The following is a 55,968-nucleotide window of genomic DNA, read 5'->3' as shown; positions in this document are numbered from 1 at the left end:
CCTACGCCAAATTCGCCGGCGGCCAGTCCAACCCGACCTATCGGATCGACAGCCCGTCGGGCGCCTACGTCCTGCGCCGCAAGCCGTTCGGCGTGCTGCTCCCATCCGCACATGCGGTCGACCGCGAATATCGGCTGATCGCCGGCCTCCACCCCACCGGCTTTCCGGTCGCCAGGCCTTATGGCCTGTGCACCGACGAGAGCGTGATCGGTGCGATGTTCTACGTCATGGCGCTGGTCGAGGGCCGCAACCTGTGGGACGGCACGCTGCCCGATTACGCCCCGGCCGAGCGCACCGGCCTCTACAACGCGATGGTCGATACGCTCGCCGACCTGCACACGACCGATCACGTCGCCGCCGGCCTCGGCGATTACGGCAAGCCCGGCAATTATTTCGCGCGGCAGGTCGAACGCTGGACGAAGCAATATCGCGCCAGCGAGACCGAGCCGATGCCAGAGGTCGAACGCCTCATCGCCTTCCTGCCGCGCACCGTTCCCGAGCAGACGCGCACGTCGATCGTCCACGGCGACTATCGTATCGACAATATGATCTTCCATGCCACCGAGCCGCGGGTCGTCGCAGTCCTCGACTGGGAGCTGTCGACACTCGGCGATCCGCTCGCCGATTTCTCCTATTTCCTGATGAGCTGGGTGACCGAGCCCGAGGGGCGATCGGGCGTTAAGGGGCAGACCGGGCCGGAGACGGGCATCCCGACGATCGAGGAGATGGTGCAGCGTTATTGCGCGCGCACCGGGCGCGACGGCGTGCCCGACCTCAATTGGTATTTCGCCTACAACCTCTTCCGCCTGACCGGCATCGTCCAGGGCATCAAGAAGCGGATCGTCGACGGCACCGCGTCGAGCGCGCAGGCGGAGCGATCGGCGGCGCAGGTCCATCGCCTCGCCGCGGCGAGCTGGCATTTCGCGCAAGCCGCAGGAGCCTGACGCCATGACCCGCTTCACCGACCGATCGATCATCGTCACCGGCGCGGGCAGCGGCATCGGTCGCGCCGCGGCCCTGCTCTTCGCCGCGGAGGGCGGCCGCGTCATCGTCGCCGATCGCACCGAAGGCGCCGACGAGACCGCCTCGCAGATCGCCGCCGCCGGCGGCACCGCGCATGCGATCCGCATCGACGCGGGCGACGAGGCCGACGTGATCCGCACGATCGCGCTCGCCCGCGACGCGTTCGGGGGGCTCGACGTGATGTTCGCCAATGCCGGCATCTCGGGCGGCATGGCCAATCTCTTCGACACCGACGTCGCGCTGATCACCGAGGTGCTGCGCGTCAATCTGATCGGTCCCTTCCTCGCGATCAAACATGCCGCGCCCCTCATCGCCGAACGGGCCAAAGAGACGGGGCGAAGCGGCGCGATCGTGCTCACCGCCAGCGTCGCCGGCATCCGCTCCGGCGCGGGCTCGCCGGCGTATTCGGCATCCAAGGCCGGCGTCATCAACCTCGCCGCGGTCGCCGCGCAGCAGCTTTCCGGCAGCAACGTCCGCGTCAACGCGCTGTGCCCCGGCCTCACCGAGACGGGGATGACGCAGCCGGTGTTCGATTATGCCCGCGACGCGGGCAAGGCGGATCGCATCGGTCGCCTCAATCCGTTGCGTCGCGGCGCGCAGCCGGAGGAACTGGCCAAGGTCGCGCTGTTCCTCGCCTCCGACGACGCCAGCTACGTCAACGGCCAGGCGATCGCGGTCGACGGCGGCCTGTCGTCGAGCCATCCGGTGACGCGGCAGGAGTATGGAAAGACCGCGGTATGAGTGACTTGCAGCCGTAACGATAGCGGATCAGGATGCCGGCATGCTCGCAATCGCCACGACGTTCGTACTCGCTGCCGCCGCCCCCGGTGATCTGGCCCCGCTGCCCCTGCCGCCGGGGGGACAGTCGCTGATAAGCTGGGTGATGAGCCCGGCGCTGTGCCGGGGAGCGAACGACGGCGTGGCGGCGGAGCGCATCGTCCGCCCGCCCGACCCGCAGCGATCGCTGGGCTGGCTCTCCGCCGCCGCATCGCGGCCCGTGACGCTCGATTTCCGGATCGACGCGACCGGGCGGCCACTGTCGATCACGCGGACCACGCCGGGCTATGTGCCGTTTGCGGAGGACGTGGTGCCCGCCTTTGCCGCCAGCCGGTTCACGCCGGGACGCGAGCGCCGTCGCTGCACCGTGACGTTCAGCGCGCGGGGCGAACCGGTTGCCGACGCGCCGGTAGCCGATCTGATCGCCTATACTTTGGTGCCCGGCGCGACGCCGCCACGTGCGGTGTGGGACCGGATACGCCCGGCGGGATCGACCTGTGTCGATCCGGCGCCAGAGGTGCTGTTGCGTGCCTTCCCGCCGTTCAAGGCACTGCCCGATCAGCCCGGCTACCGCAGTTGGGCGATGGTCGGTTACGATCTCGATCGCGCCGGCAAGCCGGTCCGTCAACATCTCGTCGCGGGCAGCGGCGCGCCCGCATTGGACCGCGCCGCGCTGCGCGCGGTCGGCGCCTCGCGCTTCGAACGGGGCGTGCGGACGGGATGCTTTTTCCCATATTGGAAGGCGCCGGCGACGCTCCCCATGCCCGAGGCACCGATGGAGGACCGCGTCCGGCCCGTCGATGCGACCTGTCCCAGAGAACACGATTATGATCGCAAGCCGCAGCTATCCTATCCCACGGCCTACAACCGGCGCAGCATCGAGGGCTGGGCCATCATCGCCTTCGACGCCGCCTCCTGGGGGCAGACCGGCAATATCCGGGTGATCGCCGCCGAGCCGTCCGCCGATTTCGGCGATGCCGCCACGGCGATGATCCGCAACGTCACCTTCAGGCCCTCGCCGCATGGCTATACCGGCTGTATCGAGCGCGTTCTCTACCGCATTCACCAGCCCGGCATGCCCCCCGCGGCCGACATCGCGCCGGATTAACCCGCCCGCCGGCGGATCAGCCCCTCCTGCGCGGTGCTCGCGACCAGCCGGCCGTCCTGCGTGAAGATGCTCCCCCGGTTCATCCCGCGGGCGTGGCCCGCCCAGGGGCTGTCGGTGGTGTAGAGCAGCCATTCGTCGGCGCGGAACGGTTCGTGGATCCACAGCGCATGGTCGAGGCTGGCGGTCTGCATCTCGGGCATCAGCCAGTTGACGCCGTGCGGCATCATCGAGGTCGCGAGCAGCGCCATGTCGGACGCGTAGGCGAGCGCGGCGCGATGCACCGCCGGATCGTCGCCGATCCCCGCCGCGGTGCGGAACCAGGCGGCGTTGTTCGGCGCGCGCTTCTCCGGCGCGAACCAGCTGCGCGGATAGAGCGGTCGCATCTCGATCGCATTCTGCCGCCGGGTGAAGAAGTCGCGGTATTTCTCGGGTACCTGATGCGCGATCGCGAGGCGCAGCTCGCGTTCCGACTTGAGCGTCTCGGGACCCGGCACGTCGGGCATCGCATCCTGGTGGTGCAGCCCCTCTTCCGCCGTCTGGAACGAGGCGGCGAGGTTGAGGATCGGCTGGCCCTTCTGCACCGCCACGACGCGCCGCGTCGCGAAGCTGCGCCCGTCGAAGTCGCGCATCACCTGGAAGATGATCGGGAAGTTCTCGTCGCCCGGACGCATGAAATAGGCGTGGAGCGAATGCGCGTCCTTGCCCGCGACCGAGCGCTGCGCTGCCTGCAACGCCTGCGCGATCACCTGCCCGCCGAACACCCGGCCGCGCCCGCCGGGCTGGCGCGAACCGCGGTACAGATCGGTATCGATCTCCTCGACGTCGAGCAGCGTGACGAGCATCGCCGCCAGCTCTTCCGGCGTGCGCTCGCCCATCAATAGCCTGCCGCTTTCGCCAGCCGGTCGGCGTGGAAGCCGACGTCGCCGAACATCTCGGCGAGCACCCGCGCGCGCTTCATGTAGAAGCCGATGTCATATTCGTCGGTCATGCCGATGCCGCCGTGCATCTGGATCCCCTCCTGCACGCTGAGCGTCGTCGCCATGCCGGTCATCGCCTTGGCGATCGATACCGCGGCGTCCGCCTCGGCGCCGGTGTCGAGCAATTGCTGCGCCTTGAGCACCGCGGCGCGCGCCACCTCCATCTCGGCATAGAGATGCGCGGCGCGATGCTGCAACGCCTGGAAGCTGCCGATCGCGACGCCGAACTGCTTGCGCTCCTTGAGATAGCCGACGGTCATGTCCATCGCGCCGCCGCCGACGCCGAGCAGTTCCGCCGCCGCGCCGGTCCGCCCCGCGCGCAGCAACCGGCCGAGCGGGTCGCGACCGCCATCGACCTCGCCGATCACCGCATCGGCATCGACCTCGACGCCCTCGAACGCGATCCGCGCGGCGAGGCTCGAATCCGCCAGCCGTTCGGGCGTCGCGGTGAGGTTGGCGGCGTCCTTCGGTACCGCGAACAGCGTGACGCCCTCGGCATCGTCGGGCGATCCCGCGGTGCGCGCCGCGACGATCAGCAGATCGGCGACATGACCATGGGTGACGAACTGCTTGGCGCCGGTCAGGCGGAAGCCGTTGCCGGAGCGTTCCGCGGTCATCGCGATCCGGTCGCGGTGCTTGGCGCCCTCGTCGATAGCCAGCGCCGCCACCGTCTCGCCGGCGACGATGCCGGGGAACCAGCGCTCGGCCTGCGCCGAACCCTTCAGCGCCTCGACCGCCGCGACCGCGGTGGCGAGGAAGGGGGAGGGGGACAGGTTGCGCCCGATCTCCTCCAGCACCACGCCCGCCTCGACATGGCCAAGGCCGAGGCCGCCCTGATCCTCGGGGATCAGCACGCCGTTGAGCCCCATCTCAGCGAACTGCTTCCACAGGTCGCGGCTGAAACCGGTCGGGTCGTTGCCGTCGCGCAAGGACCGCAAATGCCCGACGGGGGCGTGTTCGGCGATGAAGTCCTTCGCGGTATCGCGGAGCATCGTCTGTTCGTCGTTGAGGTAGAGGGGCATCGGGAAACTTTCGTGTTCCAGCGGAAGCCGGAACCCAGGGTTCCCAGCGTTCCGCTCTGTGGCTTTGGGCTCCTGCCTGCGCAGGAGCACAAGGGGATCAGGCGCCGGGCAGCTCCAGGATCCGCTTGGCGATGATGTTGAGCTGGATCTCGCTCGTCCCGCCCTCGATCGAATTGGCCTTGGTGCGCAGCCAGGCGCGCGGCATCGCGCCGGTACGCGAACGCTCGCTTTCCCATTCCAGCGCATCCGAGCCGCCCGAGGCCATCATCAATTCGTAGCGATCCTTGTTCAGCTCGGTGCCGACATATTTCATCATGCTCGGCTGCGCCGGATGCGCACGCCCCGCCTTCAGCTCGTCGATGAACCGTTCGGACATCGCCGCGAATGCCTTTGCCCGCACCTCGAACAAAGCGATCTGCGTGCGCAGCACCGGATCGGCGAGCCGCCCGTCATGATCGAGCCCGATCGTCGCGATCGCGCCCTCGACCAACGGATTGCGCCCGCCGGTCGCCAGCCCCATCCCCGAGATCATCTCGCGCTCGTGGCCGAGCAGATATTTGGCGACGTCCCAGCCCTTGTTCTCGTCGTGGATGCGGTTCGCCTTGGGCACCTTCACGTCGTCCATGAAGGTCTCGCAGAAGGGCGAATAGCCGCTGATCAGCAGGATCGGCTTGGTCGACACGCCGGGCGAGGCCATGTCGAACAGCACGAAGCTGATCCCGCCCTGTTTCGATGCCTTGCTGGTCCGCACCAGGCAGAAGATCCAGTCGGCCTTGTCGGCGTAGCTGGTCCACACCTTCTGGCCGTTGACGATATAATGGTCGCCCGCATCCTCGGCGCTGGCGGCGAGGCCGGCGAGGTCGGAGCCGGCATTGGGTTCGGAATAGCCCTGGCACCAGCGGATCTCGCCGCGGGCGATCTTGGGCAGATGCTCGAGCTTCTGCTCTTCGGTGCCATATTTGAGCAGTGCCGGCCCGAGCATCGAGATGCCGAACGAATTGAGCGGATTGCGCGCGCGGATCGCCGCCATCTCCTCGCGCAGGATCTTGGTCTGCGCCGCCGATAGCCCACCGCCGCCATAGGCCTTGGGCCAGTCGGGTACGGTCCAGCCGCGCGCCGCCATCCGGTCGAGCCAGTCCTTTTGCGCCGGGGACGACGGTTTGAAATTGCGCCCGCCCCAGCAGACGTCGGTATCGGCGCGGACCGGCTCGCGCATCTCGGGCGGGCAATTCTCCGCCAGCCAGGCGCGGGTTTCGGCGCGGAAGGTATCGAGGTCGGTGTCGGTCATGTCGAGATTCCCTTTTCGTCACCCCGGCTTGCGGCGGGGTCCCGCTTCGCGCGGGCAAGAGTTGGCGGGACCCCGGCTTAGGACCGGGGTGACGGACTGTTACTTGATGCTGCCGCTCTTCAGGCTCCTGGCGACCGGGAAGCCGTGCTTCTCCAGTCCGGCGACGACCTTGTCATAGCCCTCGGTCTTCGCCCAGAACATCGGCCCGCCGCGATAGACCGGCCAGCCGTAACCGTAGATCCACACGACATCGATGTCGGACCCGCGCTGCGCCATCCCCTCTTCGAGGATCAGCGCGCCCTCGTTGACCATCGTGTAGAGCGTGCGCTCGATGATCTCCTCGTCGGTGACGTCATGCTGCGGCGTGTCGGTCTTCGCCCGCCATTCGTCGATGATCTCGGCGACGCGGGACGAGGGGGTGGGGTTCCGCTTCTCGTCGTAATCGTAGAAGCCCGCCTGTTTCTTCTGCCCCCAGCGCCCCTCGGCGGCGAGCGCGTCGCGGATATTCTCGATCCGACCGGGATCGCGGTGCCAGCCGATATCGACGCCGGCCAAGTCGGCCATTTGGAAGGGGCCCATGGGCATGCCGAATGCGACGTGGACGCGGTCGATCTGCTCCGGCGTTGCGCCTTCGAGCAGCAATTTGTTCGCTTCGACCTGGCGCGGCATCAGCATGCGGTTGCCGATGAAGCCATAGGTGACCCCGGCGACCACCGCGACCTTCCTGATCCTCTTGGCGAGGTCCATGACCGTCGCGAGCACGTCGGGCGCGGTCCTGGCGCCGCGCACGACCTCGAGCAGCTTCATGACGTTGGCCGGCGAGAAGAAGTGCATGCCGACGACGTCCTGCGGCCGCGCCGTGCAGGCGGCGATCTCGTCGATATCGAGATAGGAGGTGTTGGAGGCGAGGATCGCGCCGGGCTTGGCGATGCCGTCGAGCCGGGTGAAGATCTCCTGCTTCACCTCCATATTCTCATAGACCGCCTCGATGATGAGATCGCACTCGCCCAGCGCGTCAAAGTCGAGCGTCGGGGTGAGCGCGGCCATCGCCGCCTCGACCTGTTCGGGCTTCATCCGCCCCTTGGCGGCGGTCGCCTCGTAGTTGCGGCGGATCGTCGCGGTACCGCGGTCGAGTGCCTCCTGCTGCATTTCGACGATCGTCACGGGAATGCCGGCCGACAGGAAGTTCATCGAGATGCCGCCGCCCATCGTGCCGGCACCGATCACGCCGACGCGGCTGATCGGCCGCCGCGGCGTCTCGGCGGGGACGTCGTCGATCCTGGCGGCCTGCCGTTCGGCGAAGAAGATGTGGCGCTGCGCGGCGGACTGGTTGCCCATCATCAGCCGCATGAATTCCTGCCGCTCGAAGGCGATGCCCTCGGCAAACGGCATTTCGGTCGCCTTGACGACGCAGGCGATATTGGCGGCGGGGGCGTCGAAGCCGCGGAAGCGGCGGGCATTCTCCTTCTGGAACGCGGCGACCGCCTCGGGATCGGGCTTCGCCTCGCGCTCGGACGCGCGCGGGATCGGGCGCTTGGCCTTGACCTCGCGCGCGAAGGCGATCGCATCGGCCTCCAGACTGTCCTCACCGACGATCCGGTCGATCAGCCCAGCCGCCTGCGCCGTCTTCGCCGGCATCGGATCGCCCTTGGCGGTCAGTTCGAGCGCGACGCGCACCCCGGCGATCCGCGGCAGCCGCTGCGTGCCGCCCGCGCCGGGGAGCAGGCCGAGCTTCACCTCGGGCGTACCGATCTTCGCCGACGGCACCGCGACGCGATAATGACAGCCCAGCGCCACCTCGCAGCCGCCGCCGAGCGCGGTGCCGTGGATCGCCGCGACCACCGGCTTGGTCGAAGCCTCGATCATGTCGACCACGGCGGGCAGGCCGGGCTCGACCATCGGCTTGCCGAATTCGGTGATATCGGCGCCGGCGAAGAAGGTGCGGCCATTGCAACGGATCACCATCGCCTCGACCGTCGCATCGGCGACGCCTTCCTTGATCGCCGCCTCGAGGCCCTGCCGCACCGCGGCGCCGAGCGCGTTGACCGGCGGATTGTCGGATATGATGACGAGCACCTCGCCATGGCGTTCGGTGCGGATCGGTGAAGTCATGGAACGGTCCTTCGCTAATCGTCAGTTGAGCGCGGCGTAGATCATCGTCTTCAGCTCGCGGCGGATCGGATAGAGGCTCGACGGCGTGAACTGCGTCATGAACACCATGTGCAATCGCTCGACGGGATCGATGAAGAAGGCAGTCGAGAACATGCCGCCCCAATAATATTCGCCGCGCGAACCGGGCATCATCGTCTTCGCCACGTCCTGCGTCACCGCGAAGCCCAGGCCGAAGCCGGTGCCGGCATTCTGCGTTTCGCTGAACAGCGACCGCGACAGGCCGGCGAGGTCCTGGCCGCCGGGCAGATGGTTCATCGTCATCAGTTCGAGCGTCTTGCGCCCGACGATGCGCACGCCGTCCAGCGTCCCGCCATTCTCGCACATCCGGCAGAAACGATGATAGTCGAACGCGCTCGACACCAGCCCGCCGCCGCCCGACAGCAGTCGCGGCGGCCGGCTCCACGCACTCGCCGCGCCGCGGTCGTAGATCACGCGCTGGCCATCCGCATCGAGCGCATGGCAATCGGTCAGCCGGTCGATCTTGTCCGCGGGCACCTGGAAGAAGGTGTCGTGCATGCCGAGCGGCGCGAAGATGCGCGTCGCGAAAAACTCGTCGAGCCGCTGCCCCGACACCCGTTCGACCACCGCGCCGAGCACGTCGGTGGCGACCGAATAATTCCACCCCTCGCCGGGCGAGAATTCGAGCGGCAGCCTGGCCAGTGCGGCAACGAAGCCGTCGAGATCGAGATCGCCATGCCAGCGCTCGATTTTCAGCGCGCGATAGGCGGCATCGATGTTGGAGCGGTTCTGGAATCCGTAGGTGAGGCCGGCGGTGTGGCGCAGCAGGTCGAGCATCCGCATCGGCGCGTTCGTCGGCCGGGTGGCGAACGGCACGCCGCCACCGCCGCTATGATAGATACCGACGCCCTCGAATTCGGAAAGCACGTGATGGACCGGTGTATCGACGGCGACCAGCCCCGCCTCGACCAGCATCATGAACGCGATCGAGGTGATCGGCTTGGTCATCGAGGCGATGCGGAACAGCGAGCCTTCGTCCACCGGCGCGCCGCCGTCGCGGGCCGGCCCCTGATGCGAGAAATGGACGATCTCGCCGTCGCGCGCGATCAGCAATTGCGCGTGCGGCAGCAGCCCGGTGTCGAGATAGCGCGCCTTCACAAAGGCATCGACCGCCGCGAGCCGCTCGGGTGCGAAGCCGTGGCTGGGCGGGACCGTCTCTGTCATCTCTCTGCCATACCCCGGTTTCTAACTTTGACTCCATATCGCCTTGAGCGATGCCGGAATCAACAGTAACCTTTCATCGAAACGCAAAGGTCGCTTGCCGGTGGCAGCGATCGTGGAAAGGACGCTCCCTTGGCTAACGATCCGCTCGTCGCTCCCGTCGTGCCGCTGCCCGCCTGCTGGCCGGCGATGGCGATGCCGCAGGTGCGGGCGCTGCTCACCGCGCCGGGTGCGCGCTTCGAGATGGAGGAGGTGACGATCGGCGGCGTGCCGACGCGGGTGTGGAAGAACGCGCCACCGACGATGCGCCATCTGATCGAGGCGAGTCGCGCGCATGGCGAGCGATTGTTCGTGATCCACGAGGACGAGCGGATCAGCTACGACGCCAATCATCGCGCCGTCGCGGCGCTGGCGGCCCGACTGCTCGAATTGGGCGTCGGCCGCGGCGACCGCGTCGCGCTGGCGATGCGCAACCTGCCCGAATGGCCCGTCGCCTTCTTCGCGGCGGCATCGATCGGCGCGATCGTCGTGCCGCTCAACGCGTGGTGGACGGGCGCCGAGCTGACCTATGGCCTGCGCGATTCCGGCGCGTGCGTGCTGATCGTCGACGGCGAGCGCCATGCCCGGCTCGCGGCGCTGTACGGCGACCTGCCGGGGCTGCACCATGTCATCGTCGCCCGCGCGACGACGCCGCTCGGTGCCGCGATCGGGCTGGAGACGCTGATCGGCACGCCGCACGACTGGGCGATGCTGCCCGACGCCGACCTGCCCGCCGCCGCCGCGCTCGCGCCCGACGACGAGGCGACGATCTTCTACACCAGCGGCACCACCGGCGCGCCCAAGGGGGCGATCGGCACCCATCGCAACTTCATGACCAACGTGATGTCGAGCGGCTATGCCGCGGCGCGCGCCTGCCTGCGCCGCGGCGAGACGCCGCCCGAACCGACGCCGCGGGTCTCGCTGACCGTGATCCCGCTGTTCCACGTCACCGGCTGTTCGGCGGGGATGATGGGGACGATCGCGAGCGGATCGGCGATGGTGCTGCTGCGCAAATGGGACACGATCCGCGCGCTGGAGATCATCGAGCGCGAGAAGGTCAACATGACCGGCGGCGTGCCGACGATCGCGTGGCAATTGCTCGAACACCCCGACCGTGCCCGCTACGACCTGTCGTCGCTCGATTCGATCGCCTACGGCGGCGCGCCCTCGGCGCCCGAGCTGGTCCGCCGCATCCATGCCGAATTCGGCGCGCTGCCCGGCAACGGCTGGGGCATGACCGAGACGACCGCGACGGTGACCTCGCTGAGCGGCGAGGACTATCTCGCCCGCCCGGACAGCGCCGGCGCGCCGGTCGCCGCGGCCGATATCGAGGTTCGCGCCGAGGACGGCGTCACCGTCCTGCCGCCGGACACGTTGGGCGAACTGTGGGCGCGCGGGCCGATGGTGGTGAAGGGCTATTGGAACCGCCCCGACGAGAGCGCCGCGACCTTCGTCGACGGCTGGGTGCGCACGGGCGACATCGCCCGCATCGATCCGGAGGGGTTCCTGTTCATCGCCGACCGCGCCAAGGACATCATCATCAGGGGCGGCGAGAACATCTATTCGATCGAGGTCGAGAACGTCCTCTACGCGCATCCCTCGGTCACCGACGCCGCGCTGGTCGGCATCCCGCACCGCACGCTCGGCGAGGAGCCCGCAGCGATCGTCCACCTGTGCCCCGGCTGCACCGCGAGCGAGGCGGAGTTGCAGGCCTTCGTCCGCGACCGGCTCGCCGGGTTCAAGGTGCCGGTCGCGATCCGCTTCCTGCCCGAGCCGCTGCCGCGCAATGCCAACGGCAAGATCCTCAAGACGACGCTCAAGGACCTGTTCGCCGACCGGGTGGCTGCCGCTGCCTGACGGCGCGCAAGAAGCAGGATGGCGGCGACCGAAAATGCGCTAGAGCAGTCGGATGGCCGACGCTTCCAATCCCGTTCCGAGTCCGATCACGCCCGAGGAACAGGTGGCACTCGGCGCGCCCCTGATGCCGAATTCGCGGAGCGAGATCGGGCGGATCGCGCAGCGTCGCGACCGGCTGCTCGCCGCGCTGACGCTGATCGCCGGCATCGGCCTGACGCTCGGCATTCCGTTCGCGCTGAAATCGGGCGCCGAATTCTTCATGCCGCTGACCATCGCATTGGTCATCGCGATCGCGCTGGTGCCGGTGCTCGAATGGCTCGAACGGCGGCGCATCCCGTCGGCGATCGCGGCGCTGTTCTGCGTCCTCGTCTTCCTCATCATCGTCAACGTCGTGATCGCCGCGATCGTCGTGCCCGCGACCGACTTCTTCCAGCTGCTGCCCAGCCGGATCAGCCGCATCCAGCACAATCTGTCGCCGTTGCTCGACCTTTATTCGACGCTGGAGAAGTCGGTGAACAAGATGTTCCGGCAGATCGCCTCCACGCCGGTGCGCCAGCCGCAGACCGCCGCGGTGGCGCCGCCCAGCTCGATCCTCGAACTCGCCGCCACCTCGGCGCCGACGGTGATCGTCCAGTTCTTCTTCGGCATCCTGATCGTCTTCTTCTTCCTGTCCGGCTGGACCGGCATGCGCAAGAAGACGATCACCGGCCGCACCAGCTTCGACGGCGCGATGGCGACCGCGCGGGTGATCCAGGACGTCGTCGACGACGTCTCGGCCTATCTCGGCACGATCACGCTGATCAACCTGACGCTCGGCGGCGTCGTCGCCGGCGCGCTCTATTTCATCGGCATGCCCTCGCCGTTGATGTGGGGCGGGATCGTCGCATTGCTCAACTACATCCCCTATTTCGGGCCGATCATCGCCGCCTTCCTGCTCGCGATCGGCGGGATGATGACCTTCACCGACATCTGGGTGGCGATGCTGCCGCCGGCGGTGATGATCGGCTGCCATTTCCTCGAAGCCAATGCGATCACGCCGCTGATCGTCGGCCACCGGCTGACGATCAGCCCGCTGATGATCCTCGTCTCGATCAGCTTCTGGGGCTGGGTGTGGGGGACGGCGGGGGCGCTGCTCGCGGTGCCGCTGCTGATCATCATCCAGACCGTGCTCGGCGCGGCGGGCAAGCCCGACATCGCCGGCTTCCTGTTCGAACACGGCACGCTGGTGCAGCAGGAGCGCGCCCGGCGGAAGCGCAACGAGGACGACAGCGACGCGGCGCGCGAATAGGCAATTGACACCCCCCGATCGCTCGCCTAGTTGGCGCGCCTCAACGCTTTCAGCGGGTGTAGCTCAGTTGGTTAGAGCGCCGGCCTGTCACGCCGGAGGTCGCGGGTTCGAGCCCCGTCACTCGCGCCATTCCCTCCTCGGGAACGGGAAAGTCTTCGGAACATGCGGGAGTATGTCGCGTCGCCGGTCGGGCGGACGATCTGCTCCGACCGCGTATCACGCGGGTGTAGCTCAGTTGGTTAGAGCGCCGGCCTGTCACGCCGGAGGTCGCGGGTTCGAGCCCCGTCACTCGCGCCATCCGGTTCACGGATGCCGCCCCCCCCGATCCCAAGGCCAGCGCCCTATCGCCAGCGCCCGGTTTCCATCCAGAGCAGCAGCGGCCGCATCGGCATGATCCACACGATGCCGGTGACGAGATAGAAGGGCAGTTGCAGCCACCACGGCCAGCCGCCGACGATCCCCGCCGCGCTGACGATGATCGCGCACCACAGCCCGATCAGCACGAGGATGAGCAGCACGCCCGCGGGTTTGCGCCAACTGGGGGTCATGGGACGATCCAATCCGATTCGGTAGCGATGGCGTGCAGCGGCACGTCCCACGGGTCGGCGGGGCAGGCATCGACCTGCTGTACCGACCAGGCGACGCCGACGCGCCATGCGTCGGGCAGCGAAGCGAAGGCGCGGTCGTAATAGCCCGCCCCCTGGCCCAGGCGGCGACCGGCGCGGTCGAACCCGAGCAGCGGCGTCAGCACGATGTCGGGCCGCAGCGCGGCGGCATCCGCGGGGGGCTGCAACAGGCCGTAGGGTCCGGCGACGAGCGGCGTGCCGTCGTCCCAGTCGAGAAAGCGCATCGGCGCGTCACGGCCGGTGACATGGGGCAGGACGAGCCGGCAGCCGGCGTCGCGCGCGGCGGTGGCGAGCGGGGCGGGGTCCGCCTCGCTGCCCAATGGCAGATAGCTGGCGACGATGCGCGCGCCGGCCAGCCGCGCGCGGAACGCGTCCGGCACCGCGATCGCCCGGTCGCGCGCGAAGCCGTCGCGGGCAGCCCGCAGGCGGGCGCGGAGGGCGAGCTTGTCGGTCATCGCCTCGGTTCGCGGGGCAGGAGGGAAGGGGCGGGTGGCGGGACCGCCGTGGCCGTGTGCCAAAGTATCCGCCGACGCCTGTTAACGTCAGGTGGGGACCATATACTTCGGACCAGGGTCCTAGCAGGGACAGCCCCCTTGGATGATGAATAGCCTCAGGGATAAAGTAAGGCTCGTACCGGGCAGAACCCGCCACGGCATGACTTAGTGCGTCGCGGGGGTGGTGGCAATGGGTGCGGCCACGTATCCCGCCTCACCCCGCCGGATCGCGCTCCAGCGCGTTGGCGAGCGCCTCCAGCCGGTCGGCGATCCGCGCCAGCGCGGGTTCGCTCACCGCCGCGCCCTCGGGCGGGCGCTGCCGGATCTCGTCGAGGTCGTCCGCCAGCATCAGCGCGACGAACAGCATCGCCCGCTCGCCGGGGATGTTCGCGGCGGCGCGCAGGCCGGCGGGCCAGCGCTCGTCGAGCATCCGGCCGAGCTGTTGCAGCCGGGCTTCCTCGCCGTCGCGGCAGGCGACGGTGAACGGCCGGGAGCCGATCGTCAGCGTGACATTCGCCATCAGGATGCCGAACCGCGCGCGATGACGTCGTCGAGCGCGCTCACCGCCTCGGCCATCCGGGCCTTGAGCGCGGCATGACGCCGGGCGAGCGCGTCGCCGGCCCTGGCGCGAGCGTCGATGGCGGATTCGATTCGGGCGATCGCGGCATCGATGCGATCGACCGCACTGGGAGTGTCGGACATGGCGAGCGACGTAGGCGCGGCCGTGACGAGCGGCAAGCCGGCATAACCCGTCGCGCAATCGGCCCGGCGCACGCCACGCGCGGTTGACAGACCGGGGCGCGGCCTCGCAAAGGCTGGCACGCCCGGCGCGGCCCCATGTCGTCGCGCAGCTCATGCATACGCGAGGAGAGACCAGATGACGGTGAAGGTTGCGATCAACGGCTTCGGACGCATCGGACGTCTCGTGGCGCGCGCGATCATCGAGCGGAACGCCGGCGAGCTGGAACTCGTCGCGATCAACGATCTCGCCGACGCCAAGTCGAACGCCTGGCTGTTCAGCCGCGACAGCGTCCACGGCAAATATCCCGGCACCGTCGCGGCGGAGGGCAACGACCTCGTCATCGACGGCAAGCGCATCCGCGTCACCGCAGAGCGCGATCCCGCCAATCTGCCGCACAAGGAACTGGGTGTCGAGTTGGTGCTCGAATGCACCGGCTTCTTCACCGACAACGTCGCCTGCCAGAAGCATATCGACGCCGGCGCCAAGAAGGTGCTGATCTCGGCGCCCGGCAAGGGCGTCGACCTGACCGTCGTCTATGGCGTCAACCACGACAAGTTGACCGCCGAGCACACGATCGTCTCGAACGCCTCGTGCACCACCAACTGCCTCGCGCCGGTCGCCAAGGTGCTCAACGACGCGATCGGCATCGAGCGCGGCCTGATGACCACCGTCCACGCTTATACCAACGACCAGAAGATCCTCGACCAGATCCACCCGGACCTGCGCCGCGCCCGCGCCGCCGCGATGTCGATGATCCCGACCACCACCGGCGCCGCCCGCGCGGTCGGCGAGGTGCTGCCCGAGCTCAAGGGCAAGCTGGACGGTTCGGCGATCCGCGTGCCGGTGCCCGACGTCAGCCTGATCGACCTGACCTTCACGCCGAAGCGCGACACCACCAAGGACGAGGTCAATGCGATCCTCAAGGCGGCGTCGGAAGACGGGCCGCTGAAGGGCGTGCTGGTCTATTCGGACGAGCCGCTCGTCTCGATCGACCTGATGCATTCACCGCAGTCGTCGACGATCGACAGCCTCGAAACCGCGGTGCTCGACGGCAAGCTGGTGCGCGTCGTCAGCTGGTACGACAACGAATGGGGCTTCTCCAACCGCATGGTCGACACCGCGACCGTGATGGCGAGCTTCCTCTAAGCCGATGGCGACGGTGGGCGGCGTGCTGGTCGGTATCGCCCGGCGCGCGCGTCCCAAGGCGCCGATGGAAGTGCTGGAGACGGTCGAGGTGACCGTCGACGGCGGCCTCGACGGCGATTGCCGCGGGCGGGTCAAGCCCAACGGCCGCGGCCGGCGTCAGGTGACGCTGATGGAACGTGGCGACTGGCAGGCGGCGATGGCCGAACTCGGTCAGACGATCCCGTGGCAGGAGCGACGGGCGAATCTGCTGCTCGACGGCATCGACATTCCGCAGGTGCCGGGGACGCGGATCCGGATCGGCGCGGTCGAGCTCGAGATTACCGTCGAATGCGATCCCTGTTTCCGCATGGAGGCGGTCGCGCCCGGGCTTGAAGCGGCGCTGACCCCCGACTGGCGCGGCGGCGCCTGTACGCGGGTCAAGGCGGGCGGGCGGATCGCGCTTGGCGATGCGGTGACGATCATTCCGCCTCAACAATTGCTCCTATGAAGGAAGACGATGTGACCAAGGCCTTCAAGACGCTCGACGATATGGGTGAGATCAGCGGCCGGCGCGTGCTCGTCCGCGAAGACCTCAACGTGCCGATGGCGGATGGCGCGGTGACCGACGATACGCGGCTGCGCGCGACGCTGCCGACGGTCAGCGAACTCGCCGACCGCGGCGCGATCGTGCTGATCCTCGCGCATTTCGGCCGCCCCAAGGGGGTGCCGAGCCCCGATATGTCGCTGGCGATGCTGGCGCGGCCGTACAGCCATGTGCTCGGCCGCGAGGTCCGCTACATCGACTGGGAGGGCGCCGAGGATGCGGTCGCGATGCTCCAGCCCGGTGACATCGCCATTCTGGAGAACACGCGCTTCTTCGGTGGCGAAGAGAAGAACGACCCGCAAGTCGTTGAGCGCTTTGCAAAACTCGGCGACCTCTACGTCAACGACGCGTTCTCCGCCGCGCATCGCGCGCACGCCTCGACCGAAGGCCTCGCCCATGTGCTGCCCGCCTTCGTCGGGCGTGCGATGGAGGCCGAACTCGACGCGCTCGAAAAGGCGCTCGGCAATCCCGAACATCCCGTCGCCGCGGTGGTCGGCGGTGCTAAGGTGTCGACCAAGCTCGACGTGCTCAAGCATCTCGTCACCCGCGTCGATCACCTCATCATCGGCGGCGGCATGGCCAACACCTTCCTCGCCGCGCGCGGCGTCAACGTCGGCAAGTCGCTGTGCGAGCACGACCTCACCGGCACCGCCGAGGAGATCCTCGAAGCCGCGGACCGCGCCAATTGCACCGTCCACCTGCCGTACGACGTCGTGGTGGCGAAGGAATTCCGCGCCAATCCGCCGGTGCGCACCGTCAACGTCCATGAGGTCGCCGCCGACGAGATGATCCTCGACGTCGGTCCCAGCGCGATCGAGGCATTGGGCGACGTGCTCAAGAATTGCCGCACGCTCGTCTGGAACGGCCCGATGGGCGCGTTCGAGACGCCGCCGTTCGACGTGGCGACCGTCAGCCTCGCGCGCACCGCCGCGGCGCTGACGCAGGACGGCAGCCTCGTCTCGGTCGCCGGCGGCGGCGATACCGTCGCTGCGCTTAATCAGGCGGGGGTCGCCGACCGCTTCACCTTCGTCTCGACCGCGGGCGGCGCCTTCCTCGAATGGATGGAAGGCAAGGACCTGCCCGGCGTCGCCGCGCTGATCGGCCGCTGACGCCGGAAGGGGCGCCGCTCAGGCGGGCGGCGTCTCGTTCAGCAGCGGCGTCACGATCGTGTTGAGGTCGTCCAAATCGAACGCCGCTGCCTTGGCATAGCGGACGACGCCCGCGCGATCGATGACGTAATTGGTCGGCACCGCATTGCCGATCAGCTCGTAGCGGCCCTTGACCCGCTTGGTGGGCGTGATCGCCATCGCCGCGAACAGCGGCTTCATCAGCCGCGCCGGCACCGAATCCTCGGTCGCCACCGCGAAGACGCGCAGCCCGTGCTGCTTCTGCAAGCGATAATAACCGTCGAGCAGCGGCAATTCGCGGCGGCACGGCCCGCACCACGTCGCCCAGAAGTTGAGCACGACGACCTGCCCGCGCAGGTCGGCGAGCTTGACCTTGCCGCCGTCGATCAGCGTCAGCTCGAATTCGGGCGCCGGCTTGCCGATCAGCCCGGATCGCGGTGCCGCATCCGCCGCCAACAGGGGCGCCGTCGCCAGTGCCATGGCCGAAGCCAGATGAAGCCGCCGCATGATCGTCTCTCCCCCGACGGCGACTGATCACGACATCCGCGGCATCGTCAATATCGCCGACCTAAACGGTTGATCGCCCGACGGGTCCGGCCTATGTTAAACGCGTTTAACAGGCAGGTGGCATGCTCGGCGTACGACTCGATACGGAATTGGAAGAGCGGCTTGCCGCGGTTGCGCGCACCCAGGGGCGCAGCAAGAGCGATATCGCACGCGAGGCGGTGCGCCGCTACGTCGATCTGCACGACGACGCCTATCGCCGCGAGGCGCGCCGCCAGTCGACCCGCGCCTCCGCCCGCGCCTCGGTCGAGGACGTCGTGTTCTGGCAGGACGGCGCCGCGTGGAGATAGCGCACGGCGCCATCGCCCTGGTCGACGGGCCTGCCGGGGAACCGGCGCGTCCCTGCGTCGTCGTCCAGTCCGACCTATTCAATGCGACGCATGCGACGATCACCGTGTGTCCGCTGACCAACGTCATCGGCGGCGAGGCCTTGTTCCGGGTGGTGATGTCGCCGCGGGAGCACAATGGCCTGACCGCCGAATGCGAGGTGCAGATCGACCGCATCTCCAGCGTCGCGCGCGAGCGGATCACCCGGGTGATCGGCCATGCCAGTCCCACCCGCATGGAGCAGATCGACCAGGCGCTGCGCCGCTGGCTGATGCTCTGACCCTATCCGACCCAAGGAGCCGACCCATGACCACCAACGTCACCCCCGCCGTCAAGACGATCCTCGACAAATACGAAGCGACCAGCCCCGCGGTGAAGGCGAACCTCGCCCGCATCCTGATGCACGGCAAATTGGGCGGCACCGGCAAGCTGGTGATCCTGCCCGTCGATCAGGGCTTCGAACACGGCCCGGCGCGCTCCTTCGCGGTCAACCCGCCGGCCTACGACCCGCATTACCATTACCAGATCGCGATCGACGCCGGCCTGTCGGCCTATGCCGCGCCGCTCGGGCCGCTCGAGGCGGGCGCGGACACCTTCGCCGGGCAAATCCCGACGATCCTCAAGCTCAACAGTTCGAACAGCTGGGCGACCAGCATCGACCAGGCGGTGACCGCCAGCGTCTCCGACGCGCTGCGCCTCGGCTGCGCCGCGATCGGCTTCACCATCTATCCGGGCTCGGACGGCATCTTCGAGCAGATGGAGGAGATCCGCGAGCTCAGCGAGGAGGCCAAGTCGGTCGGCATCGCCACCGTCATCTGGAGCTATCCGCGCGGCGGCAAGCTGTCGAAGGACGGCGAACTGGCGCTCGACGTCGGTGCCTATGCCGCGCACATGGCGGCATTGCTCGGCGCGCACATCATCAAGGTGAAGCTGCCGTCCGCGCATATCGAGCAGGAAGAGGCCAAGCGCGTCTATGAGGGCACCGACTGGTCCAACCAGGCCGATCGCGTCCGCCACGTCGTCCAGGCGAGCTTCGCCGGCCGCCGCATCGTCGTCTTCTCGGGCGGTGCGGCCAAGGGCACCGATGCGCTCTATCAGGACGCGCGCGACATCCTCGCCGGCGGCGGCAACGGCTCGATCATCGGCCGCAACACCTTCCAGCGCAGCCGCGAGGACGCGCTCGACATGCTCGGCAAGCTGATCGCCATCTACAAGGGCGAGGCGGCCTGATCCGATGACGGGCGCCGAACCGGACGCGGATCGCGATCCGTCCGGCGCGGCACCCGTCACCGTGCCGCTGCGCTTCGCCTATCATCGCGCGGTCGCCCCGCTGGTCTGGGCGATCGTCGCGGTCGGTCTGGTCGAGATGGCGGTCACGCACCTGCTGATCGCCTTGTGGAGCCGCACCGCCGCGCTGGCGCTGTCCGTCCTTACGCTCGGCGGATTGGTCTGGCTGGTGCGGGCGCTGCTGGCGATGAAGCACCGTCCGGTGCTGCTCGATCGCGAGCGGCTGGTCCTGCAGGTCGGCACGATCCGCCGCGTCGACCTACCGCTGCACGCCATCGCGGGATTGCGTCCCTCGATCGAGCGTGCCGCGATGAAGCAGCGTTCGGTGCTCAATCTCGCGCTGCTCGCTTATCCCAATCTCGTCGTCGATCTGGTCGCGCCCTTGCCCGGCCGGCGCGGCATCACCACGATCGTGCACCGGCTCGACGATCCCGCGGCTTTCGCCGCCGCGTGGAAGGCGCTAGGCGCTGGCGGATGACCGAAGACGATCCCCTCGGGCCGCTGGACCCGGACTTTGCCGCCAACTTCCGGCGCAACGACCGCCGGCCGCCGTGCCAGCTCTATCTGATCTCGCCGCTCGACGTCGGCGGCGCCTTCGCCGACCGGCTGGCGCGCGCGCTCGACGCCGGGCCGGTCGCCGCCTTCCAGTTCCGCGTCAAGGATGTCGACCAGCATGTCGCCGCCAAGCTCGCCGAGCCGTTGCAGCGCATCTGCGCCGACCATGAGGTCGCGTTCATCGTCAACGACAGCATCGCGCTCGCCAAGCGGCTCGGCGCCGACGGCGTCCACCTCGGCCAGGACGACGGCGACCCGCGCGAGGCGCGCGACCTGCTCGGCCCCGAGGTGCAGGTCGGCGTGAGCTGCCACGACAGCCGCCACCTCGCGATGGAAGCGGGCGAGCGCGGCGCGGATTACGTCGCGTTCGGCGCCTTCTACCCGACGACGACCAAGGCGGTCGAGCACCACCCCGAACCGTCGATCCTGTCGTGGTGGGCATCGATGTTCGAGCTGCCGAGCGTCGCGATCGGCGGCATCACGCCGGTCAACGCGCCGCCGCTCGTCGCGGCGGGGGCGGACTTCCTCGCCGTCTCCGGCGCGGTGTGGGGTGGCGACGAAGCCGCCGCGGTACGTGCCTTCGCCGAGGTGCTCGGCGGCTGATCCGCAAGCGAGCGTTCGCGCTGGGTTCGTCGAAGGGCAGGTGGGTGCCACCGCGCTTCGGCGGACGCAGCACGACCGCTAAAGGATAAAACGCCGCCGACGAAACCACAGCTGTTCCGAACCGTTTGATCCACAAGCGTAACGGTTAAAGGGAACGGCGATATGAAGAAGGTTCTGGCTATTGCGCTGCTCGCGGGCGGCGCGCTCGCCGCCCCGACGATCGCACAGCAGTCCGTCGTGCAGCCGGTCCCGCAGCCGGCATCCCCGGCGCTCGACCGCAACATCCTCCACGTTCAGGTGATTCTCGACTCGCTCGGCTTCGGCCCCGGCGTGCTCGACGGCAAGGGCGGCCAGTCGCTCACCGCCGCGCTCAAGGGCTTCCAGGAGGCCAAGGGCCTGCCGCGCACCGGCAAGCCCGACGCGGCGACGTTGCAGGCGCTCTACCCCTATCGCGCCAAGCGCCCCACCGCGCGTTTCGAGCTGACTCGCGAGGCGCTGGCCGGGCCGTATTACAATCCGCTGCCGAAGGATTACGGCGAACAGGCCAAGCTCCCCAGCCTCGGCTATGCCACGCCGATGGAGAAACTGGCGGAGATGTTCCACACCCAGCCCGCGGTGCTGATCGCGCTCAACTCGCCCGACACGCGGCTCAAGGTCGGCAATACGATCGTCGTCCCCAACGCGCTGCCCGCGAGCCGCGCCTATGACCCGAAGCTGCCCGATCACTGGCGCCAGACGCTCAACATGCTCAACGTCGACGCCAACCAGCCGGTCGCCGACCATATCGTCGTCGACAAATCGGAGAAGGTGCTGCGCGTCCTCGACAAGGACGACAAATTGATCGCGCAGTTCAGCGCGACGATGGGGTCGGAGCACGATCCCTTGCCGCTCGGGACGTGGAAAATCTACGGCGCCGACTATAATCCCAAGTTCCACTACAATCCGGCCTTGTTCTGGGATGCCAAGAAGGGCGACCAGAAGGAGATGCTGCCGCCGGGGCCGAACGGCCCGGTCGGCGTCGTCTGGCTCGATCTGTCGAAGGAACATTACGGCATCCACGGCACCCCGCATCCCGAACTGATCGGCCGCACCGAAAGCCACGGCTGCATCCGCCTGACCAACTGGGACGTCGCGCGTTTGGCGCAGATGGTGAAGCCGGGGACCAAGGCGGTGTTCCAGGCGTGACGGCGGAGGAAGCGAGCAGAATTCCTCCCTCGCTTCAGCGGGGGAGGGGGACCGCCCGCATAGCGGGTGGTGGAGGGGGCGTTTCCGCATACGACCAACTTCGCCGTATCCTCCCCCTCCGTCAGCGCTTCGCGCTGCCACAGTGCCGGGCCGGTCATGCCCCCGGCATGACCTTGAACGGCCGGGGGCCGTTCAACCCGGCACTCCCTGGCGGGGGAGGAATTAGGTACTCCCCACTTCCGATGGTTAGCCCCCGCGCATGACCCGCCTCGGCTGGACCATTCTCGCCGTCCTCCTCGTCCTCGGCGCCGCCTTCGCCGCGATGACCAGTGTCGGCACCGCCACCCGCGGCACGCCGCGCGTCGACGTCGCGGTCGGCGAGCCCGCCGCCGCGGACGGTGCGCCGCTTGCCGTGCCCGTCGCGGGCGTGCGGCGCGAGACGATCGTCGACAGCTGGATGGACCCGCGGGGCGGCGGCACCCGCGGCCATCACGGTACCGACATCCCCTCCGCCGCCGGCACGCCGGTGATCGCCGCCGCCCCCGGCACGGTCGAGAAACTGTTCCAGTCCAACCTCGGCGGGACCACCGCCTATGTCCGCTCGCCCGACCGGCGCTGGATCTATTATTACGCCCATCTCGCCGGTTACGCCCCCGGCCTGCACGAGGGGCAGGTGCTCAAGGCCGGTCAGCCGATCGGCTATGTCGGCGATACCGGCGATGCCGGCGCGGGCAATTACCACCTCCATTTCGGGCTGCAGCGGATGCAGCCGGCGGAGCGCTGGCACCAGGGCGAGGACGTCGATCCCTACCCCATGCTTGCCGCCCGCGCGCGGGGACGGTAAAGGGGCGCCACCGGGCGCGCGCCAGCCGCGCGCCTATCTCGCTCTTTCCAATAGGTTCAGATCCATGAAGATCAGCGGCGTGGACATCCGTCCCGGCAACATCATCGAATATGAGGGCGGCATCTGGCGCGCCGTCAAGATCCAGCACACGCAGCCCGGCAAGGGCGGCGCGTACATGCAGGTCGAGATGAAGAACCTGATCGACGGCCGCAAGAACAACGTCCGCTTCCGCTCCGCCGAGACGGTCGAGCGCGTCCGCCTCGATACCAAGGACTTCCAGTTCCTGTTCCGCGACGGCGACGCGCTGACCTTCATGGACAAGGACAATTACGAGCAGATCACGCTCGACGCCGGCATCCTCGGCGATGCCGCCGCCTTCCTGCAGGACGGCATGGACGTGGTGCTCGAACTCTACGACGAAAAGCCGATCTCGGTCGAACTGCCGAGCACGATCGAGGCGATGATCGTCGAGGCCGATGCCGTTGTGAAGGGGCAGACCGCCTCGTCGTCGTACAAGCCCGCGATCCTCGACAATGGCGTGCGCGTCATGGTCCCGCCCCATATCGGCGCGGGGACCCGCATCGTCGTCGACGTCTACGAACAGACCTACGTCCGCCGCGCGGATTGACCGATATCCCTCTCCCTGCGGGAGAGGGTGGCCGAGCGTAGCGAGGTCGGGTGAGGGCAGGGCCTTCCTTCGACCTCACCCTCCCACCGCCTGACGGCGGCGGGCCCCTCCCTTTCCCAAGTGGGAGAGGGGTATAGAGAAATCCCCATGCCCTCCCATTCCGGTCTCTTCACCGTCATCGAGCGCGCCGCCCGCAAGGCCGGCACGGCGCTGCGTCGCGACTTCAACGAGGTCTCGCACCTGCAGGTCAGCCGCAAGGGTCCGGCCGACTTCGTGTCGATCGCCGACAAGCGCGCCGAGCAGACCTTGTTCGAGGAGCTGCGCCGCGCCCGTCCCGACTGGGGCTTCCTGATGGAGGAGGGCGGCGAGGTCGCGGGCGATCCCGACAAGCCGCGCTTCATCATCGATCCGCTGGATGGCACGTCGAACTTCCTCCACGGCATCCCGCATTTCGCCATCTCGATCGCGGTCGAGGAGCCGACCCCGTCGGGCAAGCGCGAGATCACCACCGGCCTCGTCTACCAGCCGCTCACCGACGAGAGCTTCTGGGCCGAAAAGGGGCGCGGCGCGTGGCTCACCGACCAGCGGCTGCGCGTCTCGGCACGGCGCGACCTGTCCGAGGCGCTGATCGCCACCGGCATCCCGTTCCTCGGCCATGGCGACTTCGTCCAGTGGAGCCGCATCTTCGGTGCGATCGCGCCGGAAGTCGCCGGCATCCGCCGGCTCGGCGCCGCGGCGCTCGATCTCGCCTGGGTCGCTGCCGGCCGGTTCGACGGCTATTGGGAATCGGGCCTCAAGCCGTGGGACACCGCGGCGGGCATGCTGCTCGTCAAGGAAGCCGGCGGCTACGTCACCGACTTCCGCGGCGCGGACAAGGCGATGGAGCGCAACGAGTTCCTCGCCGGCAACGACGGCCTCCACGTCAAGCTGCACAAGCTGGTCGCCGGCGCGCTGCGCTGAGCCGGATAGGCCTCTGGCTCGGGAGTATGACAACTCCTCCCCCGGCACTGTGGCGCGGCGAAGCCGTGACGGAGGGGGAGGACACGGAACAGACGTGTCACTTACCTCCCCCTCCGTCATGCCTTTGGCATGCCACCTCCCCCTGGCGGGGGAGGAATTTGGCTACGTCGCTGACCGTCGCTCCACCAATTGAGAGTGATTCTCACAGCCTCCGCGGCCTTGCCCGCACCCCTCCGGGGGCCTAAAGCGACCCCCACATCCTTCGCACCTGCGAGAAGCCCCTTGGTCGATCTGTCGCAATATCTGCCTATCCTGCTGTTCCTGGGTGTCGCCCTGGCGCTGTCGAGCACGTTCGTGTTCCTGCCCATGGTCGTCGCGCGGCTGACCGGCACCAACAAGCCCACCGAACAGAAGCTGTCGGAATATGAATGCGGCTTCCCCGCCTTCGAGGATCCGCGCAGCCAGTTCGACGTGCGCTTTTATCTGATCGCCATCCTGTTCATCATCTTCGATCTCGAAGCCGCCTTCCTATATCCTTGGGCAGTATCGGTTTTCAGCATCGGCTGGACCGCATGGATCTCCATGATGATCTTCATCGGCGAGCTTGCCCTGGGCCTCGTCTATGCCTGGAAAAAGGGAGCGTTGGATTGGGAATGACCCCTATGTCCGGACCTGTCGAACTCGAACGCCCGGCGACCGCCTCGTCGCTGGTGCCGCCCGACCAAGGTTTCTTCGATAGCCTCAACGGCGAGCTCAACGACAAGGGCTTCCTCGTCACCTCGACCGAGGAGCTGTTCCAGTGGGCGCGTACCGGCTCGCTGTGGTGGATGACCTTCGGTCTCGCCTGCTGCGCGGTCGAGATGATCCACGTCAACATGCCGCGCTACGATCTCGAGCGTTTCGGCGCCGCGCCGCGCGCCTCGCCGCGCCAGTCCGACGTGATGATCGTCGCCGGCACGTTGTGCAACAAGATGGCGCCGGCGCTCCGCAAGGTCTACGACCAGATGTCGGAGCCGAAATACGTCGTGTCGATGGGCAGCTGCGCCAATGGCGGCGGCTATTACCATTACAGCTATTCGGTGGTGCGCGGCTGCGATCGCGTCGTGCCGGTGGACATCTACGTCCCCGGTTGCCCGCCGACCGCGGAAGCGCTGCTATACGGGATCATGCAGTTGCAGCGTAAGATCCGCCGCCAGGGGAGCGTGGAACGGTGAGGGCGCCTGCTCCCGCTTGGGCCGCCAACCTCAACGGCGAGACGATCGAGATCGTCCGGGCGACGCTCGGCACGGCATTACTCGACGCGGTCGATCAGGTCGGCGAGGTCGCGCTCTACGTCGAGCGGACCGCGATCGTCGACGCGCTCGCCAAGTTGCGCGATACGCCCGGCCTCGAATATCAGCAGTTGATGGAGATCGCCGGCGTCGACTATCCGGATCGCCCCGAGCGGTTCGAAGTGGTCTATTGCCTGCTCTCGCTGACCCGCAACCACCGGTTGCACGTCCATGTCGCCACCGACGACGTCAAGCCGGTGCCGTCGGTGACGGGCCTGTGGCCGGTCGCCGGCTGGCTCGAGCGCGAGGTGTACGACATGTACGGCGTGCTGTTCACCGGCAATGCCGATCTGCGCCGCATCCTCACCGATTACGGCTTCCGCGGCCATCCGCAGCGCAAGGACTTCCCGCTCTCGGGCTTCGTCGAGATGCGCTATTCGGAAGAGGCCAAGCGCGTGATCTACGAGCCGGTCAAGCTGGCGCAGGATTTCCGCAACTTCGACTTCCAGAGCCCCTGGGAGGGCGCGGCCTATGTGCTGCCCGGCGACGAGAAGGGCATGCTGCCCGAGGCGAAGGGCGCACCGACGCCGCTGAAGGCGGACGACATCGCCAAGGCCGATGCCGCGCGCTCGCCGACGCAGGCGCCCAAGGCCGGCAGCGAGCCCTATGCCAAGAACGACACGACCGGCACCGCCAAGACCGGCGCCGGCGACGCCGATCCGGGCAATGCGGCGCAGGACAAGCCCAAGGATTCGGACGTCGTGCCGACCAAGGGCGGAGGACAGAATCAGTGAGCCAGGACCCGCATCTCGCGCCCGCCACCACCAGCGTCGATCCGTATGTCGACGAGCTGATGCACGTCACCAGCCCGGCGCACCCGACCGAGGGCGACGTCACGATCCAGAATTACACGATCAACTTCGGTCCCCAGCATCCCGCTGCGCACGGCGTGCTGCGGCTGGTGATGGAGCTGGACGGCGAGATCATCGAGCGCATCGATCCGCACGTCGGCCTGCTCCATCGCGGCACCGAGAAGCTGATCGAATACAAGACCTATGCGCAGGCGATCCCCTATTTCGATCGCCTCGATTATTGCTCACCGATGTGCATGGAGCACACGTTCGTGCTCGCGATCGAGAAATTGCTCGATATCGAGGTGCCGATCCGCGCCCAGTATCTGCGCGTCTTCTTCGCCGAGTTGACCCGCATCTCCAACCACATGCTGAACCTCGGCAGCCACGTGATGGACGTCGGCGCGATGACGCCGAACCTGTGGATGTTCGAGATCCGCGAGGATTGCTACAATTTCCTCGAGCGTGCCTCGGGCGCGCGCATGCACCACAATTACATGCGGCCGGGTGGCGTCCATCAGGACGTGCCGCTCAAGCTGCTGACCGATATCGCCGACTGGCTCGACACGCGGCTGCCGCGCCTGTTCGAGGATGCGATCAGCCTCGTCGCCGATAACCGCATCTTCAAGCAGCGCAATGTCGACATCGCGACGGTGAGCCGCGAGGATGCGATCGCCTGGGGCTTCTCGGGGCCGATGATCCGCGCCGCGGGCATCCCCTGGGATCTTCGCAAGTCGCAGCCCTATGACGTCTACGACCGGATGGAGTTCGACATCCCCGTCGGCACGCGCGGCGATTGCTACGATCGCTTCATGGTGCGCGTCGAGGAGGTCCGCCAGTCGGCGCGGATCATGAAGCAATGCCTGCGCGACATGCCGGAGGGGCCGATCGCCTCGACCGACCGCAAGGTGGTGCCGCCCAAGCGCGCCGAGATGAAACAGTCGATGGAAGCGCTGATCCATCACTTCAAGCTGTATACCGAGGGCTATCACGTCCCCGCCGGCGAAGTGTATGTCGCGACCGAGAGCCCCAAGGGCGAGTTCGGCGTGTTCCTCGTCTCCGACGGCTCGAACAAGCCCTATCGCTGCAAGATCCGGCCGACCGCGTTCAGCCATCTCCAAGCGATGGACTTCATGAGCCGCGGCCACATGCTGGCCGACACCACCGCGATCCTCGGTGCGATGGACATCGTGTTCGGTGAGTGCGACCGGTGACGGGCAACGTCGAAAACCTGATCTTGGAGCGGTTGCGCCGGATCGATGAAGGACTTCAGGACCTGCGTGGCGATGTGCAGGACGTGAAGGTCCGCATGACAGCGATGGAAGAGCATATGCTCAGCTTGCAGACGAGTGTCGTTGGCTTGAACGGTAGGATGGATCGCTTTGACGAACGCTTGTCGCGCGTCGAGCGCCGCCTCGACCTGCGGGATGCCGGCTGATGGCTGAAGCACCGCAGATCCCCGACGAAGCCGAAACCCGCGCCCGCTGGGGCGGTTTTGCCTGGAACGAAGACAACCAGAAGAAGGCGAACGAGATCCTCGCGCGCTATCCGAAGGGTCGCGAACAGTCCGCGTCGATCCCGTTCCTCGACCTCGCGCAGCGCCAGGTCGGGGCCGAGACGCAGACGCAGGGCTGGCTGCCCGTGCCGGTGATCGAATTCGTCGCGAGGGCGATCGGCGTGCCGTATATGCGCGTGTTTGAGGTCGCGACCTTCTATACGATGTTCAACCTCGCGCCGGTCGGCCGCTATCACGTGCAGGTCTGCGGCACGACGCCGTGCATGCTGCGTGGTTCGGACGACGTGCTCGCCGCCTGCAAGAACCGCGGGCTGGTCAAGGGCGGGACGACGCCGGACGGCATGTTCACGCTGACCGAGGTCGAGTGCCTGGGCACCTGCGCCAATGCGCCGATGGTCCAGATCAACGACGACAATTACGAAGACCTCGACTACGATCGCACCGTCGCGGTGCTGGAAGCGCTCGCCAATGGCAATACGCCGAAGGCGGGTTCGACGATCGGTCGCCAGACGAGCTGCCCCGAGGGCGGCCCGACGTCGCTGACCGCCATGGTCGACGCCAACCACGATTATCGGGAGGAGTGGGCATGACCGTCGGAGATACCCGCTTCATCACCGAAATGCTCCGTGGCATCCGCGGTGATATGTCCGATGTGAAGGATCGGATGATCAATATGGAATTGCGTCAGACGGCGATGGAGCATCGCCTGCTCGGCATCGATACCCATCTGGCTGCGGTACAGCAGGGCGTCGACGGTCTGTCGAGCGACATGCGCCGGGTTAAGCAGCGCCTTGATCTCGTGGACGGACATGCCTGATGCTTGCCGATAAAGACCGCATCTTCACCAACGTCTACGGGTTCCAGCCGTGGAACCTGGACGCCGCGCTGAAGCGTGGCGACTGGGACAATACCAAGGCGCTTATGGCGCTCGGCCAGGACGCGATCATCGACGTCATCAAGGCGAGCGGACTGCGCGGCCGTGGCGGCGCGGGCTTCCCGACCGGCACCAAATGGTCGTTCATGCCCAAGGAACCCAAGCCGGACCGGCCGAACTTCCTCGTCATCAACGCCGACGAATCCGAGCCCGGATCTTGCAAGGACCGCGAGATCATCCGCCACGATCCGCACAAGCTGATCGAGGGAGCGCTGATCGCCGGTTATGCGATGCGCGCGCGTGCCGCGTACATCTATATCCGCGGCGAATATATCCGCGAGGCGGAGACGCTGTTCGCGGCGGTCGCAGAGGCTTACGACAAGGGGCTGATCGGCAAGAACGCCAGCGGTTCGGGCTATGACTTCGACGTCTTCGTCCATCGCGGCGCCGGCGCGTACATCTGCGGCGAAGAGACCGCGATGCTCGAAAGCCTCGAGGGCAAGAAGGGCCAGCCGCGGCTCAAGCCGCCGTTCCCGGCGGGCGCGGGGCTGTACGGCTGCCCGACGACGGTCAACAACGTCGAATCGATCGCGGTCGCGCCGACGATCCTGCGGCGTGGGGCATCGTGGTTCTCGAGCTTCGGCCGCGAGAACAACAAGGGCACCAAGCTCTACCAGATCAGCGGGCATGTGAATAAGCCCTGCGTGGTCGAGGACGCGATGGGCCTGACGTTCCGCGAGCTGATCGAGACGCATTGCGGCGGCATCCGCGGCGGCTGGGACAATCTGCTCGCGGTGATCCCGGGCGGCTCGTCGGTGCCGCTGGTGCCGGCCAAGGACATCATCGACGCACCGATGGACTTCGACGGCCTCAAGGCGGTCGGCTCGGGCCTCGGCACCGCCGCGGTGATCGTCATGGACAAGTCGACCGATATCGTCCGCGCGATCAGCCGCATCTCCTATTTCTACAAGCATGAGAGCTGCGGCCAGTGCACGCCGTGCCGCGAAGGCACCGGCTGGATGTGGCGGGTGATGGAGCGGCTGCGCACCGGCGACGCCGACATCGCCGAGATCGATACGCTGCATCAGGTCACCAAGCAGGTCGAAGGTCACACGATCTGCGCGCTCGGCGATGCCGCGGCATGGCCAATCCAGGGACTCATCAAGCACTTCCGCCCCGAGCTGGAGCGCCGGATCAACGAACGTAGCGGCGGCGATCTGACGCCGATGCAGGAAGCTGCCGAATAATGCCCAAGCTGAAAGTAGACGGGATCGAGGTCGAGGTGCCGCAGGGCGCGACGGTCCTCCAGGCATGCGAAGCCGCGGGCAAGGAAATCCCGCGCTTCTGCTATCATGAGCGGCTGTCGATCGCCGGCAATTGCCGCATGTGCCTCGTCGAGGTGAAGCCGGGGCCGCCCAAGCCGCAGGCGTCGTGCGCGTTGCCCGCGGCGGACAATCAGGAAGTGTTCACCACCACGCCGATGGTGAAGAACGCACGCGAGGGCGTGATGGAATTCCTGCTCATCAACCATCCGCTCGACTGCCCGATCTGCGATCAGGGCGGCGAATGCGATCTGCAGGACCAGTCGGTCGCTTATGGCAAGGGCCATAGCCGCTACACCGAGAACAAGCGGGCGGTGACCGAGAAATATATGGGTCCGATCGTCAAGACGATCATGACCCGCTGCATCCAGTGCACCCGCTGCGTCCGCTTCGCCGAAGAGGTCGCCGGGGTCGAGGAGATCGGCGCGATCTATCGCGGCGAGGATATGCAGATCACCAGCTATCTCGAACAGGCGGTGACCAGCGAGCTGAGCGGCAATGTCGTCGATCTCTGCCCGGTCGGCGCGCTGACCTCTAAGCCCTATTCGTACGAAGCGCGGCCGTGGGAGCTCAAGAAGACGCTCACGATCGACGTGCAGGATGCGGTCGGCACCAACATCCGCCTCGACAGCCGCGGCCGTCAGGTGCTGCGCTGCGTCCCGCGCATCAACGAGGACGTCAACGAGGAATGGGCGCACGACAAGACGCGTCACCATGTCGACGGCCTCGTCCGTCGTCGCCTCGATCGCCCCTTCGTTCGCCGCGACGGCAAGCTCGTCCCGGTAAGCTGGGACGAGGCGTTCGCGGTCATCAAGACCAAGGTCGAGGCTGCCGGCGCGAATGTCGCCGCGGTGGCGGGCGATCTGGTCGACTGCGAGACGATGTACGCCGCCAAGGCGCTGCTCGGAACGCTGGGCTCGTCGCTGCTCGAAGGGCGGCAAACGGGCATGGACTATGACACGTCGAGCCTTGCCGCGGTCAATTTCAACTCGACGATCGCCGGCGTCGAAGAGGCGGATGCGATCCTGCTGGTCGGCACCAATCTGCGCTGGGAAGCGCCGCTGGTGAACACCCGCATTCGCAAGGCGATCAAGAAGGGCGCCAAGGTCTTCGCGATCGGGCCGGAAACCGAGCTGACCTATAAGGTCGAATGGCTGGGCGCCGATCTGTCGCTGCTCGGCAATCTGCCGGAGGCGGTTGCCACGCTGTTCGGCGATGCCGCCAAGCCGATGGTCATCGTCGGTGGCGGCGCGCTCAAGGGCGGCCATGGTGCGGCGCTTGCCTTCGCCAAGCAGTTCAATCTGGTCCGCGACGGCTGGAACGGCTTCAACGTCGTCCATATGGCGGCGAGCCGGATGGGCGGGCTGATGCTCGGCTATGCGCAGAAGGGCGGCATCGCCGATCTGTCGCAGGCGGCGGTGACCTTCTTCCTCGGCGCGGACGAGGTGGATTACACCAGGTTCGGCGGGTTCAAGGTCTATGTCGGTCATCACGGCGACACCGGTGCGCATCATGCCGACGTCATCCTGCCGGGCGTGACCTATGCCGAGAAGTCGGGCACCTGGGTCAATCTCGAAGGCCGCGTCCAGCGTGGCGAGCGCGCGGTGTTCGCACCGGGCGATGCGCGCGAGGATTGGACGATCTTCCGTGCGCTGTCCGAAGTGCTCGGCGCCACGCTGCCGTTCGACAGCCTCGCCGGGCTGCGCGAGGCGATGACCGCCGAGGTCCCCGCGCTGCGCCACGTCGGCCAGCTCGCCGGCTTCGAGTGGAACCCGCCGGCGCTCGATGGCGCGGGGCAGGGGAGCCTCACCGGCTATCCGATCAAGGATTTCTATCTGACCAACGCCATTTGCCGCGCGTCCCCGACGATGCAGCGCTGTTCGGCCGAACTGGTCCGTGGCGAGACGTTCGCGGAGGCGGCGGAGTGACCGATTTCTTCAACTCGACCGTCGGCATGTCCTATGGCTGGGCGTGGTTCGTCGCGACGATCGTCGGCATCCTCGTCATCGCGCTGCCGCTGATGCTCGCGGTGGCGATGATCATCTACGCCGATCGCAAGATCTGGGCGGCGATGGCGCTGCGCCGCGGTCCCAACGTCGTCGGGCCGTTCGGCCTGCTCCAGTCGTTCGCCGACGGGCTCAAGGTCTTCCTGCAGGAGACGATCGTCCCCGCCGCGGCGAACCGGACCTTGTTCCTGCTCGCGCCGATCATCACCTTCACGGTGGCCTTGATCGTCTGGGCGGTGGTGCCGTTCGGGGCGGGCGTGGTGCTCGCCGACATCAACGTCGGCCTGCTCTACGTGCTCGCCGCCTCGTCGCTCGGCGTCTATGGGGTGATTCTGTCGGGCTGGGCTTCGAACTCCAAATATCCCTTCTACTCGGCGCTGCGTGCGGCCGCGCAGATGGTCAGCTACGAAGTCGCGATCGGCTTCATCCTGATCTCGGTGGTGATGTGGGCGGGGACGTTCAACCTCAGCGGCATCGTCCTGGCGCAGACCAGTACGCTCAACCTCCACATCAATGCGTTCGGCATCAACCCGTTGCTCTTCCCGATGGCGGTGATGTTCTTCATCTCCAGCCTCGCCGAGACGCAGCGCGCGCCGTTCGACCTGACCGAGGCGGAGAGCGAGCTCGTCGCCGGTTATCAGACCGAATACAGCTCGATGAGCTTCGCACTCTTCTGGCTCGGCGAATATGCCAACGTGCTGCTGATGTGCGCGCTCAACGCGACGCTCTTCTGGGGCGGCTGGCTGCCGCCGATCGATTGGGCGCCGCTCTATTACGTGCCCGGGATCATCTGGCTGTTCGCGAAGATGCTGTTCTTCTTCTTCGTCTTCAGCTGGGTCAAGGCGACCGTGCCGCGCTACCGCTACGACCAGCTGATGCGGCTGGGGTGGAAGGTGTTCCTGCCGCTGTCCCTGTTCTGGGTATTCCTGGTGTCGGGCGTGCTGATGCTGATGCGCGTGCCGGTCGGCGGATGAGCCGGGCCAGCGAATGGATGATCGCCCGCGGCCTTCGGCCGCAGGCGTTACGTGACCGGGCGCTCATGGGCGTCGGTATCGGAGTGTTGGTCGTCCTGATCGACCGAATGACGGGATTGAGCTCTTGAGCGTCGCACAGATCATCAAGTCGTTCACCTTGTGGGAGTTCGTGAAGGCGCACGCCCTCACGCTGAAGTATTTCTTCAAGCCCAAGGCGACGATCAACTACCCCTACGAGCGCAACCCGGTGAGCCCGCGGTTCCGCGGTGAGCATGTGCTTCGCCGCTATCCCAATGGCGAGGAACGCTGCATCGCGTGCAAATTGTGCGAGGCGGTTTGCCCTGCGCAGGCGATCACGATCGAGGCCGAACCGCGCGACGACGGCAGCCGCCGCACGACGCGCTACGACATCGACATGACGAAGTGCATCTATTGCGGTCTGTGCCAGGAGGCGTGCCCGGTCGATGCGATCGTCGAGGGTCCGAATTACGAATTCTCGACCGAGACGCGCGAGGAGCTGATCTACGACAAGGCCAAGCTGCTCGACAATGGCGACCGCTGGGAAAGCGCGATCGCCGCGAACCTTGCCGCCGATGCGCCATACCGTTAATGCGCGCCGCATTCGATTCCGGGCTTAGGGGGCCGACCAACTCGTGATCCAGGCCATAGCCTTTTATCTCTTCGCGATCATCGTGATCGGTTCGGGGGCGATGACGATTTCGTCGCGCAATCCGGTCCATTCGGTGATGTGGCTGATCCTCGCCTTCTTCAACGCGGCGGGGCTGATGGTGCTCGTCGGGGCGGAGTTCATCGCGATGCTCCTCGTCATCGTCTATGTCGGTGCGGTCGCGGTGCTGTTCCTGTTCGTGGTGATGATGCTCGACATCGAGGTCGCGCAATTGCGCGCCGGTGTCGCGCGTTATGCCGCGCTCGGCCTGGCGCTTGCCGTCGCGCTGGCGGCGGAGATCCTGATCGGCATCGGCGCCTGGAGCGCCGGCGGCCTCAAGATCAGCCGCCGCATCGCGCCGATCGATGGCGACGTGCCCAACATCCAGGCGATGGGGCAGCTGCTGTATACGCGCTATCTCTTCGTGTTCGAGGCGGCGGGCTTCGTCCTGCTCGTCGCGATGATCGGCGCGATCGTGCTGACGCATCGCCAGCGTGGCGGCGTCCGCGGCCAGAATATCAGCCGCCAGAATGCGCGCCGTCCACAGGATGCGACGCGCAACGTCCAGCCGCCGGTCGGCGAGGGGGTCCAGTTGTGATTGGGTTGACGCATTATCTGGTCGTGGCGGCGATCCTGTTCACGATGGGCGTGCTCGGCATCTTCCTCAACCGGAAGAATCTGATCGTCATCCTGATGGCGATCGAGCTGATCCTGCTCGCGGTGAACCTCAACCTCGTCGCCTTCTCCGCCTATCTCCACGATCTCGTCGGGCAGGTGTTCGCGATGTTCGTGCTGACCGTCGCCGCCGGCGAGGCGGCGATCGGGCTGGCGATCCTGGTGATCTATTTCCGTGGCCGCGGCACGATCGCGGTCGACGACGTCAATCGGATGAAGGGCTAAATACCGGTGACCTCCATCCTCTTCATCGTGTTCCTGCCGCTGCTGGCGGCGGTGGTCGCCGGCCTCGGCAACAAGGCGATCGGGTTCGTGCCCGCCAAGGCGATCACCACCGGCGCATTGTTCGCCTCGTGCCTGCTGAGCTGGCCGATCTTCCTCGGCTTCCTCGCCGGCACCAACAGCGCGACCGTCGTGCCGGTGCTCAAATGGATCGTCAGCGGCGACATGGCGGTCGACTGGTCGCTGCGCGTCGACCAGCTCACCGCGGTCATGCTGGTGGTGATCACCAGCGTCTCGGCGCTCGTCCACCTCTATAGCTGGGGCTATATGAGCGAGGACCCGGACCAGCCGCGCTTCTTCGCCTATCTGTCGCTGTTCACCTTCGCGATGCTGATGCTCGTCACCGCGGATACGCTGGTTCAGATGTTCTTCGGCTGGGAGGGCGTCGGTCTCGCCTCGTATCTGCTGATCGGCTTCTGGTTCCGCAAACCGTCGGCCAATGCCGCCGCGATCAAGGCGTTCGTCGTCAACCGCGTCGGCGATCTCGGCTTCATGCTCGGCATCTTCGGCACCTTCCTGGTGTTCGGCACCGTTTCGATCCCGGCGATCCTCGCCGCCGCGCCGACGATGGCGGGCTCGACGATCGGCTTCCTCGGCATGCGCGCCGATACAATGACGGTGCTCTGCCTGCTGCTGTTCGTCGGCGCGATGGGCAAGTCGGCGCAGCTCGGCCTGCACACCTGGCTGCCCGACGCGATGGAAGGCCCGACCCCGGTGTCGGCGCTGATCCACGCGGCGACGATGGTCACCGCCGGCGTCTTCATGGTCTGCCGCCTGTCGCCGATGTTCGAAATGTCGCCGACCGCGCTGCACGTCGTGATGACGGTCGGTGCCGCGACCTGCCTGTTCGCCGCGACCGTCGGCATGGTGCAGACCGACATCAAGCGCGTCATCGCTTATTCGACCTGTTCGCAGCTCGGCTACATGTTCTTCGCCGCGGGCGTCGGCGCCTATGGCGCGGCGATGTTCCACCTGTTCACGCACGCGTTCTTCAAGGCGCTGCTGTTCCTCGGTGCCGGTTCGGTGATCCATGCGATGCACCACGAACAGGACATGCGCTATTACGGCGGCCTGCGTAAAAGCATCCCGCTGACCTTCTGGGGCATGATGATGGGGACGCTAGCGATCACCGGCGTCGGCCTGCCGGCGGTGTTCGGCAATCCGCTCGGCATCGGGTTCGCGGGCTTCCATTCGAAGGACGCGATCATCGAGGCCGGCTGGGCGGCGGGCGAGCCCGGTGTGTGGTTCGTCGGCGTGCTCGTCGCGCTGATCACGAGTTTCTATTCGTGGCGCCTGATGTTCCTCACCTTCTGGGGTACGCCGCGCTGGGCCGCGTCGGAGCATATCCAGCACGCGCTGCACGATGCGCACGGCCACGGCCACGACGATCATGCGCACGACGCGCATGGTAACGATGCGCATCACGCCCACGGCCACGACGCGCACCACGCCGACGAGGCGCACGGCAACCCGGCGCAGGCCGAGGACAGCGGCGATCGTCCGTCGACGCACGGCGCGTCGCAGCAGGATCTGCCCGCGGGGACCGGCGGCTATCACCCGCACGAAAGCCCGTGGCCGATGCTGGTGCCGCTCGTCATCCTGTCGATCGGCGCGATCGCGGCGGGCTTCGTCTTCCACCGCTATTTCATCGAACCCGATGCGGGCGAGATGTTCTGGAAGGGCGACATCGCGTTCCGCGAACATCTGATGCACGCGATGCACGAGGTGCCGGTGCCGATCAAATTGTCGGCGACGATCGCGATGCTGCTCGGCCTGTTCACCGCCTGGTACGCCTATATCAAGGCGCCGAGCTTCCCGGCGGCGGTCGCGGACCAGTTCCGCATCCTGTACCGCTTCCTCGTCCACAAATATTATTTCGACGAACTCTATCACCTGATCTTCGTCCGCCCCGCCTTCGCCATCGGCCGTCTGCTGTGGCATCGCGGTGACGAACAGACGATCGACCGGTTCGGGCCGAACGGCTCGGCTTGGGTGGTGCAGCTCTCCAGCCGGCTCGCGGGCCGGCTCCAGAACGGATATGTCTATACCTATGCCTTCGTCATGCTGATCGGTTTGACCGCCGTCGTCACCTGGGCGATCGCACAGTGACCGGGCTGCCCATCCTCTCGATCATGCTGCTGATCCCCGCGCTTGCGGCGATCGCCTGCCTGTTCGTTCCCGCCGCCACCGCCCGCATGCTGGCGCTGGCCGCCACCTTCGTCGATCTGGCGCTCGGCATCCTGCTGTGGGCCAATTACGACATCGGCGGTGCACAATGGCAGTTCGTCGAGCACGGCCCGTCGTTCGGCTTCTTCCGCTGGGACCTCGGCATCGACGGCTTCGCGCTGATGCTGATCATGCTCAGCGTGTTCCTGATGCCGATCTGCATCGGCGCGAGCTGGCGTTCGGTCACCAATCGCGTGCCCGAATATATGGCGGCGTTCCTGCTCACCGAAACGCTGATGATCGGCACCTTCGCGGCGCAGGATCTGTTCCTCTTCTACCTGTTCTTCGAGGCAGGGCTGATCCCGATGTATCTCATCATCGGCATCTGGGGCGGGGCGAACCGCATCTACGCCTCGTACAAATTCTTCCTCTACACCTTGCTCGGCTCGCTGCTGATGCTGATCGCGATGCTCTACATGGCGCAGACCGCCGGTACGTCGAGCATCCCCGCCTTGCAGGCCTATGATTTCCCGGCGCATGTGCAGACCTGGCTGTGGCTCGCCTTCTTCGCCTCGTTCGCGGTGAAGATGCCGATGTGGCCGGTCCACACCTGGCTGCCCGACGCGCACGTGCAGGCGCCGACCGCGGGGTCGGTGATCCTGGCGGGCGTGCTGCTCAAGCTCGGCGGCTACGGCTTCCTGCGCTTCAGCCTGCCGATGTTCCCCGAGGCGTCGGGCCAACTCACCTGGCTGATCTTCGGCCTGTCGGCGGTGGCGGTGATCTACACCTCGCTCGTCGCGCTGGTGCAGTCCGACATGAAGAAGCTGATCGCTTATTCCTCGGTCGCGCATATGGCGATCGTCACCATCGGCCTCTTCGCCTTCAACCGGCAGGGGATTGAGGGCGCGATGATCATGATGCTCAGCCATGGTCTGGTGTCGGGCGCGCTGTTCCTGTGCGTCGGCGTCATCTACGACCGGCTGCACACGCGCGAGATCAGCCGTTACGGCGGCCTGGCGATCAACATGCCGCGCTACGCCTTGTTCTTCCTGTTCTTCACCATGGCGTCGATCGGCCTGCCGGGCACCAGCGGCTTCGTCGCGGAATTCCTGGCGCTGATGGGCACCTATCAGGTGTCGACCTGGATCGCCTTGCTCTGCACGACCAGCATCATCCTCGGCGCGGCCTATATGCTGTACCTCTATCGCCGCGTCGTCTTCGGTGAGATCAAGTCGGACGACGTGCGCGAGATGCAGGATCTGTCGCATCGCGAATTGTGGCTGCTCGCCCCGATCGCCGCCGTCGCCTTGTGGATGGGCGTCTATCCGGAGAGCTTCATGGCGCCGATGCGCAAGGACGTCGGCGTGCTGCTCGCCCGCATCGATCGCGCGACGCCGGTCTCCGATTCCCAGCCGACTGCCGGCAAGCCCCTCGCCACGGCGCCTGCCGCCCACGGAATTGCTCACTGATGGATTACGCCGCCAATCTCGCCATGACCCTGCCCGAGGTGATCCTCGGGGCGGGCGCCATCGTCCTGATGCTGGTGTCCGCCTGGGGCGGATCGGCATCGACGCGTGCCATTTCGTGGACCGCGGTCGCGGTGCTCGCCGGCGCCTGTCTCGCCTTGCTCGGCCCGGCCAGCTACGGCGGGGCGGCGTTCGACGGCCTGTATCGCGCCGACGCCTTCGCCGCCTTCGCCAAGGTGCTGATCTTCATCGCCGCGGCGGTAGGGATCATCATGGCGCCCGATTTCTTCCAGCGGACCCAGGGCGACGACCTGCGGCCGGAATATCCGGTGCTGATCCTGCTCTCCGCGGCGGGCATGGGCCTGATGGTGTCGGCGAGCGACATGCTGACGCTCTATGTCGGCCTCGAATTGCAGAGCCTTGCCGCCTACGTCCTCGCGAGCTTCATGCGTCGCGACACGCGTTCGGCCGAGGCGGGCCTCAAATATTTCGTGCTCGGCGCGCTGGCGAGCGGCATCCTGCTCTACGGCATCAGCCTGGTCTACGGCTTCTCGGGCACCACGTTGTTCAGCGGCATCGCCTCGGCCTATGCGGGTCCGCGGTCGCTCGGGCTGCTGTTCGGACTGGTCTTCGTCTTCGCCGGCATCGCGTTCAAGATTTCGGCGGTACCGTTCCATATGTGGACGCCCGACGTCTACGAGGGCGCGCCGACACCGGTCACCGCCTTCTTCGCGTCGGCGCCCAAGGTGGCGGCGATGGGGCTCGCGGTCCGCGTCGCGGTCGAGGCGATGGGTCCGGCGACCGATCAATGGCGCCAGATCGTGATCTTCGCCGCGCTCGCCTCGATCATCCTCGGTGCGGTGGCGGCGATCGGCCAGACCAACATCAAGCGGCTGCTCGCTTATTCGTCGATCAACAACGTTGGCTTCGCGCTGGTCGGTCTCGCCGCTGGTACGCCGGAAGGCGTGTCGGGCGTGTTGATCTATATGACGATCTATATCGCGATGACGCTGGGTTCGTTCCTGATCGTCCTGCAGATGCGCGACGATGATGGCCAACCCGTCGAAAGCATCGCGGCTTTGTCCGGCATGTCGCGCACCCGCCCGGGACTGGCGGCAGCACTCGCCATCTTCATGTTCAGCCTCGCCGGCATCCCGCCGCTGTTCGGCTTTTATGCGAAGTTTGCGGTGTTCGACGCTGCGGTGCGCGCCGGTCTGTTCCCGCTCGCGGTGATCGGTATCGCCGCCTCGACGATCGGTGCCTATTATTACCTCCGCGTCGTCAAGACGATGTATTTCGACGAGCCGGCGCCAGCCTTCCCCAAGGGCAACAACCCGGTCGAGGGCGGGCTGATCGTACTCACCGCCGCCTTCGTCTCGCCGCTCGGCTATCTCGCGATCCCGCTGCTCGGCGGCTGGACGATGGCCGCCGCCCGCGCGCTGTTCCCGGCGATTTGACGATCCGGACCGTCGCCGAGACGGGCTCGACCAACGCCGACATGCGCCTCCTCGCGCGCCAAGGCGCCGAGGAGGGGCTCTGGCTCCGCGCCGACCGCCAGACCGCGGGCAAGGGGCGCCTCGGCCGCCAATGGGTGTCCGAGCCCGGCAATCTCTACGCCAGCACGCTGGTCCGCCTGCGTCCCGCCGATCCTGCACCTGCGACGCTGGCGCTGGTCGCCGCGGTGGCGCTGCACCGGGCGGTCGGCGTCTTCCTGCCCGACGCGGCGCAGCTCAAATGGCCCAACGACCTGTTGCTCGGCGACGCCAAGCTGTCGGGCATCCTGCTCGAACGCAGCGAGGATGCGGTGGTGGTCGGCATCGGCGTCAACCTGGCGCACCACCCCGATCTTCCCGACCGCGCGACCACCAGCCTCGCCGCCGCCGGCGCAATGGTGACTGCGGAGGCGTTCCTCGACGTGCTCGCCGAAGCGTTCGGCCGCTGGCTGACGGTCTGGCGCGGGCAGGGGCTTGCCGCGATCCGCGACGCCTGGCTCGCCGCGGCGCATCCGGTCGGCACCGCGCTCACCGTCCGGCTGCCCGACGGCGGCAGGCAGGACGGCCTGTTCGACGGGCTCGACGCCGATGGCGCGCTCATCCTGCGCTTGGCGTCGGGCGAACGGCATGTCATTCACGCTGCCGACGTTTTTGTCCTGAAGGATTGACGATGCTGCTCGCGGTGGATGCCGGCAATACCAATGTCGTCTTCGCACTGGTCGAGGGGCGGACGATCAAGGCGCGCTGGCGCATCGCCACCGATCCGCGCCGCACCGCGGACGAATATGCCGTCTGGCTCAGCCAATTGCTCGCGCTCGAAGGCTATGACCGCAGCCAGATCGACGCCGTCATCATCGCCACCGTCGTGCCCCGCGCGCTGCACAATCTCCAGGTGCTGGCGCAGAAGTATTTCCGCAGCGAGGCGCTGATCGCCGGGCGCGCGCCGGTCGAATGGGGCATCGTCCTCGACGTCGACGAGCCGCAGAGCCTCGGCGCCGATCGCGCGGTCAACACGATCGCGGCGCACGCTTTGCACGACGGCGACCTGATCGTGATCGACTTCGGCACCGCGACGACCTTCGACGCGAGCGATTATTCGGGCGCCTACAAGGGCGGGATCATCGCGCCTGGCATCAACCTGTCGCTCGACGCTTTGGTCAGCGCCGCCGCCAAGCTGCCGCGCATCGCGATCGAGGCGCCCAAGAACAACGGCAGCGTGATCGGCCGCAACACCGTCGATCAGATGAACATCGGCATCTATTGGGGCTATATCGCGATGATCGAAGGGCTGGTCGGACGGATGAAGGCGGAGATCGGCCGCCCGGTCAAGGTGATCGCCACCGGCGGCCTTGCCACGCTGTTCGAACAGCATACCGACGTGTTCGACGTCATCGAGCCGGACCTGACGATACAGGGGCTGGCGATCATGTACCAAAACGCCCATATTGGCTGAGACGCGCTCGCGCCATCCATCGGCCCGCCGGGCGCTCCATTTCTTTGAAAGACCTAAATGACTCCCAAGACCAACGAACTTCTCTTCTGTGCTCTCGGCGGCTCCGGCGAGATCGGCATGAACGTCAATCTCTATGGCCACGCCGGCAAATGGCTGATGGTCGATTGCGGCGTGACCTTCGCCGATGCGGCCTATCCCGGCATCGACCTCGTCCTGCCCGACCTGTCGTTCATCGAGGATCGCATCGACGATCTGGTCGGCATCGTGCTGACCCACGGGCATGAGGATCATATCGGCGCGCTGCCGTATCTCGCCGAAGACCTCGGCGTGCCGCTCTACGCGACGCCGTTCACCGCCGGACTGATCCGCGGCAAGCTGGAGGAAGAGGGCAACGCCAATCGCGTCAAGCTGCGCGTTATCCAGCCGGGCAAGGACGGCGGCATCGCCGGCGTGCAGATCGGGCCGTTCGGCGTCAGCTTCATCGAGCTGTCGCACTCGATCCCCGAACCCAATGCGCTCGTCATCGAGACCAAGGCGGGCCGCGTCTTCCACACCGGCGACTGGAAGCTCGATCCCACCCCGGTGATCGGCAAGCCGACCAGCCCGGAACAGCTCAGCCGCATCGGCGATGCCGGCGTCGACGTGCTCGTCTGCGATTCGACCAACGTCTTCAACAAGGACGCATCCGGGTCGGAGGCATCGGTGCGGGTCGGTCTCGCCGAACAGGTCGCCAAGGCCAAGGGCCGGGTGCTCGTCACCACCTTCGCCTCGAATGCGGCGCGGCTGCACACGCTGGGGCAGGTCGCCCGCGAGACCGGACGCAAATTGTGCGTCACCGGCCGCTCGCTCGACCGGATCCTCAAGGTCGCACGCGCGACCGGCTATCTCGGCGACTTCCCCGAGACGGTCGATCCCGAGACAGCGATGCGCCTGCCCAAGAACAAGGTGCTGATCGTCGCCACCGGCGGCCAGGGCGAGCCGCGCGCCGCGCTGGCCCGCGTCGCCGACGGATCGCATACGATCAAGCTCGACCTCGGCGATACGGTGATCTTCTCGTCCAAGCAGATCCCCGGCAACGAGGTGGCGATCGGCAAGATCCAGAACACGCTCGCCGGCAAGGGCGTGGTGATGATCACCGAGCGTCAGGCGCACGTCCACGTCTCCGGTCACCCCGGCCGCCCCGAGCTGGCGCAGATGTACAAGTGGATCCGCCCCGAGGTGCTGATCCCCGTGCACGGCGAAATGCGCCACATGATGGAGCATGCCCGTTTCGCGCTGAGCGAAGGCGTGCCGCAGTCGATCGTGCAGAGCGACGGCGACATCCTGCGGCTGCTGCCGGGCAAGGTCGAGAAGATCGGCAATGCCGGCGTCGGCCGGCTGGTGCTCGACGGCGACGTGATCCTGCCGGCGGACGGATCGACGATCAACGAGCGGCGCCGGTTGGCGATCAACGGCCAGATTTCGGTCGCGGTCGCGATCGGTCGCGACGGGCGGGCGCTCGGCCGGCCGCAGATCCGAGTCCAGGGCGTGCCGGTCGAAGAGGACCGTGCCGCCTTCGTCGAGGATGCCGCCGAGGCGGCGTTCGAGGCGATGAAGGGGCAGAAGCGCGAGATCGATCGTCGCCGCGAGGACATCCGGCTGGCCGTACGCCGCGTCGCGACGCGCTGGACCGGCAAGAAGCCGATCGTCGACGTGCTGATCGTCGAGGCCTGATCCTCGATGCGCTGGACGTCGGTACTCGCGATCTACGTCCTGTTCTGGGCGTTCTCGGTATTCCTGGTCCTGCCTTGGGGCGTCCGCACGACGCGCGAGGCGGGGGGCGACTATGTCGCCGGCCAGGCCGAGAGCGCCCCGCACGAGTTTCAACTGGGCCGGCTGGCGATCCGCGTGACGATCGTCGCGACCTTGCTGTTCGGCCTGTTCTTCGCCAATTACCGCTTCGGCTGGGTCACGCCGCAGATGCTCGACCTCTTCAACCGCGAGGCGGTCTATAACGCGGTGTGAGCGGCCGAGATGACGTCGATGTCACCCGGACGCCAGCTTTCCACGACCATCATCTGATATTGCCTGCGAAGAGGGCGGCCGATGGGGTCGCCCGATCGTGGAAGGCGTGCGCGTGAACCTGACCTGCCTTCAGACGCTCGATCTGCTGACCCGCGCGCTCGACCTGATGGACGAGGAGGGTCGCGACCATATCGCCGCGCGCATCGCGATGGCGATCGACGATCTCACCGACGATCGATCCTCTCCGGAGCGTACGACGATCAACTGATCGCCGTGCCCGATCCTAGCGCAGCCGTTCGATCGCCTGCGCCAGGGCGACGTACAATTTGCCCATGTCGGACGACAGCAACGTCACGCTGAGCGGCGAGCCGTCGCGCTGGGCGAGGATGTTACGCAACATGCTCTCGAAATCGTGGATGTAGCGATTGACCGCCTCGCGGAACGTCTCGTCGTCGTCGTACAGCCGGGCGATATCGCGGGCGTCGGTGGGGTCGAGCACGCGGACGGCGCGGCGGGTGAAGACACCGCGGTCGCCCTTGAGATAGGCCGCCCAGGCGCTGTCCGAGATTTCGGGCGCGAACGCCTTGGTGATGTCGATCGAGGCCGAGTGGAGCGATTCGATCAGCAGCGATGCGCGACGGGCGAAGGTGTCGTGTTCCGCCTCGTCGCGTTCGCTACGCGCCTGATCGATCTTCGTTTCGACCAGCGCGGTCTGTTCGAGGATCTGGCGGACCTGCGCGGAGAGCCGTTCGGTCGCGCGGGTAGCGGCCTCGACCGCTTCGCCGGTCGCATCGGCGATGGCGCGGACCTGACGCTCGACGGTATCGCCGGTGGCGCGGCGCATCGCGTCGGCGCTCGCCTGCTCCCATTGCGCGGCGGCATCGGGAATGACGGTCGACAGCGTCTCGCGGGCCTTGTCGGCGGCGACCGTCGCGGTCTCGCGGACGCGGAGCAAGGCGTCGACCAGCCGCGGCGCGGCGTCCTCGGCGAAGCGGTGCGTGCGCTCGATCGTCTCGTCGACCATCATGCCGAGCGCATCCGCCTTGGCGCGCCCCTCGCTGAGCGTCTGGAGCAAGGTGCCCGAGAGCTGATCCAGCGTGCCGCTCTGTTCGGAGATGACGCCGGCGATCGCCTCGATCGCCTCGTGCGTGCTTTCCGCGGCAGCGACGAGCGCCAGCAGTTCGGGCTTGGCGGCGACGACGACCTGCTTGCTGGCGAGGACCTTGGTATCGAGGCGGGCAAGCGCCTCGGGCAGCGTCTCGTCGATCTCGCGCGCCGCGGCATCGAGCGCGATCAGCAGCGATTCGGTGGTGGTGATCGTCCGGGATGCCATCGTGTCGCCGGCGCGCAACGCCTCGGTCATCGCATCGGCGGAGCCGCCGAGCGCGCTGATCGACGCGGCGAGCATCTGCGATCGTTCGACGCCGTGGACGTGCAGCTGATCGAGACGCGTTTCGACCTGCCCGATGCTGCCGTCGAGCCCGGCGAGCAATTCTTCGCTCGCCATCCGCTGGTCGTGCAGCCGCAGGGTGACGCGATCGATCACGTCCTCCAGCCCCGCGACCCGATCGGTGAGCGCGTCGACGCTGTCGCGCGCGGCGCTGTCGAGCGCGGCCTGGTTGACGCGCAGCATCGCCAGCATCGCCTCGCCCTGGACGGCGATGCCCTTGCGCGCCTCGTCCACTGCATCGGCGGTACGGTCGAGCAGACCGTCGACCGCACCCGACATGCTGCCGGTGACGGCTTCGAGCCGCGCGCTCGCGGTTTCGCTGGTCGCCTCCATGCGGGCGATATGCGCGGCGAGCTTCTGCGCCGCGCTGCCCGTGACGTGCTCCGCCTCGCGGCCGCGCTCGGCGAGCGCGGTGAGCTGCGCCGACAGCGCCGCGGCATGTTCGCTCGCGGCAAGTCCGGTGTCGTCGAGCAGATGCTGGATATCCACGACATCGGCCTGCGCGCGCGGCAGGGAGGCGAGCAGCACGCCGAGGCTCTGCTGCGCATCGGTGGCGGCTTGAGAGAGGGCGTAGGCGTGGGCCTCCGCTTGGTCGATTTGCTGGGCCATGCCGCGGCTGACCGATGTGAGGCGTTCGCTGGCGGTGTCGCCCATGGTTTTGAGTGTCGCGACCTGTTCGGCGAGCTGGCGGCGGTTGCCGTCGAGCGCGTGCGAAAGCATCGCGACGGTGCGCTCGAGCCCGGCGGCCTCGGCACGCATCGCCGCGGCGGTGGCGCCGAACCGCCGCGCCTCGCGCCGGCTGGTCCGCATCGCGAGAAGGTAGACGATGCCGATCAGCACCGGCACGACCGCGAGCGCGGCGATGAACTGGACGAGGTCGACGGGCAGCAGGAACGGCAGCTGATCGCGCGCCAGCCACAGCATGCCGCCCAGCCAGAGCAGCGACACCGCGATCGCGAGCACCGGTCCCAGCCAGGCGAAGCGGGGCGCCTCCGGCTCGGCCGCGTCCGCCCAGGGGAGCGGCTCGGTCTGCCAATCGCTATCGTTTTCCGCCATATAGCCGCCGATCCGATCGTGCTCACCAGAGGCGTAAGCGTCGCTGGTGGCGCTGTCTGCCCGCATGTCGATGATCATGGAACCCCCGTTCTTCGCTGGCGAACCTACCCGTGTTCGCCCCCCTCATAAAGCAAAACCGCAACACTTGGTTAAGCAGAGCGGCGCTACACGATGACGATGGCTTATGATCCAGGTGCGATCGATGCGGCGCTGGCCGCGGCGGTGGGTGACGAACCGGCGTTGATCGCCGAGTTGCGGATGGCGTTCGTCGAGAGCGCGCAGCGCGGCTTGGCGGCGCTGGAGGCGGCGCACGACGACGAGGAATGGCGCGGTGCGGCGGCGCGGCTGAAGGGGCTGGCGGCCAGTTTCGGCGCGGTGCGGCTGATGGCCCTCGCGACGCAGGCGGCCGAACTGCCGCACGATGCGGCGCTGCTCGCCAAGCTGCGGCGGTCGATCGACCGACTCTGACGCCGGGCGCGACAAAGCGCGCGTGGCTCTAGGCACGAGCGGCATCACCGCCTAACAGCGGCCGGATGCTCGCCGGCCTTCTCTTCGCCATGCACGACGCGGACGATCGGCCCGCGATGCTGACCGCGACGCTGCCGTTCGGCGGCGTGACGCTCATCGAATATCAGGCGCGGCTGCTGATCGCGGCGGGAGCGTCGCAGATCGTGATCCTCGTCGCGCGCCTGACGCCCGAGCTGCTCGGCGCGATCAGCCGGATCGGCAAGCGCGGCGTCGCGGTCGATACCGTGCGCACCGCGGCCGAGGCGGCGGAGAAGCTGCACCCGCTGGCCCGCGTGCTGATGCTCGCCGACGGCCTGACGACGACGACCGAGACTCTGGCGGTAATGGCGCGGGACGGCGGCGACGCCTTGCTGGTGATGCCCGAGGAGCAGGCGACGCTCGGCTACGAGCGGGTCGGCAGCGGCATGGTATGGGCGGGCGTCGCGCGGCTCGATCCGCGCCGGGTCGCGGAGCTCGCCGCGATGCCGCGCGATTACGACGTCCAGTCGACGCTCGTCCGCCTCGCCTCGCAGGCGCATGCGGTGCACCTGTTGCTGCCGCAGGAGGCGATCCGCGGCGGCCATGGCGTCGGCCATGCGGCGGCCGCGCTGGAAGCGCGCGGGCGGACGGTGCTCGCGGCGATGATCTCCGGCCGGAGCGGCTGGTTCGAGCGATTCGTCACCGCACCGCTGGCACGTACCGTGATCCCCTTGCTCGTCCCGCGTGCGGTCCCGGCGACGGCGGTGGCGGCGGGGGCCGGCGTCGTCGGGCTGCTGGGGCTGACACTGGTCGCCATCGTCTATCCGGGGTCGGGTCTGCTGCTGACCCTGCTCGGTACGCTCGGCCTGTCGCTCGCCGCGACGCTGGCGGACCTGCGTGACGAGCCTGCGGTCGAGCGCTGGTTGCAGGGGCTGGCCGGTGGCCTGCCGGCGCTGGCGGTGCTGGTATATGGTCGACAGGCGGCGCAGGTGCAGGCGGACGGCGCGCCGGAGATACTGGCGATCGGCCTCGTCCTGCTCGCGGTGCTCGGCGAACGTGCGCTCGGCCGCCGGCCGCGGCGGACGTGGTGGGGCAGCGCACCCGCTTATCTGATGCTCGTCTGGTTCGGCGCGATCGTCGCCGCGCCGGTCGCCGGGCTCGGCCTCGCCACCGTATACGCCTGCGCCACCTTGACCGCTGCAATCGAACGATTGCGGCGTCAGCCTTAGCGCTGTCTTAATGATAGAGAGGTAGCGTCAGGCCATGGCGGTCGGACCGGAACAGACGGAGCGGGATGTGCTCGACACCCGTATCAATGCAGCGCGCCGGCTCGCCGCGCGCGCGGACGCGCGCCTGACGGGAGCGATCACGGACTTCTTCCTCGCAGAAGAGGCGCGACTCGACGAGCAAACGCGGCTGACCCTCGGCCGGGTGCTGAGCGGCGTCGTGCAGGGTATCGAGCTCGAGATTCGCCGCCACGCGGCACGCATGCTGACCGGACGGGGCGCCGAAGCGCGGGCCGAGCAATTGCTTACCGGACATGACGACGTGGTGCGGCGGCTGTCGCGCGCCGGCCTGTTGCGCGACCGGCTGCTGATCGACGAATTGCTGGCACAGGTCCGCTGCGATCTGATCGCCGCGCGCCTTGCGCCCAGTGCGGCGACCCCCGAGCAGGCGAGCCTGCTGGTCCGCCTCGCCGAGGTCGACGACGGCGTCGTCGCCGCGGCGGCGCGCGCGCTGCTGTCGGCGGAGACGCGGCGACGCGCGGCCGCGGAGCAGGGCGGCGTGGTGACCGGTATCCTGCCCGCCGAACGGCATCATCAATTGGTCTGGTGGGTCGCGGCGGCGATCCGCGAGGCGCAAGTCGCGGCCGGCGGCGAGGACGGCGGCGTCGATCGCGCGATCGTCGAGGCGGCGCAACGCAATCTCGCCGCGCATGACGAGGGGCAGCGGCCCGAGGCTGCCGCGGTGCGGCTGGCGGCGGCGATCGACGCGCGCCCGCACGAGGTCGGCGAATTGCTGATCGAGACGCTGGGGGACCGGCGGCTGCTATTGTTCATCGCGGTGCTCGGCCGTGCGGTCGATCTCGACTTCGAGGGCGCGCGGACGATCGTCCTTGAGCCGGAGGGCGACCGCCTGTGGCTGGCGTTGCGTGCGGCGGGACTGGACCGCGCGGCGATCGCACGGATCGCTTTGGCCCTGGCGGATGCCGACCCGCGCCGCGACATCGAGGCGTTCGCCGACGATCTCGACGTGATCGTCGCGGTGTCCGCGGAGGCGGCGCGGTCAGCGCTGGCGCCGTTGACGCTGCACCACGATCTGCGGCTGGCGATCGCGGCGCTGACCCGCGAGGCCATGCGATGAGGGTCGACAGCATTCCCGACATGCCGGTGAGCCACGCGTCGCTCGACGGCGAGGGGCGGTTGATCGCCGCCGATCCGGCGCTGACGGCGCTCAACGATCAGGCGGGGGGCGCAATCGGCGCGGCGCTGGCGATCCCGCAACTGGCGACGGTGGTGCGGCTCGCGCGGCGACTCGGCATCCTGGTGTCGCGATCGGTGACCGTCGCCGATCAGGACGCCGACCTCGAACTCTGGGTGCGGGTGCAGCCGGAGGGCGAGGGGGTGCGCATGTCGGTGAGCGGGTGGCGCGGGTTGCGGCCGCAGCCCGTCGCCGAACGGCCGCTGGCGACGGTGATCGAGGATGGCGCGATGTCGTGGGAGACCGATGCGGGCCTGCGGCTGACCTTCGTCTCGATCGATCCGGCGCGGCGGCTGGGGCTCGACGCGCTGGCGCTGCTCGGCCAGCCGCTGACCGCGCTGTTCACGCTCGATGCGACCGAAAGCGGCGCCCTGCCGATCCTCGAGGCGGTGGCGCGGCGGCGGCCGTTCGACGAGCAGCGCGCGCGGCTGCGCAGCGGCGACACGCGCATGCTGTTGACCGCGACGGTCAAGGAGGATGCCGCGGGCGATTTCGCCGGGCTTGCCGGGGTGGCGCGCATCGCCGAGGCGGCGCCCGCTCCCGTCGAGGCGACGATCTCGACCGACTTTACCGAGGGGCTCGATCGCGCGTTGCGGTCGCCGCTCGCACGGATTATCGCGCACGCCGATACGATCCACGCCGAGGCGGAAGGGCCGGTGCAGCGCGACTATGTCGATTATGCATCGGATATCGCCAATGCCGGCCGCCATCTGCTCGGGCTGGTCGACGACCTCGTCGATCTGCAGGCGGTCGAGCGTGCCGATTTCACGCTGGAGACCGAGGCGATCGACCTTGCCGACGTCGCCCGCCGCGCGGCCGGTTTGCTGTCGGTACGCGCCGCCAATGCCGGGGTGGCGATAGCGCGGCCGTTGCCGGACCTGCGCGTGCCGGTGTCGGGCGATTTCCGCAGGGCGTTGCAGATCATGGTCAATCTGATCGGCAATGCGCTGCGCTATTCTGCCGAGGGCGGCGTGGTCAGCGTCACCGTCAGCCGCAATGGCGATATGGCCGAGGCCATCGTCGCCGATCAGGGCAAGGGCATCGCACCGGAGGATCAGGCGCGGATCTTCGAGAAATTCGAACGCGTCGATCCGAGCGAGGCGGGCGGCAACGGCCTCGGCCTCTACATCGCGCGCCGGCTGGCGCGTGCGATGGGGGGCGATCTCGGCGTGGAGAGCGTCGCCGGGGAGGGCGCGCGATTCACGCTGTCGCTGCCGGTTTAGGGCGTATTGGGGATCTTTCCCGCTGGGGCGAGGCAATCGCATATGGCCGTTGGAGCGTGGCAACGGCTCCTACATCCCCGTCATGCCGGACTCAATCCGGCACCCCGCTTCTTCGCACCGTCCGAAGAAGCGGGACCCCGGCGCAAAGTCGGGGTGACGGGGGAGGTTTTGAAATCGGCGGAACCATACGCGATAGTTCTCCCCCGCCAGGGGGAGGTGGCGCGGCGAAGCCGTGACGGAGGGGGAGGAAAGGGTGGAAGCCCGCTCGTGAAGCTTCCGCCTTTTCCTCCCCCACCACCATTCGGCTGGCGCCGAACGGTCCCCCTCCCCCTGGCGGGGGAGGAATTAGGCGATCGACACTTCTACCGCCGCATCCGCCGCGTCACTAGGATCAGCAGTAGCCCCGCGACCGCGAGCGCGACGCCGCGGTCGGCCCAGGGGCGCTGGTCGAGCATGAAGCTCGATTCGGGCCAGTGGATGTAGCCCAGGCCCTGGCCGATCCACAGTAGCCCCATCAGCGCCATGAGGACGCCGATGGAGAGGAGGACCGGCCGGGCGCGGCGCATCAGCGCTGGTCCACCGGGACGTAGCTACGCTGCGTCGGGCCGGTGTAGAGCTGGCGCGGACGGCCGATCTTCTGGTCGGGATCGGTGATCATCTCGTTCCACTGCGCGACCCAGCCAACGGTGCGGGCGAGCGCGAAGAGGACAGTGAACATCGACGTCGGGAAGCCGATCGCCGACAGGATCACGCCCGAATAGAAATCAACGTTCGGGAACAGCTTCTTCTCGATGAAGTAATCGTCGCTGAGCGCCAGCTCCTCGAGCCGCAGCGCGGTGTCGAACAGCGGATCGTTGACCTTGAGCGCGTCGAACACCTCGCGCACCGTCTTTTGCATCACCGTCGCGCGCGGATCGTAGTTCTTGTACACGCGATGTCCGAAGCCCATCAGGCGGAACGGATCGTTCTTGTCCTTGGCGCGGGCGATGAACTCCGGGATACGCTCGGGCGTGCCGATCTCGCGCAGCATGTTGAGCGCCGCCTCGTTGGCGCCGCCATGCGCGGGACCCCACAGGCAGGCGATGCCCGCCGCCATGCACGCAAACGGATTGGCCCCCGACGAGCCGGCGAGACGCACGGTCGAGGTCGAGGCATTCTGCTCGTGATCGGCGTGGAGGATGAAGATGCGATCCATCGCCTTCTCGACCGCCGGATTGACCTCATAGGGCTCGGCGGGCACGCCGAAGGTCATGCGCAGGAAGTTGCCGGTGTAGCTGAGCGAATTGTCCGGATACAGGAACGGCTGGCCGACGCTGTACTTGTACGCCATCGCGGCGATCGTCGGCATCTTGGCGATCAGGCGGTGGCTGGCGATCGTACGCTGCACCGGATCGTGGATGTCGGTCGAATCGTGGTAGAAGGCCGACAGCGCGCCGACGACGCCGCACAGGATCGCCATCGGATGCGCATCGCGACGGAAGCCGCGGAAGAAGGTCGCGAGCTGCTCGTGCACCATCGTGTGGCGCGTGATCGTATGGTTGAACTGGTCGAGCTCGCCCTGGTCGGGCAGCTCGCCGTTGAGCAGCAGATAGGCGACCTCCATGAAGCTGGAGCTTTCCGCCAGTTCGCCGATCGGATAGCCGCGGTGCAGCAAAACGCCTTCGTCACCGTCGATATAGGTCAGCTTCGACTGGCACGACGCCGTCGAGGTGAAGCCGGGGTCATAAGTGAAGTCGCCGGTCTGGGCGTAGAATTTGCGGATGTCGACGACATCCGGGCCGACCGTGCCGGACATGACCGGATAGTCGAACTCCTTGCCGTCCACGGAAACTTTGGCCGGGGATGTCGGGGCGGCGTCGGTCATGTCGTTGTCCTTCCTATCAGACTGCCATTCGGTCCGCGATTCGGCCGAGGCTTTCCTCTTTGCCGAGAAGCGCGAGCACGTCGAAGATGCCGGGCGATGTCTTGCGCCCGGTGAGAGCGGCGCGGAGCGGCTGGGCGACCTGCCCGAGCTTGACGCCCTGGGCCTCGGCGACCTGCCGTACCGCTGCTTCGAGAGCCTCCTGATCCCACTGCTGCACCGCGTCAAGCGCAGCGTGCAGCGCAGCGAGAAGCTGGGGTGCGGTGCCACCGAGCAGGTCCGAAGCTGCCTGATCGAGGTCGAGCGGGCGCTGCGCGAACAGGAAGCGCGCACCCTCGCTCAATTCGTTGAGGTTGGCGGCGCGGGCTTTCAGCACCGGCATCGCGCGGGTCAGCAGATCAATGTCGTCGTAGCCGCCGATCGGCGCGATCAGCGCGGCGAGACGCGCGTCGTCGGCGGCGCGGATGTAATGGCCGTTGAGGTTCTCGAGCTTCTTGAGGTCAAAGCGCGACGGGCTTTTGCCGACGCCGCCGAGGTCGAACCATTCGGTCGCCTGGTGGCGGCTGATGATCTCGTCGTCGCCATGGCCCCAGCCGAGCCGGAGCAGGTAATTGTCGAACGCTTCGGGCAGAATGCCGAGTTCGTCGCGATACGCCTCGATGCCGACCGCGCCGTGGCGCTTGGACAGCTTCGCGCCGTCGGTGCCGTGGATCAGCGGGATATGCGCATAGACCGGCTCGGGCCATCCGTTCGCCTTGTAGATCGGCAGCTGGCGGAAGGCGTTGTTGAGATGGTCGTCACCGCGGATGACGTGCGTCACGCCCATGTCATGGTCGTCGACCACCACCGCGAGCATATACGTCGGCGTCCCGTCGGAGCGCAGGAGGATGAGATCGTCGAGTTCGGCATTCTGGACGGTCACCGAACCCTGGACGCGGTCCTCGATCGTCGTCGCGCCCTCGCGCGGCGCCTTGAGGCGGACGACGAAGGGCTGGCCTGCCGGCGCGGTCGCCGGATCGGTGTCGCGCCACGGCGAGCGGATGCGCAGCGGCATCTTCGCCGCCTGCGCCGCCTCGCGTTGCGCGGCGATCTCCTCGGCGGTCATGTAGCAGCGGTAGGCGTGGCCGTTGGTCACCATTTGGTGCGCGACCTCGGCATGGCGGTCGGCGCGGGCGAACTGGAAGACGGCATCGCCGTCCCAGTCGAGGCCGAGCCATCTGAGCCCGCCGAGGATCGCGTCGATCGCCGGCTGGGTGGAGCGGGCGCGATCGGTATCCTCGATCCGCAGCAGGAATTTGCCGCCGTGATGGCGCGCGAAGAGCCAGTTGAACAACGCGGTGCGCGCACCGCCGAGATGCAGATAGCCGGTCGGCGACGGCGCGAAGCGCGTGACGATCGTCGCAGGATTATCGTTGGTGGCGCTCAACCGCGCTTGCTCCCGAGGTTCGTGACGTGACGGCCGGATCGGCCGCGGCCGGCCCTAGCACGCGGCTTCTGCCCCTTCAAATGCCCCGACCCATGGATCGGTTGCGCGCCGGTATCGAAGAATGGCTGGAGGCCGAACGCGATCAACTGGTGCTGTGGCTGCCGGTGGCGTTCGGCGGCGGCATCGCCGCGTGGTTCGTGCTGCCCGATCCGCGGGCGTGGACGACGACGCTGCTGCTGTGCGCGGCGCTGGCGTTCGCTGCGGCCGGGCTGGCGCGTGGCGGCCGGGCCGCGCGGGTGGTGGCGCTCGGCGCGATCGCCACCGCCGCCGGGTTGGCGTTGGTCTGGTGGCGGGCGGAGCGGGTCGCCGAACCGGTGCTGGCGCGCCCCGTCGTGGCGGCGATGCGCGGCAGCGTCGAGCGGGCCGAGCCGTTGACCGCGCGCGGACTGATGCGGCTGACGATCCGCAGCGATGCCGGCCAGGGGCTGCCATCCCGGCTGCGCGTCAACCTCGCGGTGGCGGACGTACCGGCGGGATTGGGGGCGGGCGCCGTCGTCCGGCTGCGCGCGCGGCTGATGCCGCCGCCCGCAGCCGCGGTGCCCGGCGCCTATGATTTCGCACAGGTGGCATGGTTCGCGGGCATCGGCGCGACCGGGCGCGGCTTCGCGCCGGTGACGGTGATCCGACCCGCCCCGGCCGGCGGCGGCCTGCGTGCGCGGCTGACCGATCATATCACCGCAAGGCTGGACGGCAGCCGCGGCGGCATCGCAGCGGCGCTTGCGACCGGCGACGAGGGCGCGATCACCCCGGACGATTCGGAGGCGATGCGTCGCGCGGGCCTCGCGCATCTGTTGTCGGTGAGCGGGTTGCACATCACCGCGGCGGTCGGCGCGACGATGTTGCTGGTGATGCGGCTGCTCGCCTTGTGGCCGTGGCTGGCGATCCGCGTCCGGTTGCCCTTGGTCGCGGCGGCGGCGGGCGCGCTGGCGGCGATCGGCTATACGTGGCTCACCGGCAGCCAGGTGCCGACGATCCGCTCCTGCGTCGCATCGCTGCTGGTGCTGGGGGCGCTGGTGCTCGGCCGTGAGGCGGTGACGTTGCGGCTGGTCGCCGCGGGGGCGATGACGGTGCTGCTCGCCTGGCCGGAGGCACTGACGGGCGCGAGTTTCCAGCTGTCGTTCGCGGCGATCGCGGCGATCGTCGCGCTGCACGAGCATCCGCGGGTCGAATCGTGGTTCGCGCCGCGCGAGGAGGGGCGGTTGCCGCGCGTGCTGCGGTCGTTGGCGTCGCTGCTGCTCACCGGGCTGGTCGTCGAGGCGGCGCTGATGCCGATCGCGGTCTATCATTTCCACAAGGCGGGCCTCTATGGCGCGGCGGCGAACATCGTCGCGATCCCGCTCACCACCTTCGTGGTGATGCCGCTGGAGGCGCTGGCCCTGCTGCTCGACGCCGCGGGCTGCGGCGGGCCCTTGTGGTGGGCGACCGACATCGCCCTGCGCCTGTTGCTGATCCTCGCCCATGCCGTCGCCGCGGCGCCGGGATCGTCGCTCGCCCTGCCGTCAATGCCGGCGGCGGCCTTCGCGCTGATGGTGGCGGGCGGATTGTGGCTGGCCTTGTGGCGGACGCGGTGGCGGCGGCTGGGCGTCGTGCCGCTCGTCATCGGCGCGAGCTGGACGTGGCTGACGCCCGCACCCGACCTGCTGGTGACGGGCGACGGGCGGCATATGGCGGTGCGCGTCGGTGGCGGGCTGGCGCTGCTGCGCGACCGGGCCGGGGATTATACGCGCGACATGCTCGCCGAAAACGGCGGCGCCGACGCGGCGATGCTGCTCGTCGAGCAGGCGGCGGCACGGTGTACGCGCGATGCCTGTGCGGTCGATGTGGATGCGGGTGGCCGTCGCTGGCGGGTGCTGGCGACGCGCAGCCTTTATCCGGTCGATCGCGACGATCTGGCGACGGCCTGTGCGCGGGCGGATGTGGTGGTGAGCGAACGCCGCCTGCCGCGGGCATGCCGGCCGCGCTGGCTCAGGCTGGATGCGCCGATGCTGCGGCGGACCGGCGGGGTCGCGGTGACCTTTGCGGACGGAGGGGTGTGGACGGTGCGGCGCGACGGGGATGCGCATCCGTGGTTCGCTGCGGCGCGGGTGATGCCGGCGGTGACGGGCGCCCTCCGCAGACGGTTTCGTCGCGGTGGGAATGCTGGCGGGGGGAGGTGACTTCTCTGGTCACCGGAACGTGGTGCGGTGGTGAGGGGATGTTGTGGTCACCGCGGCCTGCGGACGTCGAGCCAGGCGGTATTTTCGAGCGGGGGCAATAGGCGGGATCGACATTCATCGTCGTAGAGAAATCCTCCCCCGCCAGGGGGAGGTGGCATGCCGCAGGCATGACGGAGGGGGCGGTAAGCGACACGTCTTTTCCGTGTCCTCCCCCTCCGTCACGGCTCCGTCACGGCTTCGCCGCGACGGCTCCGTCACGGCTTCGCCGCGCCACAGTGCCGGGTCGGTCATGCCCCCGGCATGACCTTGAACGGCCGGGGGCCGTTCAACCCGGCACTCCCTGGCGGG

57 protein-coding genes and 2 tRNA genes (1 of these 59 only partly in view) are annotated in these 55,968 nt (G+C 67.8%); 45 read left to right on the top strand and 14 right to left on the bottom strand.

All coding sequences use genetic code 11. The annotated features are described in order from the left end of the window. The 3 genes in view from ACLBWH_RS13635 to ACLBWH_RS13625 are tightly spaced (at most 40 nt apart) and all read left to right on the top strand, a layout consistent with a single transcriptional unit that may run on beyond the window. On the top strand, positions 1-944 hold the 3' portion of the coding sequence (locus ACLBWH_RS13635) for a phosphotransferase family protein (protein ID WP_447799470.1). The gene continues 109 nt to the left of window position 1, outside the view; 944 of the gene's 1,053 nt are visible here — the last part of the coding sequence; the start codon falls outside the window, past its left edge; it ends in the stop codon at positions 942-944. A gap of 4 nt (positions 945-948) precedes the next feature. Next, positions 949-1,764: an SDR family NAD(P)-dependent oxidoreductase gene (locus ACLBWH_RS13630; protein WP_447799469.1), complete on the top strand. Its 816-nt coding sequence runs from the start codon at positions 949-951 to the stop codon at positions 1,762-1,764. A gap of 40 nt (positions 1,765-1,804) precedes the next feature. Then, entirely contained in the window at positions 1,805-2,908 is a 1,104-nt protein-coding gene (locus tag ACLBWH_RS13625) for an energy transducer TonB (protein ID WP_447799468.1), read from the top strand. Here ACLBWH_RS13625 and ACLBWH_RS13620 read toward each other — a convergent pair. From ACLBWH_RS13620 to ACLBWH_RS13600, 5 genes are all read right to left on the bottom strand, one after another. Next, positions 2,905-3,783 carry an acyl-CoA thioesterase gene (locus ACLBWH_RS13620; RefSeq protein ID WP_322847778.1) on the bottom strand — a complete coding sequence of 293 codons (879 nt, stop codon included), beginning with the start codon at positions 3,781-3,783 and terminating at the stop codon, positions 2,905-2,907. The genes ACLBWH_RS13625 and ACLBWH_RS13620 overlap by 4 nt on opposite strands. Then, positions 3,783-4,907 (bottom strand): acyl-CoA dehydrogenase family protein, encoded by a 1,125-nt coding sequence (locus tag ACLBWH_RS13615; protein WP_447799467.1) that lies wholly within the window; start codon positions 4,905-4,907, stop codon positions 3,783-3,785. Before ACLBWH_RS13615 ends, ACLBWH_RS13620 begins: the two co-directional genes overlap by 1 nt. 97 nt (positions 4,908-5,004) lie before the next feature. Further along, positions 5,005-6,195: an acyl-CoA dehydrogenase family protein gene (locus tag ACLBWH_RS13610; RefSeq protein ID WP_322847780.1), complete on the bottom strand. Its 1,191-nt coding sequence runs from the start codon at positions 6,193-6,195 to the stop codon at positions 5,005-5,007. A gap of 99 nt (positions 6,196-6,294) precedes the next feature. Next, a complete protein-coding gene (locus ACLBWH_RS13605; RefSeq protein ID WP_447799466.1) occupies positions 6,295-8,307 on the bottom strand; it encodes a 3-hydroxyacyl-CoA dehydrogenase NAD-binding domain-containing protein in 2,013 nt (670 codons plus the stop codon). Positions 8,308-8,328: 21 nt separating this feature from the next. After that, positions 8,329-9,549 (bottom strand): serine hydrolase domain-containing protein, encoded by a 1,221-nt coding sequence (locus tag ACLBWH_RS13600; RefSeq protein ID WP_447799465.1) that lies wholly within the window; start codon positions 9,547-9,549, stop codon positions 8,329-8,331. A 186-nt stretch (positions 9,550-9,735) separates the two neighbouring features. On the opposite strand from ACLBWH_RS13600, the gene ACLBWH_RS13595 reads away from it, so the two are divergent. The 4 genes from ACLBWH_RS13595 to ACLBWH_RS13580 all read left to right on the top strand — a co-directional run bounded on the left by ACLBWH_RS13595 (position 9,736) and on the right by ACLBWH_RS13580 (position 13,027). Then, on the top strand, positions 9,736-11,442 hold the full coding sequence (locus ACLBWH_RS13595) for a class I adenylate-forming enzyme family protein (RefSeq protein WP_447799742.1): 1,707 nt from the start codon (positions 9,736-9,738) through the stop codon (positions 11,440-11,442). A 52-nt stretch (positions 11,443-11,494) separates the two neighbouring features. Then, on the top strand, positions 11,495-12,730 hold the full coding sequence (locus ACLBWH_RS13590; protein WP_322847783.1) for an AI-2E family transporter: 1,236 nt from the start codon (positions 11,495-11,497) through the stop codon (positions 12,728-12,730). Between the two features lie 52 nt (positions 12,731-12,782). Beyond that, positions 12,783-12,859 (top strand) — tRNA-Asp (locus ACLBWH_RS13585). Positions 12,860-12,950: 91 nt separating this feature from the next. Continuing rightward, positions 12,951-13,027 (top strand) — tRNA-Asp (locus ACLBWH_RS13580). A gap of 44 nt (positions 13,028-13,071) precedes the next feature. On the opposite strand, the gene ACLBWH_RS13575 is transcribed toward ACLBWH_RS13580, so the two are convergent. The 4 genes from ACLBWH_RS13575 to ACLBWH_RS13560 all read right to left on the bottom strand — a co-directional run bounded on the left by ACLBWH_RS13575 (position 13,072) and on the right by ACLBWH_RS13560 (position 14,624). Then, complete coding sequence (locus ACLBWH_RS13575; protein WP_322847784.1) at positions 13,072-13,278, bottom strand: DUF2842 domain-containing protein; 207 nt, start codon at positions 13,276-13,278, stop codon at positions 13,072-13,074. Further along, entirely contained in the window at positions 13,275-13,811 is a 537-nt protein-coding gene (locus tag ACLBWH_RS13570; protein WP_447799464.1) for a 5-formyltetrahydrofolate cyclo-ligase, read from the bottom strand. The genes ACLBWH_RS13575 and ACLBWH_RS13570 overlap by 4 nt, the downstream gene beginning before the upstream one ends. Positions 13,812-14,064: 253 nt before the next feature. Further along, on the bottom strand, positions 14,065-14,370 hold the full coding sequence (locus ACLBWH_RS13565; protein ID WP_322847786.1) for a cell division protein ZapA: 306 nt from the start codon (positions 14,368-14,370) through the stop codon (positions 14,065-14,067). Next, positions 14,370-14,624 (bottom strand): hypothetical protein, encoded by a 255-nt coding sequence (locus tag ACLBWH_RS13560; protein WP_447799463.1) that lies wholly within the window; start codon positions 14,622-14,624, stop codon positions 14,370-14,372. Before ACLBWH_RS13560 ends, ACLBWH_RS13565 begins: the two co-directional genes overlap by 1 nt. A gap of 103 nt (positions 14,625-14,727) precedes the next feature. Between ACLBWH_RS13560 and gap the strand changes: the two genes are divergently transcribed. Genes gap through ACLBWH_RS13545 form a run of 3 tightly spaced genes read left to right on the top strand, consistent with a single transcriptional unit; the run spans position 14,728 to position 17,430 of the window. Continuing rightward, positions 14,728-15,738, top strand: coding sequence for a type I glyceraldehyde-3-phosphate dehydrogenase (gene gap, locus ACLBWH_RS13555; protein WP_322847788.1), 1,011 nt, complete (start codon positions 14,728-14,730; stop codon positions 15,736-15,738). A 4-nt stretch (positions 15,739-15,742) separates the two neighbouring features. Continuing rightward, positions 15,743-16,225, top strand: a complete 483-nt coding sequence (locus tag ACLBWH_RS13550) for an MOSC domain-containing protein (protein ID WP_447799462.1) — start codon at positions 15,743-15,745, stop codon at positions 16,223-16,225. An 11-nt stretch (positions 16,226-16,236) separates the two neighbouring features. Next, positions 16,237-17,430, top strand: a complete 1,194-nt coding sequence (locus tag ACLBWH_RS13545) for a phosphoglycerate kinase (protein WP_447799461.1) — start codon at positions 16,237-16,239, stop codon at positions 17,428-17,430. 18 nt (positions 17,431-17,448) lie between these two features. Here ACLBWH_RS13545 and ACLBWH_RS13540 read toward each other — a convergent pair whose 3' ends face one another. Continuing rightward, positions 17,449-17,928, bottom strand: coding sequence for a TlpA family protein disulfide reductase (locus ACLBWH_RS13540; protein ID WP_447799460.1), 480 nt, complete (start codon positions 17,926-17,928; stop codon positions 17,449-17,451). 149 nt (positions 17,929-18,077) lie between these two features. Here ACLBWH_RS13540 and relB point away from each other — a divergent pair, with 149 nt between their 5' ends. The 30 genes from relB (at position 18,078) to ACLBWH_RS13390 (ending at position 43,689) form a co-directional block, all read left to right on the top strand. Then, positions 18,078-18,302 carry a type II toxin-antitoxin system RelB family antitoxin gene (gene relB / locus ACLBWH_RS13535; protein WP_038660352.1) on the top strand — a complete coding sequence of 75 codons (225 nt, stop codon included), beginning with the start codon at positions 18,078-18,080 and terminating at the stop codon, positions 18,300-18,302. Further along, the gene (locus tag ACLBWH_RS13530; protein ID WP_322847792.1) at positions 18,293-18,619 is read left to right on the top strand and encodes a type II toxin-antitoxin system PemK/MazF family toxin; all 327 of its coding nucleotides are present in this window, start codon (positions 18,293-18,295) and stop codon (positions 18,617-18,619) included. Before relB ends, ACLBWH_RS13530 begins: the two co-directional genes overlap by 10 nt. Before the next feature lie 26 nt (positions 18,620-18,645). Further along, the gene (locus tag ACLBWH_RS13525) at positions 18,646-19,569 is read left to right on the top strand and encodes a class I fructose-bisphosphate aldolase (RefSeq protein WP_322847793.1); all 924 of its coding nucleotides are present in this window, start codon (positions 18,646-18,648) and stop codon (positions 19,567-19,569) included. 4 nt (positions 19,570-19,573) lie between these two features. Next, positions 19,574-20,104: a hypothetical protein gene (locus tag ACLBWH_RS13520; protein ID WP_447799459.1), complete on the top strand. Its 531-nt coding sequence runs from the start codon at positions 19,574-19,576 to the stop codon at positions 20,102-20,104. Beyond that, entirely contained in the window at positions 20,101-20,784 is a 684-nt protein-coding gene (gene thiE / locus ACLBWH_RS13515) for a thiamine phosphate synthase (RefSeq protein ID WP_322847795.1), read from the top strand. Before ACLBWH_RS13520 ends, thiE begins: the two co-directional genes overlap by 4 nt. Positions 20,785-20,946: 162 nt before the next feature. Next, entirely contained in the window at positions 20,947-21,969 is a 1,023-nt protein-coding gene (locus ACLBWH_RS13510) for a L,D-transpeptidase family protein (protein ID WP_447799458.1), read from the top strand. Between the two features lie 259 nt (positions 21,970-22,228). Continuing rightward, positions 22,229-22,813, top strand: a complete 585-nt coding sequence (locus ACLBWH_RS13505; RefSeq protein ID WP_447799457.1) for a M23 family metallopeptidase — start codon at positions 22,229-22,231, stop codon at positions 22,811-22,813. 64 nt (positions 22,814-22,877) lie between these two features. Continuing rightward, positions 22,878-23,441, top strand: coding sequence for an elongation factor P (gene efp, locus ACLBWH_RS13500; RefSeq protein WP_037530700.1), 564 nt, complete (start codon positions 22,878-22,880; stop codon positions 23,439-23,441). Between the two features lie 147 nt (positions 23,442-23,588). Next, on the top strand, positions 23,589-24,401 hold the full coding sequence (locus ACLBWH_RS13495) for an inositol monophosphatase family protein (RefSeq protein ID WP_038660333.1): 813 nt from the start codon (positions 23,589-23,591) through the stop codon (positions 24,399-24,401). Between the two features lie 282 nt (positions 24,402-24,683). Continuing rightward, on the top strand, positions 24,684-25,058 hold the full coding sequence (locus ACLBWH_RS13490) for an NADH-quinone oxidoreductase subunit A (protein ID WP_322847798.1): 375 nt from the start codon (positions 24,684-24,686) through the stop codon (positions 25,056-25,058). Between the two features lie 5 nt (positions 25,059-25,063). Continuing rightward, a complete protein-coding gene (locus tag ACLBWH_RS13485; protein ID WP_322847799.1) occupies positions 25,064-25,615 on the top strand; it encodes a NuoB/complex I 20 kDa subunit family protein in 552 nt (183 codons plus the stop codon). After that, the gene (locus tag ACLBWH_RS13480; RefSeq protein ID WP_447799456.1) at positions 25,612-26,466 is read left to right on the top strand and encodes an NADH-quinone oxidoreductase subunit C; all 855 of its coding nucleotides are present in this window, start codon (positions 25,612-25,614) and stop codon (positions 26,464-26,466) included. Before ACLBWH_RS13485 ends, ACLBWH_RS13480 begins: the two co-directional genes overlap by 4 nt. A gap of 59 nt (positions 26,467-26,525) precedes the next feature. After that, complete coding sequence (locus ACLBWH_RS13475) at positions 26,526-27,737, top strand: NADH-quinone oxidoreductase subunit D (protein WP_038666501.1); 1,212 nt, start codon at positions 26,526-26,528, stop codon at positions 27,735-27,737. Continuing rightward, positions 27,734-27,961, top strand: coding sequence for a hypothetical protein (locus ACLBWH_RS13470; RefSeq protein ID WP_322847801.1), 228 nt, complete (start codon positions 27,734-27,736; stop codon positions 27,959-27,961). Before ACLBWH_RS13475 ends, ACLBWH_RS13470 begins: the two co-directional genes overlap by 4 nt. Next, positions 27,961-28,629: a complex I 24 kDa subunit family protein gene (locus ACLBWH_RS13465; RefSeq protein ID WP_322847802.1), complete on the top strand. Its 669-nt coding sequence runs from the start codon at positions 27,961-27,963 to the stop codon at positions 28,627-28,629. Before ACLBWH_RS13470 ends, ACLBWH_RS13465 begins: the two co-directional genes overlap by 1 nt. Next, the gene (locus ACLBWH_RS13460) at positions 28,626-28,856 is read left to right on the top strand and encodes a hypothetical protein (RefSeq protein WP_322847803.1); all 231 of its coding nucleotides are present in this window, start codon (positions 28,626-28,628) and stop codon (positions 28,854-28,856) included. Before ACLBWH_RS13465 ends, ACLBWH_RS13460 begins: the two co-directional genes overlap by 4 nt. Further along, entirely contained in the window at positions 28,856-30,160 is a 1,305-nt protein-coding gene (gene nuoF / locus ACLBWH_RS13455) for an NADH-quinone oxidoreductase subunit NuoF (protein ID WP_322847804.1), read from the top strand. Before ACLBWH_RS13460 ends, nuoF begins: the two co-directional genes overlap by 1 nt. Continuing rightward, positions 30,160-32,163, top strand: a complete 2,004-nt coding sequence (nuoG, locus tag ACLBWH_RS13450; protein WP_447799455.1) for an NADH-quinone oxidoreductase subunit NuoG — start codon at positions 30,160-30,162, stop codon at positions 32,161-32,163. Before nuoF ends, nuoG begins: the two co-directional genes overlap by 1 nt. A 26-nt stretch (positions 32,164-32,189) precedes the next feature. Further along, positions 32,190-33,215, top strand: coding sequence for an NADH-quinone oxidoreductase subunit NuoH (gene nuoH, locus ACLBWH_RS13445; protein WP_322848057.1), 1,026 nt, complete (start codon positions 32,190-32,192; stop codon positions 33,213-33,215). Positions 33,216-33,339: 124 nt separating this feature from the next. Next, positions 33,340-33,825 carry an NADH-quinone oxidoreductase subunit NuoI gene (nuoI, locus tag ACLBWH_RS13440; RefSeq protein ID WP_038660298.1) on the top strand — a complete coding sequence of 162 codons (486 nt, stop codon included), beginning with the start codon at positions 33,340-33,342 and terminating at the stop codon, positions 33,823-33,825. 43 nt (positions 33,826-33,868) lie between these two features. Beyond that, a complete protein-coding gene (locus tag ACLBWH_RS13435) occupies positions 33,869-34,480 on the top strand; it encodes an NADH-quinone oxidoreductase subunit J (RefSeq protein WP_322847806.1) in 612 nt (203 codons plus the stop codon). Next, positions 34,477-34,782 carry an NADH-quinone oxidoreductase subunit NuoK gene (gene nuoK / locus ACLBWH_RS13430; RefSeq protein ID WP_038660292.1) on the top strand — a complete coding sequence of 102 codons (306 nt, stop codon included), beginning with the start codon at positions 34,477-34,479 and terminating at the stop codon, positions 34,780-34,782. Before ACLBWH_RS13435 ends, nuoK begins: the two co-directional genes overlap by 4 nt. A gap of 6 nt (positions 34,783-34,788) precedes the next feature. Further along, positions 34,789-36,948: an NADH-quinone oxidoreductase subunit L gene (gene nuoL / locus ACLBWH_RS13425; protein WP_447799454.1), complete on the top strand. Its 2,160-nt coding sequence runs from the start codon at positions 34,789-34,791 to the stop codon at positions 36,946-36,948. Further along, entirely contained in the window at positions 36,945-38,474 is a 1,530-nt protein-coding gene (locus tag ACLBWH_RS13420; protein ID WP_322847808.1) for an NADH-quinone oxidoreductase subunit M, read from the top strand. The genes nuoL and ACLBWH_RS13420 overlap by 4 nt, the downstream gene beginning before the upstream one ends. Further along, on the top strand, positions 38,474-39,928 hold the full coding sequence (gene nuoN / locus ACLBWH_RS13415) for an NADH-quinone oxidoreductase subunit NuoN (protein WP_322847809.1): 1,455 nt from the start codon (positions 38,474-38,476) through the stop codon (positions 39,926-39,928). The genes ACLBWH_RS13420 and nuoN overlap by 1 nt, the downstream gene beginning before the upstream one ends. After that, on the top strand, positions 39,925-40,632 hold the full coding sequence (locus ACLBWH_RS13410) for a biotin--[acetyl-CoA-carboxylase] ligase (RefSeq protein ID WP_447799453.1): 708 nt from the start codon (positions 39,925-39,927) through the stop codon (positions 40,630-40,632). Before nuoN ends, ACLBWH_RS13410 begins: the two co-directional genes overlap by 4 nt. 2 nt (positions 40,633-40,634) lie before the next feature. Continuing rightward, positions 40,635-41,417, top strand: a complete 783-nt coding sequence (locus ACLBWH_RS13405; protein ID WP_322847811.1) for a type III pantothenate kinase — start codon at positions 40,635-40,637, stop codon at positions 41,415-41,417. A gap of 57 nt (positions 41,418-41,474) precedes the next feature. Continuing rightward, positions 41,475-43,130: a ribonuclease J gene (locus ACLBWH_RS13400; RefSeq protein WP_447799452.1), complete on the top strand. Its 1,656-nt coding sequence runs from the start codon at positions 41,475-41,477 to the stop codon at positions 43,128-43,130. 6 nt (positions 43,131-43,136) lie between these two features. Continuing rightward, a complete protein-coding gene (locus tag ACLBWH_RS13395; protein ID WP_322847813.1) occupies positions 43,137-43,421 on the top strand; it encodes a DUF1467 family protein in 285 nt (94 codons plus the stop codon). A 112-nt stretch (positions 43,422-43,533) separates the two neighbouring features. Then, positions 43,534-43,689 carry a hypothetical protein gene (locus ACLBWH_RS13390; RefSeq protein WP_447799451.1) on the top strand — a complete coding sequence of 52 codons (156 nt, stop codon included), beginning with the start codon at positions 43,534-43,536 and terminating at the stop codon, positions 43,687-43,689. A 15-nt stretch (positions 43,690-43,704) separates the two neighbouring features. On the opposite strand, the gene ACLBWH_RS13385 is transcribed toward ACLBWH_RS13390, so the two are convergent. Further along, positions 43,705-45,993 (bottom strand): hypothetical protein, encoded by a 2,289-nt coding sequence (locus tag ACLBWH_RS13385; protein WP_447799450.1) that lies wholly within the window; start codon positions 45,991-45,993, stop codon positions 43,705-43,707. Positions 45,994-46,104: 111 nt separating this feature from the next. Between ACLBWH_RS13385 and ACLBWH_RS13380 the strand changes: the two genes are divergently transcribed. The 4 genes from ACLBWH_RS13380 (at position 46,105) to ACLBWH_RS13365 (ending at position 50,117) form a co-directional block, all read left to right on the top strand. After that, complete coding sequence (locus tag ACLBWH_RS13380; protein WP_322847816.1) at positions 46,105-46,395, top strand: Hpt domain-containing protein; 291 nt, start codon at positions 46,105-46,107, stop codon at positions 46,393-46,395. A gap of 65 nt (positions 46,396-46,460) precedes the next feature. Further along, positions 46,461-47,642, top strand: a complete 1,182-nt coding sequence (locus ACLBWH_RS13375; protein WP_447799449.1) for a hypothetical protein — start codon at positions 46,461-46,463, stop codon at positions 47,640-47,642. A 67-nt stretch (positions 47,643-47,709) separates the two neighbouring features. Further along, positions 47,710-48,777 carry a DUF2336 domain-containing protein gene (locus tag ACLBWH_RS13370; RefSeq protein ID WP_447799448.1) on the top strand — a complete coding sequence of 356 codons (1,068 nt, stop codon included), beginning with the start codon at positions 47,710-47,712 and terminating at the stop codon, positions 48,775-48,777. Continuing rightward, positions 48,774-50,117: a sensor histidine kinase gene (locus tag ACLBWH_RS13365; RefSeq protein ID WP_447799447.1), complete on the top strand. Its 1,344-nt coding sequence runs from the start codon at positions 48,774-48,776 to the stop codon at positions 50,115-50,117. The genes ACLBWH_RS13370 and ACLBWH_RS13365 overlap by 4 nt, the downstream gene beginning before the upstream one ends. A gap of 362 nt (positions 50,118-50,479) precedes the next feature. Here ACLBWH_RS13365 and ACLBWH_RS13360 read toward each other — a convergent pair whose 3' ends face one another. The 3 genes from ACLBWH_RS13360 to gltX are packed head-to-tail and all read right to left on the bottom strand — an operon-like array spanning position 50,480 to position 53,404. Beyond that, on the bottom strand, positions 50,480-50,641 hold the full coding sequence (locus ACLBWH_RS13360; RefSeq protein ID WP_322847820.1) for a hypothetical protein: 162 nt from the start codon (positions 50,639-50,641) through the stop codon (positions 50,480-50,482). A gap of 41 nt (positions 50,642-50,682) precedes the next feature. Continuing rightward, positions 50,683-51,981: a citrate synthase gene (locus tag ACLBWH_RS13355; protein WP_322847821.1), complete on the bottom strand. Its 1,299-nt coding sequence runs from the start codon at positions 51,979-51,981 to the stop codon at positions 50,683-50,685. Between the two features lie 16 nt (positions 51,982-51,997). Further along, positions 51,998-53,404, bottom strand: coding sequence for a glutamate--tRNA ligase (gltX, locus tag ACLBWH_RS13350; RefSeq protein WP_447799446.1), 1,407 nt, complete (start codon positions 53,402-53,404; stop codon positions 51,998-52,000). A gap of 92 nt (positions 53,405-53,496) precedes the next feature. Between gltX and ACLBWH_RS13345 the strand changes: the two genes are divergently transcribed. Further along, a complete protein-coding gene (locus ACLBWH_RS13345) occupies positions 53,497-55,620 on the top strand; it encodes a ComEC/Rec2 family competence protein (RefSeq protein ID WP_447799445.1) in 2,124 nt (707 codons plus the stop codon). Positions 55,621-55,968 lie beyond the last annotated feature (348 nt).

The organism is Sphingomonas sp. M6A6_1c, assembly GCF_053345135.1.
The sequence above is the reverse complement of the archived record's forward strand: the minus strand, read 5'-3'. Positions and strand labels throughout refer to the sequence as shown.

What these genes read in the sequence shown, in the direction of transcription:
- ACLBWH_RS13630 (WP_447799469.1), top strand. Translation starts at nt 949, where the DNA reads ATGACCCGCTTCACCGACCGATCGATCATCGTCACCGGCGCGGGCAGC.
- ACLBWH_RS13625 (WP_447799468.1), top strand. Translation starts at nt 1,805, where the DNA reads ATGCTCGCAATCGCCACGACGTTCGTACTCGCTGCCGCCGCCCCCGGT.
- ACLBWH_RS13620 (WP_322847778.1), bottom strand. Translation starts at nt 3,783, where the DNA reads ATGGGCGAGCGCACGCCGGAAGAGCTGGCGGCGATGCTCGTCACGCTG.
- ACLBWH_RS13615 (WP_447799467.1), bottom strand. Translation starts at nt 4,907, where the DNA reads ATGCCCCTCTACCTCAACGACGAACAGACGATGCTCCGCGATACCGCG.
- ACLBWH_RS13610 (WP_322847780.1), bottom strand. Translation starts at nt 6,195, where the DNA reads ATGACCGACACCGACCTCGATACCTTCCGCGCCGAAACCCGCGCCTGG.
- ACLBWH_RS13605 (WP_447799466.1), bottom strand. Translation starts at nt 8,307, where the DNA reads ATGACTTCACCGATCCGCACCGAACGCCATGGCGAGGTGCTCGTCATC.
- ACLBWH_RS13600 (WP_447799465.1), bottom strand. Translation starts at nt 9,549, where the DNA reads ATGACAGAGACGGTCCCGCCCAGCCACGGCTTCGCACCCGAGCGGCTC.
- ACLBWH_RS13595 (WP_447799742.1), top strand. Translation starts at nt 9,736, where the DNA reads ATGGCGATGCCGCAGGTGCGGGCGCTGCTCACCGCGCCGGGTGCGCGC.
- ACLBWH_RS13590 (WP_322847783.1), top strand. Translation starts at nt 11,495, where the DNA reads ATGGCCGACGCTTCCAATCCCGTTCCGAGTCCGATCACGCCCGAGGAA.
- ACLBWH_RS13575 (WP_322847784.1), bottom strand. Translation starts at nt 13,278, where the DNA reads ATGACCCCCAGTTGGCGCAAACCCGCGGGCGTGCTGCTCATCCTCGTG.
- ACLBWH_RS13570 (WP_447799464.1), bottom strand. Translation starts at nt 13,811, where the DNA reads ATGACCGACAAGCTCGCCCTCCGCGCCCGCCTGCGGGCTGCCCGCGAC.
- ACLBWH_RS13565 (WP_322847786.1), bottom strand. Translation starts at nt 14,370, where the DNA reads ATGGCGAATGTCACGCTGACGATCGGCTCCCGGCCGTTCACCGTCGCC.
- gap (WP_322847788.1), top strand. Translation starts at nt 14,728, where the DNA reads ATGACGGTGAAGGTTGCGATCAACGGCTTCGGACGCATCGGACGTCTC.
- ACLBWH_RS13550 (WP_447799462.1), top strand. Translation starts at nt 15,743, where the DNA reads ATGGCGACGGTGGGCGGCGTGCTGGTCGGTATCGCCCGGCGCGCGCGT.
- ACLBWH_RS13540 (WP_447799460.1), bottom strand. Translation starts at nt 17,928, where the DNA reads ATGGCACTGGCGACGGCGCCCCTGTTGGCGGCGGATGCGGCACCGCGA.
- relB (WP_038660352.1), top strand. Translation starts at nt 18,078, where the DNA reads ATGCTCGGCGTACGACTCGATACGGAATTGGAAGAGCGGCTTGCCGCG.
- ACLBWH_RS13525 (WP_322847793.1), top strand. Translation starts at nt 18,646, where the DNA reads ATGACCACCAACGTCACCCCCGCCGTCAAGACGATCCTCGACAAATAC.
- ACLBWH_RS13520 (WP_447799459.1), top strand. Translation starts at nt 19,574, where the DNA reads ATGACGGGCGCCGAACCGGACGCGGATCGCGATCCGTCCGGCGCGGCA.
- thiE (WP_322847795.1), top strand. Translation starts at nt 20,101, where the DNA reads ATGACCGAAGACGATCCCCTCGGGCCGCTGGACCCGGACTTTGCCGCC.
- ACLBWH_RS13510 (WP_447799458.1), top strand. Translation starts at nt 20,947, where the DNA reads ATGAAGAAGGTTCTGGCTATTGCGCTGCTCGCGGGCGGCGCGCTCGCC.
- ACLBWH_RS13505 (WP_447799457.1), top strand. Translation starts at nt 22,229, where the DNA reads ATGACCCGCCTCGGCTGGACCATTCTCGCCGTCCTCCTCGTCCTCGGC.
- efp (WP_037530700.1), top strand. Translation starts at nt 22,878, where the DNA reads ATGAAGATCAGCGGCGTGGACATCCGTCCCGGCAACATCATCGAATAT.
- ACLBWH_RS13495 (WP_038660333.1), top strand. Translation starts at nt 23,589, where the DNA reads ATGCCCTCCCATTCCGGTCTCTTCACCGTCATCGAGCGCGCCGCCCGC.
- ACLBWH_RS13485 (WP_322847799.1), top strand. Translation starts at nt 25,064, where the DNA reads ATGTCCGGACCTGTCGAACTCGAACGCCCGGCGACCGCCTCGTCGCTG.
- ACLBWH_RS13475 (WP_038666501.1), top strand. Translation starts at nt 26,526, where the DNA reads ATGCACGTCACCAGCCCGGCGCACCCGACCGAGGGCGACGTCACGATC.
- ACLBWH_RS13465 (WP_322847802.1), top strand. Translation starts at nt 27,961, where the DNA reads ATGGCTGAAGCACCGCAGATCCCCGACGAAGCCGAAACCCGCGCCCGC.
- ACLBWH_RS13460 (WP_322847803.1), top strand. Translation starts at nt 28,626, where the DNA reads ATGACCGTCGGAGATACCCGCTTCATCACCGAAATGCTCCGTGGCATC.
- nuoF (WP_322847804.1), top strand. Translation starts at nt 28,856, where the DNA reads ATGCTTGCCGATAAAGACCGCATCTTCACCAACGTCTACGGGTTCCAG.
- nuoG (WP_447799455.1), top strand. Translation starts at nt 30,160, where the DNA reads ATGCCCAAGCTGAAAGTAGACGGGATCGAGGTCGAGGTGCCGCAGGGC.
- nuoH (WP_322848057.1), top strand. Translation starts at nt 32,190, where the DNA reads ATGTCCTATGGCTGGGCGTGGTTCGTCGCGACGATCGTCGGCATCCTC.
- nuoN (WP_322847809.1), top strand. Translation starts at nt 38,474, where the DNA reads ATGGATTACGCCGCCAATCTCGCCATGACCCTGCCCGAGGTGATCCTC.
- ACLBWH_RS13405 (WP_322847811.1), top strand. Translation starts at nt 40,635, where the DNA reads ATGCTGCTCGCGGTGGATGCCGGCAATACCAATGTCGTCTTCGCACTG.
- ACLBWH_RS13400 (WP_447799452.1), top strand. Translation starts at nt 41,475, where the DNA reads ATGACTCCCAAGACCAACGAACTTCTCTTCTGTGCTCTCGGCGGCTCC.
- ACLBWH_RS13395 (WP_322847813.1), top strand. Translation starts at nt 43,137, where the DNA reads ATGCGCTGGACGTCGGTACTCGCGATCTACGTCCTGTTCTGGGCGTTC.
- ACLBWH_RS13385 (WP_447799450.1), bottom strand. Translation starts at nt 45,993, where the DNA reads ATGCGGGCAGACAGCGCCACCAGCGACGCTTACGCCTCTGGTGAGCAC.
- ACLBWH_RS13380 (WP_322847816.1), top strand. Translation starts at nt 46,105, where the DNA reads ATGGCTTATGATCCAGGTGCGATCGATGCGGCGCTGGCCGCGGCGGTG.
- ACLBWH_RS13375 (WP_447799449.1), top strand. Translation starts at nt 46,461, where the DNA reads ATGCTCGCCGGCCTTCTCTTCGCCATGCACGACGCGGACGATCGGCCC.
- ACLBWH_RS13365 (WP_447799447.1), top strand. Translation starts at nt 48,774, where the DNA reads ATGAGGGTCGACAGCATTCCCGACATGCCGGTGAGCCACGCGTCGCTC.
- ACLBWH_RS13360 (WP_322847820.1), bottom strand. Translation starts at nt 50,641, where the DNA reads ATGGCGCTGATGGGGCTACTGTGGATCGGCCAGGGCCTGGGCTACATC.
- ACLBWH_RS13355 (WP_322847821.1), bottom strand. Translation starts at nt 51,981, where the DNA reads ATGACCGACGCCGCCCCGACATCCCCGGCCAAAGTTTCCGTGGACGGC.
- ACLBWH_RS13345 (WP_447799445.1), top strand. Translation starts at nt 53,497, where the DNA reads ATGGATCGGTTGCGCGCCGGTATCGAAGAATGGCTGGAGGCCGAACGC.